At 48.3% G+C, this 57,671-nt stretch carries 52 protein-coding genes (2 of these 52 cut by a window edge); 47 read left to right on the forward strand and 5 right to left on the reverse strand.

The window, feature by feature from the left end:
• From SY83_RS16565 to SY83_RS16580, 4 genes are all read left to right on the forward strand, one after another.
• Positions 1 to 897, forward strand: partial view of a glycosyltransferase family 2 protein gene (locus tag SY83_RS16565; protein ID WP_197479877.1) — the 3' portion only. Its footprint begins 315 nt before the window's first position; the window shows 897 of its 1,212 coding nt (coding positions 316–1,212); the start codon falls outside the window, past its left edge; its stop codon occupies positions 895 to 897.
• Positions 898 to 922: 25 nt separating this feature from the next.
• Positions 923 to 1,411: a glycosyl-4,4'-diaponeurosporenoate acyltransferase CrtO family protein gene (locus tag SY83_RS16570; protein ID WP_082882581.1), complete on the forward strand. Its 489-nt coding sequence runs from the start codon at positions 923 to 925 to the stop codon at positions 1,409 to 1,411.
• Between the two features lie 107 nt (positions 1,412 to 1,518).
• Positions 1,519 to 2,166: a cell wall hydrolase gene (locus SY83_RS16575; protein WP_068608528.1), complete on the forward strand. Its 648-nt coding sequence runs from the start codon at positions 1,519 to 1,521 to the stop codon at positions 2,164 to 2,166.
• A gap of 88 nt (positions 2,167 to 2,254) precedes the next feature.
• A complete protein-coding gene (locus SY83_RS16580; RefSeq protein WP_068608530.1) occupies positions 2,255 to 3,268 on the forward strand; it encodes an acyltransferase family protein in 1,014 nt (337 codons plus the stop codon).
• Between the two features lie 59 nt (positions 3,269 to 3,327).
• On the opposite strand, the gene SY83_RS16585 is transcribed toward SY83_RS16580, so the two are convergent.
• The gene (locus tag SY83_RS16585) at positions 3,328 to 4,227 is read right to left on the reverse strand and encodes a hypothetical protein (RefSeq protein WP_082882582.1); all 900 of its coding nucleotides are present in this window, start codon (positions 4,225 to 4,227) and stop codon (positions 3,328 to 3,330) included.
• Positions 4,228 to 4,416: 189 nt separating this feature from the next.
• On the opposite strand from SY83_RS16585, the gene SY83_RS16590 reads away from it, so the two are divergent.
• The 28 genes from SY83_RS16590 to SY83_RS16725 all read left to right on the forward strand — a co-directional run bounded on the left by SY83_RS16590 (position 4,417) and on the right by SY83_RS16725 (position 37,561).
• A complete protein-coding gene (locus tag SY83_RS16590; protein ID WP_068608531.1) occupies positions 4,417 to 5,298 on the forward strand; it encodes a sugar phosphate isomerase/epimerase family protein in 882 nt (293 codons plus the stop codon).
• 60 nt (positions 5,299 to 5,358) lie between these two features.
• On the forward strand, positions 5,359 to 6,339 hold the full coding sequence (locus SY83_RS16595) for an aldo/keto reductase (protein ID WP_068608533.1): 981 nt from the start codon (positions 5,359 to 5,361) through the stop codon (positions 6,337 to 6,339).
• A 69-nt stretch (positions 6,340 to 6,408) separates the two neighbouring features.
• On the forward strand, positions 6,409 to 7,062 hold the full coding sequence (locus tag SY83_RS16600) for an HD domain-containing protein (protein WP_068608535.1): 654 nt from the start codon (positions 6,409 to 6,411) through the stop codon (positions 7,060 to 7,062).
• 5 nt (positions 7,063 to 7,067) lie between these two features.
• Positions 7,068 to 7,289, forward strand: a complete 222-nt coding sequence (locus tag SY83_RS16605; protein ID WP_068611156.1) for a hypothetical protein — start codon at positions 7,068 to 7,070, stop codon at positions 7,287 to 7,289.
• A gap of 129 nt (positions 7,290 to 7,418) precedes the next feature.
• Positions 7,419 to 8,120 carry a glycosyltransferase family 2 protein gene (locus SY83_RS16610; RefSeq protein WP_231891280.1) on the forward strand — a complete coding sequence of 234 codons (702 nt, stop codon included), beginning with the start codon at positions 7,419 to 7,421 and terminating at the stop codon, positions 8,118 to 8,120.
• A 41-nt stretch (positions 8,121 to 8,161) separates the two neighbouring features.
• Complete coding sequence (locus tag SY83_RS16615; RefSeq protein ID WP_068608537.1) at positions 8,162 to 8,491, forward strand: alpha-helical endospore appendage domain-containing protein; 330 nt, start codon at positions 8,162 to 8,164, stop codon at positions 8,489 to 8,491.
• Positions 8,457 to 8,777 (forward strand): alpha-helical endospore appendage domain-containing protein, encoded by a 321-nt coding sequence (locus SY83_RS16620; protein ID WP_157279876.1) that lies wholly within the window; start codon positions 8,457 to 8,459, stop codon positions 8,775 to 8,777. The genes SY83_RS16615 and SY83_RS16620 overlap by 35 nt, the downstream gene beginning before the upstream one ends.
• A complete protein-coding gene (locus SY83_RS16625; protein WP_068608540.1) occupies positions 8,774 to 9,082 on the forward strand; it encodes a hypothetical protein in 309 nt (102 codons plus the stop codon). The genes SY83_RS16620 and SY83_RS16625 overlap by 4 nt, the downstream gene beginning before the upstream one ends.
• Entirely contained in the window at positions 9,066 to 11,012 is a 1,947-nt protein-coding gene (locus SY83_RS16630; RefSeq protein WP_068608542.1) for a glycosyltransferase, read from the forward strand. The genes SY83_RS16625 and SY83_RS16630 overlap by 17 nt, the downstream gene beginning before the upstream one ends.
• Positions 11,013 to 11,040: 28 nt before the next feature.
• Complete coding sequence (locus SY83_RS16635) at positions 11,041 to 17,274, forward strand: alpha-helical endospore appendage domain-containing protein (protein ID WP_068608544.1); 6,234 nt, start codon at positions 11,041 to 11,043, stop codon at positions 17,272 to 17,274.
• A gap of 132 nt (positions 17,275 to 17,406) precedes the next feature.
• Positions 17,407 to 19,002, forward strand: a complete 1,596-nt coding sequence (ggt, locus tag SY83_RS16640; protein WP_068608547.1) for a gamma-glutamyltransferase — start codon at positions 17,407 to 17,409, stop codon at positions 19,000 to 19,002.
• 19 nt (positions 19,003 to 19,021) lie between these two features.
• Complete coding sequence (locus SY83_RS16645; RefSeq protein WP_068608549.1) at positions 19,022 to 19,573, forward strand: chromate transporter; 552 nt, start codon at positions 19,022 to 19,024, stop codon at positions 19,571 to 19,573.
• 106 nt (positions 19,574 to 19,679) lie between these two features.
• Positions 19,680 to 21,284 (forward strand): PucR family transcriptional regulator, encoded by a 1,605-nt coding sequence (locus SY83_RS16650; RefSeq protein ID WP_068608550.1) that lies wholly within the window; start codon positions 19,680 to 19,682, stop codon positions 21,282 to 21,284.
• Between the two features lie 65 nt (positions 21,285 to 21,349).
• Entirely contained in the window at positions 21,350 to 22,378 is a 1,029-nt protein-coding gene (locus SY83_RS16655; protein WP_068608552.1) for an XdhC family protein, read from the forward strand.
• Entirely contained in the window at positions 22,335 to 22,943 is a 609-nt protein-coding gene (locus SY83_RS16660; protein ID WP_068608554.1) for a nucleotidyltransferase family protein, read from the forward strand. The genes SY83_RS16655 and SY83_RS16660 overlap by 44 nt, the downstream gene beginning before the upstream one ends.
• Before the next feature lie 150 nt (positions 22,944 to 23,093).
• Entirely contained in the window at positions 23,094 to 24,257 is a 1,164-nt protein-coding gene (locus tag SY83_RS16665; protein ID WP_068608557.1) for a BMP family ABC transporter substrate-binding protein, read from the forward strand.
• Between the two features lie 74 nt (positions 24,258 to 24,331).
• Positions 24,332 to 25,870, forward strand: a complete 1,539-nt coding sequence (locus tag SY83_RS16670) for an ABC transporter ATP-binding protein (RefSeq protein WP_068608559.1) — start codon at positions 24,332 to 24,334, stop codon at positions 25,868 to 25,870.
• Positions 25,871 to 25,911: 41 nt separating this feature from the next.
• Positions 25,912 to 27,027, forward strand: a complete 1,116-nt coding sequence (locus SY83_RS16675) for an ABC transporter permease (RefSeq protein ID WP_068611158.1) — start codon at positions 25,912 to 25,914, stop codon at positions 27,025 to 27,027.
• Positions 27,028 to 27,957, forward strand: coding sequence for an ABC transporter permease (locus tag SY83_RS16680; RefSeq protein WP_068608561.1), 930 nt, complete (start codon positions 27,028 to 27,030; stop codon positions 27,955 to 27,957). It begins immediately after the preceding gene.
• A 33-nt stretch (positions 27,958 to 27,990) separates the two neighbouring features.
• Positions 27,991 to 28,908 (forward strand): FAD binding domain-containing protein, encoded by a 918-nt coding sequence (locus tag SY83_RS16685; protein ID WP_068608563.1) that lies wholly within the window; start codon positions 27,991 to 27,993, stop codon positions 28,906 to 28,908.
• Positions 28,905 to 31,223, forward strand: a complete 2,319-nt coding sequence (gene pucD / locus SY83_RS16690) for a xanthine dehydrogenase subunit D (protein ID WP_068608565.1) — start codon at positions 28,905 to 28,907, stop codon at positions 31,221 to 31,223. Before SY83_RS16685 ends, pucD begins: the two co-directional genes overlap by 4 nt.
• Positions 31,195 to 31,746 carry a (2Fe-2S)-binding protein gene (locus tag SY83_RS16695; protein WP_068608567.1) on the forward strand — a complete coding sequence of 184 codons (552 nt, stop codon included), beginning with the start codon at positions 31,195 to 31,197 and terminating at the stop codon, positions 31,744 to 31,746. The genes pucD and SY83_RS16695 overlap by 29 nt, the downstream gene beginning before the upstream one ends.
• Positions 31,743 to 32,261: a 2-oxo-4-hydroxy-4-carboxy-5-ureidoimidazoline decarboxylase gene (gene uraD, locus SY83_RS16700; RefSeq protein ID WP_068608569.1), complete on the forward strand. Its 519-nt coding sequence runs from the start codon at positions 31,743 to 31,745 to the stop codon at positions 32,259 to 32,261. The genes SY83_RS16695 and uraD overlap by 4 nt, the downstream gene beginning before the upstream one ends.
• Positions 32,262 to 32,293: 32 nt before the next feature.
• Positions 32,294 to 33,262: a factor-independent urate hydroxylase gene (pucL, locus tag SY83_RS16705; RefSeq protein ID WP_068608571.1), complete on the forward strand. Its 969-nt coding sequence runs from the start codon at positions 32,294 to 32,296 to the stop codon at positions 33,260 to 33,262.
• Positions 33,259 to 33,618, forward strand: a complete 360-nt coding sequence (uraH, locus tag SY83_RS16710; RefSeq protein ID WP_068608573.1) for a hydroxyisourate hydrolase — start codon at positions 33,259 to 33,261, stop codon at positions 33,616 to 33,618. Before pucL ends, uraH begins: the two co-directional genes overlap by 4 nt.
• A 27-nt stretch (positions 33,619 to 33,645) precedes the next feature.
• A complete protein-coding gene (gene allB, locus SY83_RS16715; RefSeq protein ID WP_068608574.1) occupies positions 33,646 to 35,040 on the forward strand; it encodes an allantoinase AllB in 1,395 nt (464 codons plus the stop codon).
• The gene (locus SY83_RS16720) at positions 35,037 to 36,296 is read left to right on the forward strand and encodes a Zn-dependent hydrolase (protein ID WP_231891282.1); all 1,260 of its coding nucleotides are present in this window, start codon (positions 35,037 to 35,039) and stop codon (positions 36,294 to 36,296) included. The genes allB and SY83_RS16720 overlap by 4 nt, the downstream gene beginning before the upstream one ends.
• Positions 36,297 to 36,301: 5 nt before the next feature.
• Entirely contained in the window at positions 36,302 to 37,561 is a 1,260-nt protein-coding gene (locus SY83_RS16725; RefSeq protein WP_068608575.1) for a pyridoxal-phosphate-dependent aminotransferase family protein, read from the forward strand.
• Positions 37,562 to 37,579: 18 nt separating this feature from the next.
• Here the strand turns inward: SY83_RS16725 and SY83_RS16730 are convergent, their stop codons facing one another.
• The 3 genes from SY83_RS16730 to SY83_RS16740 form a co-directional block, all read right to left on the reverse strand.
• Positions 37,580 to 37,789 carry a hypothetical protein gene (locus tag SY83_RS16730; protein WP_331710009.1) on the reverse strand — a complete coding sequence of 70 codons (210 nt, stop codon included), beginning with the start codon at positions 37,787 to 37,789 and terminating at the stop codon, positions 37,580 to 37,582.
• 115 nt (positions 37,790 to 37,904) lie between these two features.
• Positions 37,905 to 38,522: an acetate uptake transporter gene (locus tag SY83_RS16735; RefSeq protein ID WP_068608578.1), complete on the reverse strand. Its 618-nt coding sequence runs from the start codon at positions 38,520 to 38,522 to the stop codon at positions 37,905 to 37,907.
• Positions 38,523 to 38,696: 174 nt separating this feature from the next.
• The gene (locus tag SY83_RS16740; RefSeq protein WP_068608581.1) at positions 38,697 to 40,346 is read right to left on the reverse strand and encodes a DUF2339 domain-containing protein; all 1,650 of its coding nucleotides are present in this window, start codon (positions 40,344 to 40,346) and stop codon (positions 38,697 to 38,699) included.
• Positions 40,347 to 40,468: 122 nt separating this feature from the next.
• Here SY83_RS16740 and SY83_RS16745 point away from each other — a divergent pair, with 122 nt between their 5' ends.
• From SY83_RS16745 to SY83_RS16765, 5 genes are all read left to right on the forward strand, one after another.
• Positions 40,469 to 41,326 carry an SDR family oxidoreductase gene (locus SY83_RS16745; protein WP_068608583.1) on the forward strand — a complete coding sequence of 286 codons (858 nt, stop codon included), beginning with the start codon at positions 40,469 to 40,471 and terminating at the stop codon, positions 41,324 to 41,326.
• A gap of 70 nt (positions 41,327 to 41,396) precedes the next feature.
• Positions 41,397 to 42,401: an ABC transporter substrate-binding protein gene (locus SY83_RS16750; RefSeq protein WP_068608585.1), complete on the forward strand. Its 1,005-nt coding sequence runs from the start codon at positions 41,397 to 41,399 to the stop codon at positions 42,399 to 42,401.
• Between the two features lie 53 nt (positions 42,402 to 42,454).
• The gene (locus SY83_RS16755) at positions 42,455 to 43,252 is read left to right on the forward strand and encodes an ABC transporter ATP-binding protein (protein WP_068608586.1); all 798 of its coding nucleotides are present in this window, start codon (positions 42,455 to 42,457) and stop codon (positions 43,250 to 43,252) included.
• Positions 43,236 to 44,069 carry an ABC transporter permease gene (locus SY83_RS16760; RefSeq protein ID WP_068608588.1) on the forward strand — a complete coding sequence of 278 codons (834 nt, stop codon included), beginning with the start codon at positions 43,236 to 43,238 and terminating at the stop codon, positions 44,067 to 44,069. Before SY83_RS16755 ends, SY83_RS16760 begins: the two co-directional genes overlap by 17 nt.
• A 92-nt stretch (positions 44,070 to 44,161) precedes the next feature.
• On the forward strand, positions 44,162 to 45,040 hold the full coding sequence (locus SY83_RS16765) for a sugar phosphate isomerase/epimerase family protein (protein WP_068608590.1): 879 nt from the start codon (positions 44,162 to 44,164) through the stop codon (positions 45,038 to 45,040).
• A gap of 48 nt (positions 45,041 to 45,088) precedes the next feature.
• Here SY83_RS16765 and SY83_RS16770 read toward each other — a convergent pair whose 3' ends face one another.
• The gene (locus SY83_RS16770; RefSeq protein ID WP_068608593.1) at positions 45,089 to 46,216 is read right to left on the reverse strand and encodes a GIY-YIG nuclease family protein; all 1,128 of its coding nucleotides are present in this window, start codon (positions 46,214 to 46,216) and stop codon (positions 45,089 to 45,091) included.
• A gap of 207 nt (positions 46,217 to 46,423) precedes the next feature.
• Here SY83_RS16770 and SY83_RS16775 point away from each other — a divergent pair, with 207 nt between their 5' ends.
• The 10 genes from SY83_RS16775 to SY83_RS16820 all read left to right on the forward strand — a co-directional run.
• Positions 46,424 to 47,263, forward strand: a complete 840-nt coding sequence (locus SY83_RS16775; RefSeq protein WP_068608595.1) for a SurA N-terminal domain-containing protein — start codon at positions 46,424 to 46,426, stop codon at positions 47,261 to 47,263.
• 113 nt (positions 47,264 to 47,376) lie between these two features.
• The gene (locus tag SY83_RS16780) at positions 47,377 to 47,670 is read left to right on the forward strand and encodes a DUF6509 family protein (RefSeq protein WP_068608596.1); all 294 of its coding nucleotides are present in this window, start codon (positions 47,377 to 47,379) and stop codon (positions 47,668 to 47,670) included.
• Between the two features lies 1 nt (position 47,671).
• On the forward strand, positions 47,672 to 48,517 hold the full coding sequence (locus tag SY83_RS16785) for a DUF72 domain-containing protein (RefSeq protein ID WP_068608598.1): 846 nt from the start codon (positions 47,672 to 47,674) through the stop codon (positions 48,515 to 48,517).
• A gap of 23 nt (positions 48,518 to 48,540) precedes the next feature.
• Entirely contained in the window at positions 48,541 to 50,814 is a 2,274-nt protein-coding gene (locus tag SY83_RS16790; RefSeq protein WP_068608600.1) for an AraC family transcriptional regulator, read from the forward strand.
• Positions 50,815 to 51,011: 197 nt separating this feature from the next.
• Complete coding sequence (locus SY83_RS16795; protein WP_231891283.1) at positions 51,012 to 51,986, forward strand: ABC transporter permease; 975 nt, start codon at positions 51,012 to 51,014, stop codon at positions 51,984 to 51,986.
• A gap of 14 nt (positions 51,987 to 52,000) precedes the next feature.
• On the forward strand, positions 52,001 to 52,873 hold the full coding sequence (locus tag SY83_RS16800; protein ID WP_068608603.1) for a carbohydrate ABC transporter permease: 873 nt from the start codon (positions 52,001 to 52,003) through the stop codon (positions 52,871 to 52,873).
• 91 nt (positions 52,874 to 52,964) lie between these two features.
• Positions 52,965 to 54,569 carry an extracellular solute-binding protein gene (locus SY83_RS16805; RefSeq protein ID WP_082882586.1) on the forward strand — a complete coding sequence of 535 codons (1,605 nt, stop codon included), beginning with the start codon at positions 52,965 to 52,967 and terminating at the stop codon, positions 54,567 to 54,569.
• Positions 54,570 to 54,678: 109 nt separating this feature from the next.
• The gene (locus tag SY83_RS16810; RefSeq protein ID WP_068608605.1) at positions 54,679 to 55,551 is read left to right on the forward strand and encodes a radical SAM/SPASM domain-containing protein; all 873 of its coding nucleotides are present in this window, start codon (positions 54,679 to 54,681) and stop codon (positions 55,549 to 55,551) included.
• A gap of 41 nt (positions 55,552 to 55,592) precedes the next feature.
• Complete coding sequence (gene nfsA / locus SY83_RS16815) at positions 55,593 to 56,321, forward strand: oxygen-insensitive NADPH nitroreductase (protein WP_068611162.1); 729 nt, start codon at positions 55,593 to 55,595, stop codon at positions 56,319 to 56,321.
• Between the two features lie 142 nt (positions 56,322 to 56,463).
• On the forward strand, positions 56,464 to 57,671 hold the 5' portion of the coding sequence (locus SY83_RS16820) for an ATP-binding protein (RefSeq protein ID WP_068608608.1). 64 nt of this gene lie beyond the right edge of the window; only the first 1,208 of its 1,272 coding nucleotides appear in the window; it begins with the start codon at positions 56,464 to 56,466; the stop codon falls past the right edge of the window.

Below are 57,671 nucleotides of genomic sequence, written 5' to 3' on the forward strand. Positions count from 1 at the left end.
GTCATCCGGGCGGACGCTTTGCCGCCGGGATGGCAGGGCAAGGCGTGGGCGTGTCACACGGGAGCAGAGCAGGCGCGCAGCCGCTTGCTCCTGTTTCTGGACGCCGACACGCGCCTCGCCCCGGACGCCCTGGCGAAGCTGGCGTCCGCCTACCGCCGCCACGGCGGGATGCTCGCCGTACAGCCGTATCACACGGTGATTCGGCCGTACGAGCAGCTCTCCGCCGTGTTCAATCTCGTTGTCGCCGCTTCCATGGGCGCGGCGACGATGCTCGGCCCGAAGATGCGCCCGTCTGGCGCGTTCGGGCCTTGCGCGGTGTGCAGCCGGGACGACTACGTTCGTCTGGGCGGGCACGGGGCTGTGCGGGGCGAGGTGCTGGAGACCTTCGCCTTGGGGCGGCGCTTCCAAGCCGCGGGTCTGGGGCTCCGCCTGTTCGGCGGGCAAGGCACGGTATCGTTCCGGATGTATCCGGACGGATTGGCTGCTTTAGCCGAAGGCTGGAGCAAGAACTTCGCCGGCGGGGCCGTGAGCCTGCGGCGTGGATTGCTTGCGGCGATTGTATTGTGGATCGCCGGTCTTGCAGCGTTGTCTGTGCAGGCGGTAACTGCGGGGATTCAATTTCTGTATACGCAAACACTGGATATGCAATGGAGCTTCGGACTGGTATACCTGTTATTTGCGATAACCTTGTTCAAGCAAATGCGAAGTGTCGGTAATTTTAACGTTATCACCGCAATCTTGTTTCCCATTCCGGTAACGGGCTTTATTCTGTTATTCGCAAACTCTGTTTTCTTAACGTTCTTTAGACGGCGTGTTCGTTGGAAAGGCAGAACTCTGAACACGAATGGTAAAGTGGCTGAAACATATCCTGGAAACGAAACTACCCGTCACGAATAATTCGAAGCTGGAAGGAGGGGATGCAGTGAGGATCTGGGTGTTGCCCACCTTTTGGACCATCCTGTTGGATGTGGCGGTTTGGTATGTGATTCAGATGGGGACGGCGTATGCTTGTACCCGAATTCCTGTGGCTTATTTCGAGCGCAGCCGGCTGTTTACACGAGTTTATTCTTTTGAACAGAATGGGCTTTGGTATGAACGTTACTTACTTGTGAAGATGTGGAAAAGCAAGCTTCCTGACGGCAGCAGGTTGTTCAGGGACGGCTTCGCCAAGAAGGAAATGCGCGGTAATCATAAGGATTACTTCAGAAGATTCGTAATTGAGACCCGACGGGGTGAATTGGCCCACTTCCTTGCGATGCTGCCCGCACCTGTCTTCTTTTTGTGGAGTGACAGCGTAACCGGAATGATCATGATTTTCTATGCGATTGTCATCAATCTTCCTTGCATTGTAGCCCAACGATATAATCGGATTCGGTTTAACAGACTGGTTAAGCTCAGAATGGAAAAATAATGTACTTCCTCTTCTTACCTTCCGCATCCCACAGGCTTGTGATACAATCGGTAGCGCGGCGGACATCTTTATGTTCTTCAAAACAACTAAGGAGAGGTTGCTACACCATGAGAAGACAGATTTGGGTTATGATGATTGCGATGTTAGGATTTACGAGCATTCCCCTTACGACTACGGTCGAAGCGGCGGCACCCGCAACATTGACTTACGGAAGCACGGCGAATGATGTGCCGGATTTACAGTACAGATTAAAGTCATTAGGCATCTTTAAAGAACGAGTTACAGGTTATTACGGTACGGTAACCACGAAGGCCGTAGAGACGTTTCAGGCCAAATCCGGTTTACGTGTTGACGGAATCGCGGGTCCCGGAACATGGTCGGTATTGAAGAAGAAATCCGTGAACAAATACGAAATGGATCAACTGGCGAAGATTATTCACTCTGAAGCTCGCGGTGAACCCCATAAAGGTCAAGTCGCGGTTGGCGCGGTTGTGATGAACCGTCTGGCATCGCCTTTGTTTCCCAAGAGCGTATCCGGTGTTATTTTTCAGCCCTGGGCTTTTACAGCCGTGCATGACGGGCAATATAAGCTGATTCCTGATAACGATGCCTATCTGGCCGCAATGGATGCGGTACGCGGGTGGGATCCCACATACAACGCGTTGTATTATTTTAATCCGGAAACCGCGACATCCAAGTGGATCTGGAGTCGAAAACAAACTGTGAAAATCGGTCGACATATATTTGCCGTTTAGAAGAAGAGCGCTGTGCGCTCTTTTTTTGAACAAAATCAACGATAGAATAGGACTATACTACGGTTTTCCGAAGAATGGAGAGTCCACGATGTTGTCTAAACCACGTCTGCTTGGCATAGATTTTGCCCGTTTCGTTGCTATATTAGGAATGATTTTAGTGCACGCCGCCACGGATTTGGTCATGCTTCCGCAGGAGAGAGCTCTTGATGCGGAGGTGCCTTGGCCTAAAGATCCGGCTTGGGCTTACTGGATACAGGTGATTTTTGCAAACAGAGCAAGACCTTTGTTTATCATGCTCGCCGGTGTCGGGATTTCTTTGCTGGTCTCACGGAAGAGCATAGGCGGGCTTGTGTTAGTGAAGAGAGCAGCCTATTTATTGGTATTGGGCGTACTGCTTCTTGTAGCCGGCTGGAGTGACATGGTTTTATGTATTTACGGGATTATGTTCTTATTCGCTGTCGTGTTGGTAAGACTACCGACCGTTGTGCTGGTCATATTAACATGCGTCTTGTTGGCGTCTCCGTTACCCTATGCCGAAGCGACAGAACATGATGCTAAAACGATCTTCTCCATATTCATTGTTATTTCACAGATCGGTTACTTTGTAATAGGCATGGTTATAGGTCGAATGAATTTGAACGTTAAAAGTGCCATTAGTAAAGTAGCGGTCATCGGAGCTGGATTGACTTTACCGGGATGGATCTATCTGTGGTGGGTTAACGGCAGTATTCAGGTGATTGAGCTTAAAGGGATTTGGGATTGGATTGCAGCTAATGTAAGTACGGTGGGATGGTGCTTTCTGGTACTGTCAGGTTGTCTCTCAGTCGGCAGATCCACGGGACGTATTTCCCAATGGCTCGCTCCCTTTAACGTGGCCGGCGGAATGCCGCTAACCATTTATGTCATTCATGCTTTGTTATACACATGGTTGTCGCACCAATATCAATTCCATTTTGGCCAGGCCATGTTGATATCATTGGCATACATCATTTTTGCTTTAATAGCAACGAACTTATGGGCTGCGAAAGGATATAAAGGTCCATTGGAAATGTTAATGCGTGTCGTTTCTGGATCTTCACCAAGTAAACCTAAGCAGATCTAGTTGATTAAGTTATGTCGAACAACAAAAAAAACCTGCACACACAGGTTTTTTTGTTTCTCTTATTTCATTAATTTATGTTGCAACAGGGATGAAAGCTCTTCAGGGGATGACCAAACGATCGGGCGCATACCCGAAACTTCTCTCTGCAGCTCAGGTACGGCATCCTGATGAATAGTCCAGATGATCGGCATCTGCTTTCCTTTGGTATAACCTGAAGCGAAATAAACCAAGTCCGAGTCAGGGTTTAGATCGGCTATAACCAATTCACTGCGGTCTATGGCGCGCATGACCTCTTCCAAGGCGTCCCCGGAAGGGGTAAATTCCGGATATTGAGCTAAGTATCCACACTGCTCGACAGCAGGAATGATGGATGAGGACCATAAATGTTGGGTTTCCTTATCGGATGTGACCAGAACACAGCAATGCTTCAGATTTTCGCTTTGAAGACTCGCTAAGGCGGCTCTCCAACCTTTTTCCGTCAACTTTATGGTAGGCCCTACCCGATCCAGCAACATATCAGTCTTAAGCATCTCTAGTATATAGACAAACTCCTGCATATTTGGAGAGTAAGTCAGGTTAAAGCTATGCGTCAACTGATGAAGGATGACCGGTTCATTCGGACCGTTTGCATGCCTGTGCAGAAATTGGAGCAGTTTCTCTCCTTTTGTTTCTAAGGTTAGGGGCACCATAGGTGATTTAACGATGTGATCCAAATCATCGACCGTGATGCGTACAGGATGTCCTGTATCGGTGTGTTCCCGGATATAGCCGGAGAGCAGCGGAAACAGCTCGCGTTTACGGCTATGTATTAACGTATTGAAAGGCTCATAACAGGCAGCTCCCATTTCATAAGCGGCATCCGGGGCACAGTAACAATCCCGAAACACGTAGTGATCTTCCGCAACCTTCGCATATACAATTTTTTCGCAAAATAAACAACGTTTTTGTTCAATAGACAATTCGTATCCATCCTTTCCAAGTGTTGTGAATCTTCTACTTTAGAAGAGGTTTATGTACTAAACTAACATAACTGTCTGAAGGGCACAATGGAATGTAAATGATTGGCATGATCTGAAATCGTTCAATCAATTCCATGTTTTTGGGTTAAAGAAGGATACATAAACTTGAATACTAAGGAGGACAAGCCCATGAAATGGTCCGTCAATTCTTGGACGTTTGAACGTCATTTAGGTCCCTTAAAGCTGGTGGAATGGAATGAAGAAAAGAAGGAGATTGTCTCTCAGCCGGAGGATCAACCCGCCCATATCCAATGGAATGAATGGCCGGCGAGTCTTGCGGAAAAAGGGTATCATGCCGTCGAGCTTTCCTACGCCCATATCCCGTCCACGACCGATGAAGCTTTACTGCAAATTCGTAAGGCTTATGAGGAGGCGGGTATTGAGATGGCTTCCATTCTATTGGACTATGGCGACATCTCTCACACCGATGTTGAGCGAAGAGAGGCTGATATTCGTTGGATACGCTCGTGGATCGATTATGCCTCCAAGTTGGGAGCATTACGAGTTCGAGTCATCGGCGGGGAATCCGCACAGGAGGATCAGGAAGCGCTGCAAAGAGCATCCGAAGCGATGCGTTCCTTAATTAGCTACGGATTAAATAAAGGCGTACAAGTAGTGACGGAAAATAACGGTGAACTGCTATCTACAGCCGATTATTGCCTAGCATTAATCAATACGTGTGAAGACCAATTAGGATTTACAGCGGATTACGGTAATTTTAAGAAGAACCATTTAGACCAACTGGAACAAGTACTTCCTATAGCTGACACGGTACATGCCAAGATGAAGCTGCATCCGAACGGAGAGATGGATACAGAGGATTTCAGTCAGTGTCTGAGGCTCACCAAAGGGGCAGACTTTGACGGAGTGTTATCTCTGACCTATCTGGGTGATGCGGATCCTTGGACGTCGCTTGCCAAGCTTCGAGCCATAGCGGTGAACGAGTTGCGGACACCTCTCGGAATCCGTCTGACGAGAGGTTCCGATTTGAAGTCATGGAGTGGCATGTAGTACACTGTAACCGTGATATATAAACGTATGCATACATCTTTTATGGGAGTTGAGATCCGCATGGCCACTTTACCTTTACAACAACGGGGACTGGATACAAGTCGATTGATTCTGGGCTGTATGGGTCTGGGAGGGGATTGGAATAGGCAATCTCCAATTACCGAGGAGCACGTTAAACAAGCTCATGAAGCTGTGGAAGCCGCGCTTTCCATTGGGATTAATTTTTTTGATCACGCGGATATTTACACAGCCGGCAAAGCGGAGAAAGTGTTCGGACAAGTATTAAAGGAACGCCCGGAGCTTAGGGAAAAGATGATTATTCAGTCCAAATGCGGTATTCGTTTTGCGGAAGAAGAGAGCGGACTCCCGGGTCGGTTTGACTTCTCCGAACAGCATATCCGCAACAGCGTTGACGGCATCTTATCTCGTTTAGGCGTTGATTATTTGGATATTCTGTTGTTGCACAGACCGGATCCTTTAGTCGAACCGGAAGAAGTGGCCAGTGTATTTAATTACTTGAAAACTTCCGGTAAAGTTAAGCATTTCGGGGTCTCCAATATGAGCGCTGCGCAAATTCAATTGCTACAGCACTACATCAAGGAACCGATTGTGGTAAATCAATTGGAAATGAGCTTGGCTAAAGTTGGTTTTTTAAACGCAGGCGTTCATTTAAACCAAGAGGCTGCCGCGGGTGACATCTTTCCAGAAGGCACCTTGGAATATTGCCGCTTAGAGAATATCCAGATTCAGGCTTGGGGCCCGTTAGCACAAGGCGTCTTTTCCGGCAAACCTTTGGTGGATCAACCGAAATCCATTCATGATACGGCTGAATTGGTTGGACGCATGGCGGCTGATAAAGGCGTAACCCGAGAAGCGATTGTACTTGCTTGGCTCATGAAGCATCCCGCCCAAATCCAGCCTGTTATCGGGACTGTGAATCCGGAACGGATTCGTGCTTGTGCCGATGCAGAGCGGGTACAGTTGTCCCGCGATGAATGGTACACATTATATGTAAGTTCAAGGGGAGTACGTTTACCTTAATGATTAAATGAACAAGCCGACCGCAACGTTTGCGGTGGGTTTGTTTTGTTAGGAAGGAAGGTTGAAATCATGGCTGAGAAGAATCAGCACATATTGAGCAACGCGAGGGAATGGGTCATCGCTAAATTGGGTGAAGACAGCTCCGGGCATGATGCATGGCATACGTTTCGGGTAGCCAATACAGCTTTAAGAATTGCTCTCGAAGAGGGCGCGGATTCATATATTTGTGAATTAGCGGCACTGTTGCATGATATGGCCGATGAGAAATTGGTTCCTGATGTGGCCGAGGCGGAAGCCGAGATGATCCGCTGGATGCATAACGAAGGTGTGGATTCGGATGCGGTAGATCATGTGATGGAAATCATACGAACCATGTCCTTTAAAGGAGGAAACCGCCCCGCGGTGCGTACTCTAGAAGGCAGAGTAGTGCAGGACGCGGATCGGTTGGATGCGATCGGCGCAATTGGGATTGCCCGAGTGTTTGCTTATACCGGCTGGAAAGGGAGTCCTTTACATGATCCTAATCTCACCCCGCGCGATGAAATGACACCCGAAGAGTACCGTAACGGAAAAGATACGGCCATTAATCATTTTTATGAGAAACTTTTACGCCTGAAAGCACTAATGAATACAAATTACGGATTGCAATTGGCCGGTGAACGACATGCTTTTATGGAACAGTATTTGGAGCAATTTTATGAAGAGTGGGAAGGGAAGAGGTAATATTCATTTCGGGGGTGGCACGACTGGACCGGTTGGATGAAGAGCAATTTACATACAGAATAACGAAAGATCAGAAAGTCATCATTTCTTTCCATGGTAAACAGGTCACGATCCTAACAGGTAAAGAAAGTAACAAGTTTATGTCGAGAATCGGAAGTGCTGACTTTAGGGAAGCTCAACTGATGATGGCCAAAGCTACTGGCAACTTTAAGCGTGGAAACGAATAATAACATAATCGGAAACCGGGTGCATTGGCATTCGGTTTTTTTTGTGACTGTTCGTTGTCAACTGCATATTAGAAGGTTACAGGGCATACGTTTAATATGTCAGAATCTACGTATTGAGGGTGTATACCTGTGCCCAAGCTCACATTATCCATGATCGTCAGGAATGAACAAGACCGTTACCTAGGTAAAGTACTCGAGAAGCATCGAGCCTATATTGATGAAGCGATCATCATAGATGACGCAAGTACCGATGAAACGGTGCAGCTATGTATGGAAAAGCTTGCGGGAATTCCATTGACTATAATTCGCAATGATACCTCCTGTTTTCACAATGAAGTTCAACTAAGAATGCAGCAATGGGCCGCTACGGTAAACAGTCGACCGGAATGGATTCTGAATATGGATGCTGATGAAACCTTTGAGGATTCTTTTAGGGATGAAGTTTCCATGCTTATGGAAAATCACCAGCCCCAAGTGTATTATTTCCGACTTTATGATATGTGGAATGATTGTTCCTATCGCGAAGATGCCTATTGGCAGGCGCATCGAACGTATCGCCCTTTTTTGCATAAATATCAGACGGATTATTCTTATTATTGGAAAAAAACCCCTCAACATTGTGGACGATTTCCTACCAATGTGGGAGAACAGCCTTACCTGTGTTCCAAACTTCGGGTGCAGCATTGGGGATGGTCACGGCTTACAGATCGTCAATTGAAATATAAAAGGTACATGGAACTGGATCCGGACGGCCGTTATGGCTGGCTAGAGCAGTACGAATCCATTCTGGACCCAAATCCTTCATTAATGAAATGGTCAGATTCTATTTAATCATGACTCGACCCATGCATGTCCTCAGGAGGGGAGATTTCATGTCACAATCCTTATTCCCGAACGTTATCCCTAATCTGCTTGAGAGCAAAGGGCAGGCTGTAAACCTTCTGATTGGCGCGATAGCCAAGGGAGAGATGGCTACCGCTAATTTAATGAACGCCGAAGCCGAAAAGATCTTATATTTCTTGGAACATAAGGACTTTGACGGTCATTGCGGAGGTACATTACAACTTTCTCATACCACACTTCATTTTCTGGACAGCATGATTATGAAACAATGGCTTGCCCTTCGTCAGCTTGACCGTATTTTACAGCTTACGGAGTGCGGCAGATATGCCTATGGAGATGAATGCGGAGATGAAGAATAGCGGGTTAGACGAACCGGGTTCCGACGATGCCATTAACGATATTCTGGGTGCTGTTGCTTCTCAGGAGAAAGCGATAGCTCTGTTTATACGCGCAGAAGCGGAGAAACTGAATCTGTTCATCGGGGACAAGGGTACTTTTCCCGCATCACCATCTCATGAAGAAATGATTGAACTTCAACGTCATGTAGCGCTTATTCTGGATGGACTGCTCCAGCAACAACGGCTTCTTGTGCGAACACTGGAGATCTGCGAACGGTTGGCTAAACATCACGGGGGTCCGTTATGAACTCTGGATCATCACGTAATAATATTGCTTTGCAAGCTGCTGTGGTAGAGGTTTTACACAGTCTGGCGCTTATGCAAGACACTTGTGCTTCCATGTCGTCTTCAATCCAACTCTCCGTAGAACAATTAAGGCAGATTACAAAACATCTGTACAGCCAGGTGAACGTCTCGGGTTATCAGGAGAAATATGCCTATCTCAACCAACAAGGTCATGGGAGCAAGCCATTGATTCTCATTAAGGCCAAAAGAGCGCGCTGGATCCGTCCTCTGCAGAAGGAGGAGCATGATAATGACAATCGTCGATGATCAAGATGATTTGCATAGAATTAAAGGTAAACGCATTCTAATCGGAAGCGCAGTCCGACAAACGCCGGAAATCCTGGGCTTCTTTCTGGATTCTTTGGCTATGCTTGAATGTAAGGATTGGGTGTTGAGCTATTATTTTGTAGATAACAACGATGCTGAGAAATCACGTCTAATGCTTGAACAATTCGCGACTAAACACAATCGGGTAACATGTTCGAGAAATGAAAGCACGGAACCTTACCTGCGTAATGAAAAATCACATTATTGGACACACACCCTTGTTTGGAAAGTCGCTGAAATGAAGAATCAAATTCTGGAAGCGGCGAGGCAAGGGGGTTACGATTATTTATTTCTTGTTGATTCGGATCTTGTGCTTCATCCCTATACTTTGCAAAAATTGATTTCAGGGAATCGTGACATTATAGCTAATATATTCTGGACCCAGTGGTCCCCGGAAAGTCCGGAACTGCCGCAAGTATGGCTGGAGGACGATTACCGGATGTTTCATAGTAAGCCTCTATTTCATGAAAGTTCTTCAGAAGATATGGAGGTCCAAACCTTTCTTCAACAACTTCGGGAACCTGGTATCTATGAAGTGGGCGGTCTTGGCGCATGCACTCTTTTGAGCAAAAACGTTCTGGACTCTGTCATTACCTTTACTAAATTACCGAATGTTTCCTTCTGGGGAGAGGACCGGCACTTCTGCATACGAGCGGCTGCTTTGGGATTTAAGTTATATGTCGACAGCACTTATCCGGCTTATCATCTCTATCGTGAACAGGATTTAGACGGTGTTGAGGACTATGTTGCATGTTGTAAATCGGAGGCAGGGCGAGACGGGATAACGGTTAGTCTATGTATGATTGTGAAAAATGAAGAGAATATCCTCCCGCGATGCCTGGAATCGGTCTGTGATGTAGTCGACGAACTCATTATTGTGGATACCGGTTCGACAGACCAAACGGTTGAGGTGGCTAAACGATATGGTGCTCGAGTGTTTGAGTTTGAATGGATTGATGATTTTGCAGCGGCCCGGAATTACGCATTTCAGCAAGCTACACAAGAATATATTCTTTGGCTGGATGCGGATGATTATTTGAAGGAAAAGGACCGGGGTCTATTTCGCAAGTTGACAAATACACTCTCCAGAGATGTTGACAGTGTCCTGATGCATACGCATCTGGCATTCGATCAACAGGGGAATGTGACGCACAGTCTGTGTCGCAATCGATTGGTTAAGCGGAACAAAGGCTTCCGGTGGGAAGGATTTGTGCATGAATGTCTGATGGTGTCGGGACAGACGCTCCAAAGTGACATTGCCGTCACCCATCAGAAAGATAAATCGTATACGGATCGGAATCTACGGTTATACCGCTCACATTTAGCTAAAGGCGCGGAGCTTTCCCCAAGGGATATGTACTACTTTGCTAATGAGTTGAAGGATCATGGATATTGGGATGAAGCTGCGGAGTGGTATGAGCGGTTCCTGCTGGACGGTAGAGGATGGCTGGAAGACGTCATTGGCGCTTGTATTAAACAGGCGAATTGTTATGGTCAACAGGGTAATCGTTATATGCAAAAGAAGGCTTTGCTCCGTTCCTTTGAACATGGTCACCCCCGACCGGATGCTTGTTGTGCTCTGGGCGCTGTATTTATGGAACAGGAGGATTATGTTTCGGCGGTGACTTGGTTTAAAACCGCGCTAACCTGTAATACGGAGTCGATTCTTGGGTTGGTGGATCACGCATCGTACACCTGGCTTCCTTACCTGCAATTATGTGTGTGCTATGACCGGATGGGTGACCGTGTTTCGGCTTATTCGCACCATCTGCAAGCTTGTTCTTTTCAGCCGGAACATCCGAGTATGGTATTTAACCAGAAGTATTTTGCGGAGTTAGGGTATGAGAAAAAGCCGAATGAGTGTTCTTAACTGCTAGAATGATACTGGAGAGATTAGAATGGACCATTCAGGGGAACCTCGGGAACGAACCAAAGAAGAGATTATAAGTTTGTTATTGTCTTCTTTAGCTATGGGTGAGATGGGTGTAGGACAATTATTGCAAGCTGAGGCGGAGAAAATACAATATTTGTTGGGAACGTTGCCCGGGGTGAAAGGGCCTCGAGCCTCATTATGTGATATTAAAGCTGCAGATCGCAGTGTGAAAGAAGCGTTGGATCAAGTCATTCAACATGAGTTGATCCTGCAAGGATTAATGGATAATACCATCTTGTTGCCGGATCAGTTGGATCCGGCTTTTGTGCTGTTGGTTAGGCAATTGTTGAGCGTTGAGGGTGTGAAGGGGCCGACTGGACCTGCTGGACCTACTGGGGCGACTGGGGTTACAGGAGGGACGGATAAACCTGGAGAGAAAGGATGCCGGGGAGAGCCAGGTCATAGGGGGCCGACAGGCGTCACGGGGAAAGAGGGGAGTGCTGGAGCGACGGGAGAAGTGGGTCCAACGGGACCATTGGGGCCGGCGGGACCGATAGGACCGATTGGACCCATTGGTCCTGGTGGGCCGATCGGGCCAGTGGGATTGCCGGGTGTCACAGGCGCCACGGGAGCAACTGGAGCAGGGATAACGGGGGTAACTGGGACAACAGGTGATGCCGGCCCTGTGGGACCAGGCGGAGTGACGGGTGCCACGGGAACAGGAATGACGGGGGTAACTGGGATAACTGGGATAACTGGGATAACTGGGATAACTGGAATGACAGGTGCGACTGGCCCTGTGGGACCAGCCGGAGTGACGGGTGCCACGGGTACAGGAATGACGGGGGTAACTGGGGTAACTGGGACAACAGGTGCTGCCGGCCCTGTGGGACCAGCCGGAGTGACGGGTGCCACGGGAGCAGGGATGACCGGGGTAACCGGAAGTACCGGGATCACAGGTGCAACCGGGTCAGTTGGGGCGGCTGGGGTAACAGGAGCAACAGGAGCAACGGGTAATGGAGCTACAGGAGTTACTGGAGTAAGCGGCGCAACGGGAATTACCGGAGTCACAGGTGCAACCGGGTCAGTGGGGGCGGCCGGAGTAACAGGAGCAACTGGTCCGACTGGGACTACAGGAACAACAGGCGAAACAGGACCGACTGGAGCTATTGGATTCACCGGAGCCACGGGTGCAATTGGAGAGACAGGAGCAACCGGTGTAACAGGGGTGACTGGAGCAACAGGAAACACAGGGGCGACGGGTATCTCAGGAACAACCGGTACAACAGGTGTGACAGGGGCAACAGGAATAGTGGGGCCGACTGGATTAACAGGGTTCACAGGATCCACGGGAGCAACCGGAGCAACAGGACCGACTGTAGCAACTGGGAATACAGGAGCTACGGGAGCAACCGGAGCAACAGGGCCGACTGGAACAACTGGGAATACAGGAGCTACGGGAGCAACCGGAGCAACAGGGCCGACTGGAACAACTGGATTCACCGGAACCACGGGACCTACAGGTGCAACTGGAATCACCGGAATAATAGGTGTCACTGGTGTAACAGGTGAGACAGGAGCTACAGGAGAAGCAGGGCCGACTGGAACAACTGGACTCACCGGAGCCACGGGAGCTACAGGTTCAACTGGAATAACAGGATCCACAGGAGCAACAGGAATAACAGGAGCAACAGGAATAACAGGAATAACAGGTCCAACAGGAATCACAGGCGAAACAGGACTGACTGGAATAACAGGAGCAACAGGAGTAACCGGTGTCACAGGTACAACAGGTGAGACGGGAGTTACAGGTGCAACTGGAATCACCGGAATCACAGGAGTCTCTGGAGTAACAGGTGAGACAGGAGCAACAGGAGTTACAGGAGTTACAGGACCGACTGGATTAACAGGAGCGACAGGATTCACGGGTGCAATAGGTGAGACGGGAGCAACAGGAGCAACTGGATTCATTGGAGCCACGGGAGCTACAGGTTCAACTGGAATCACAGGATCGACAGGAGCAACAGGAATCACAGGCGAAACAGGACAGATTGGAATAACAGGAGCAACAGGAGTAACCGGAGTCACAGGTACAACAGGTGAGACGGGAGCTACAGGTGCAACTGGAATCACCGGAATCACAGGAGTCTCTGGAGTAACAGGTGAGACAGGAACTACAGGAGTTACAGGAGTTACAGGACCGACTGGAGCAACTGGGATTACAGGAATAACGGGTGCAACTGGAGCAACAGGGCCGACTGGATTAACAGGAGAAACAGGATCCACGGGTGCGATAGGTGAGACGGGAGCAACCGGAGCAACAGGAGCAACGGGACCGACAGGAGCAACTGGAATTACAGGACTGACTGGAATAACAGGAGCAACAGGAGTAACCGGTGTCACAGGTACAACAGGTGAGACGGGAGTTACAGGTGCAACTGGAATCACCGGAATCACAGGAGTCTCTGGAGTAACAGGTGAGACAGGAGCAACAGGAGTTACAGGAGTTACAGGACCGACTGGATTAACAGGGTTCACTGGAGTCACGGGTGCGATAGGTGAGACGGGAGCAACCGGAGCAATAGGAGCAACGGGACCGACTGGAGCAACTGGAATTACAGGAGCTACGGGAACTACGGGAGCAACAGGACCGACTGGAACAACTGGATTCATCGGAACCACGGGAGCTACAGGTGCAACTGGAATCGCCGGAATTACAGGAGCAACAGGAGCAACAGGACCAACAGGAATCACAGGCGAAACAGGACTGACTGGAGTCACAGGTACAACAGGTGAGACGGGAGCTACAGGGGCAACTGGAATCGCCGGAATTACAGGAGCAACAGGAGCAACAGGACCAACAGGAATCACAGGCGAAACAGGACTGACTGGAGTCACAGGTACAACAGGTGAGACGGGAGCTACAGGGGCAACTGGAATCACCGGAATCACAGGAGTCTCTGGAGTAACAGGTGAGACAGGGGTAACAGGAGTTACAGGAGTTATAGGACCGACTGGATTAACAGGGTTCACAGGAGTCACGGGTGCGATAGGTGAGACGGGAGCAACTGGAATTACAGGAGCAACGGGTGAGACCGGAGCAACTGGAATTACAGGAGCAACGGGTGAGACCGGAGCTACAGGTGCAACTGGAATCACCGGCATCACAGGAGTCTCTGGAGCAACAGGTGAGACAGGAGCTACAGGGGCAACAGGAGTTACAGGAGTTACAGGAGTTACAGGAGTTACAGGACCGACTGGATTAACAGGAGCAACAGGATTTACGGGTGCAATAGGTGAGACGGGAGCAACCGGAGCAACAGGAGCAACGGGACCGACTGGAGCAACTGGAATTACAGGAGCTACGGGAACTACGGGAGCAACAGGAGCAACAGGACCGACTGGAACAACTGGTTTCAACGGAACCACGGGAGCAACAGGAGCAACTGGAATCGCCGGAATTACAGGAGCAACAGGACCAACAGGAATCACAGGCGAAACAGGACTGAATGGAGTCACAGGTACAACAGGTGAGACGGGAGCTACAGGGGCAACTGGAATTACCGGAATCACAGGAGTCTCTGGAGTAACAGGTGAGACAGGGGCAACAGGAGTTACAGGAGTTATAGGACCGACTGGATTAACAGGGTTCACAGGAGTCACAGGTGCGATAGGTGAGACGGGAGCAACTGGAATTACAGGAGCAACGGGTGAGACCGGAGCTACAGGAACAACTGGTGTTACTGGTGCAACAGGAATAACAGGAATAACAGGAGTGACAGGAGCAACAGGAATAACGGGCACATCAGGACCTACAGGAATCACAGGCGAGACAGGACTGACTGGAATAACAGGAGCAACAGGAGTAACTGGAGTCACAGGTACAACAGGTGAGACGGGAGCTACAGGGGCAACTGGAATCACCGGCATTACAGGAGTCTCTGGAGTAACAGGTGAGACAGGAGCTACAGGGGCTACAGGGGCAACAGGAGTTACAGGAGTTACAGGACCGACTGGATTAACAGGAGAAACAGGATCCACGGGTGCAATAGGTGAGACGGGAGCAACCGGAGCAACAGGAGCAACGGGAGCAACAGGACTGACTGGAGCAACTGGATTCACCGGAGCCACGGGAGCTACAGGTTCAACTGGAATCACCGGAATCACAGGATCCACAGGATCCACAGGATCGACAGGAGCAACAGGAGCTACAGGGGCTACAGGCGAAACAGGAACAACAGGAGTAACTGGAATAACTGGAAACACAGGGTTCACGGGTGCAGCAGGTGAGACGGGAGCAACAGGGCCGACTGGAATCACAGGATCCACAGGAGCAACGGGTGAGATCGGAGCAACAGGAATAACAGGAGTGACAGGAGCAACAGGAATAACGGGCACAATAGGACCAACAGGAATCACAGGCACAACAGGAGCAACAGGAATCACAGGCGAAACAGGACTGACTGGAATAACAGGAGCAACAGGTGTAAACGGAGTCACAGGTACAACAGGTGAGACGGGAGCTACTGGTGCAACAGGTGAAACAGGAGCAACAGGAGCAACAGGGCCGACTGGATTAACAGGGTTCACAGGAGTCACGGGAGCAATAGGTGAGACGGGAGCAACCGGAGCAACAGGACCGACTGGAGCAACTGGAATTACAGGAGCAACGGGTGAGATCGGAGCAACAGGAATAACAGGAGTGACAGGACCAACAGGAATTACAGGCGAAGCAGGACTGACTGGAATAACAGGAGCAACAGGAGTAACTGGAGTCACAGGTACAACAGGTGAGACGGGAGCTATAGGTGCAACTGGAATTACCGGCATCACAGGAGTCTCTGGAGCAACAGGTGAGACAGGAGCCACAGGGGCAACAGGAGTTACAGGAGTTACAGGAGTTACAGGACCGACTGGAATAACTGGAATTACAGGAGCTACGGGTGCAACAGGTGAAACAGGAGCAACAGGGCCGACTGGATTAACAGGGTTCACAGGAGTCACGGGTGCAATAGGTGAGACGGGAGCAACAGGACCGACTGGAGCAACTGGAATAACAGGAGCAACGGGTGAGACCGGAGCTACAGGAACAACTGGTGTTACTGGTGCAACAGGAATAACAGGAGTGACAGGAGCAACAGGAATAACGGGCACAACAGGACCAACAGGAATCACAGGCGAAACAGGACTGACTGGAATCACAGGAATCACAGGAGTCTCTGGAGTAACAGGTGAGACAGGTGCTATAGGGGCAACAGGAGTTACAGGAGTTACAGGACCGACTGGAGCAACTGGGATTACAGGAGTAACGGGAGCAACCGGAGCAACAGGACCAACTGGAGCAACTGGAATTACAGGAGTAACGGGAGCAACCGGAGCAACAGGACCAACTGGAGCAACTGGAATTACAGGATCCACAGGAATTACAGGTGCAACTGGAATCACCGGCATCACAGGAGTCTCTGGAGCAACTGGAATTACAGGAGCAACAGGTGAAACAGGAGCAACAGGACCGACTGGATTAATAGGGTTCACAGGAGTCACGGGTGCAATAGGTGAGACGGGAGCAACCGGAGCAACAGGACCGACTGGAGCAACTGGAATTACAGGAGCAACAGGAATAACGGGCACAACAGGTGAGACGGGAGCAACCGGAGCAACAGGACCGACTGGAGAAACAGGACCAACAGGACCAACAGGACCAACTGGAATTACAGGCGAAACAGGACTGACCGGAGTAACAGGAGCAACAGGAGTAACCGGAGTCACAGGTGCAACCGGGGCTACAGGAGCAACAGGCACCACAGGAACGACCGGTGAAACAGGCGTAACAGGAATTACTGGAACCGGAACAACAGCAACCTCTTCTTTCGCAGCAAATACAACAGGATCGGCAATAGGTGTTTTGCTTGGAGGCACGAACATCCCCTTGCCCAATGAACAAAATATAGGAACAGGCATTACCGTAAACGGTGCTAATACCGTATTTACCGCAACTACAGCCGGCAGGTATTACATCACGTATCGCATAAATACAACAGCCTCTCTCCTCACAGGAACGCGATTGCTGATTAACGGTGCAGCCAACACGGCTTCTACGGTTACGCCTACCTTAAGTGTTTCCTCCTACAACAGTGATGTTATCGTTACCTTACCGGCGAATTCAACCATATCTCTGCAGTTTTTCGGTTTAATTGGTACAGCCACCTTATTAAGCGGTGGAGCCGGGGCCGCTTTAACCATCATCCGATTAAGTTAACGCTCAGAGCACATGCATCATCCACAAGAAATCGGTTAAGGTCTATGTATTTTGCCAAACATGTTATGCATGGATTGAGGGGTGATATCCCATTGCCTACAATGAACACAAATGAACGTTGGAGGGAATCGCATGCATAATGTCACACTCAAATCATATCAAGCCATGGTTACCTCACCCCATTATATGGCCACGGCCGTGGGCAGCGCTATCCTTCAAGAGGGTGGTAATGCGTTCGATGCTGCCGTTGCCATAAGTGCTGCTCTTGCTGTTACCTATCCTCATATGACCGGTTTAGGCGGCGATGCCTTCTTCCTGATGTACTCAGCCGAAACAGGTATGTATACCGCGTACAATGGCAGCGGGCGCTCGGGCGCTCAGTTAAATCGAGATTATTATACGAATAGAGGGCTGACATCGATTCCGCAAAGAGGCATTGATAGCGCGATTACCGTTCCAGGGATGGTTGATGCTTGGCATGCGGTGTCGGAGCGTTATGGCTCTGTATCTTGGGAAAAATTACTGGAGCCAGCCGTACGTTATGCCAAGCAAGGTATTCCCGTATCCCGAAACCTGGAGCACTGGATTACCCGCAGTTCAGAAGCTCTTCATGCCGACCCGAAACTAAACGGACTTTATTATCCGCAAGGGCGGCCGTTGAAAGAAGGGGACCGTCTGATTCAAGCTGATCTGGCTGCGACCTTAACAGTTATTCAAGCTGAGGGCAGGGAAACTTTTTATACAGGCAAAATCATGCAGTCCATCACCCAGGCTATTCAGAACGACAAAGGCTTGTTAACCTCAGAAGATTTCATTTCACATCAAGGAGAATGGGTTGTACCGCTTAGTACATCGTACCGGGATTACGAGCTGTACCAATTGCCTCCAAACTCACAGGGCTTTAGTGCATTAATGATGATGAACATGTTAGAACATATTAATCTAAGTCAAATTCCCAGAGAATCCGCGCTGTATTATCATCTCATGACGGAAGTTACCAAACGAGCTTTCGCCGATCGCGACGCCTATTTAACAGACCCTGGCTTCCGGAACATTCCGTTAGAGATGCTTCTTTCCAAATCCTATGCCTTACAGCAGTTGAACAGCATCCGTCTTGAAGCGCCTCAAGCCGCTTCGTTTATGTCCCCTGCTATGGGTCAGGATACCGCATACGCAGCGGTTATGGATTCACAAGGCAATGCGGTTTCCTTCATCCAGAGTCTTTATTATGATTTTGGGTCGGCTTACAGCGCAGGGAGCACAGGAGTTGTTATGCAAAACAGAGGGTCTTTCTTCTCGTTAGACGCTTCCCACCCGAATGTATTAGAACCGGGCAAACGTTCGTTTCATACATTGATGCCTGCCATGGCTTCCCGAAACGGTAAACCTTATCTGCTTTACGGAACCCAAGGCGGGGAAGGGCAACCCCAGACCCAACTGTCCATTGTGACAGCTGTGTTGGATTATGGCTTGAACATTGATGAAGCGATTCGTAAGCCCCGATGGGTGTACGGACGAACCTGGGGAGATTCCGGGGACACGTTGAAATTGGAAGGACGCATACCAGAAGAAATTACCCAAGAGTTAGCAACTTGGGGGCACGCAGTAGAACGAGTCGGAAATTGGGATGGCATGATGGGACAATCGCAAGGCATTCAAGTGAGCTCAGACGGCGCTATGATCGGTGCGGCTGATCCTCGCGGGGACGGGAGTGTCATAGGTTGGTAGAAGGGAGTGGAATTATTCGATGTTAGGTTTATTGTGGCAATTATTTATTTCATTCGGAACGGCCACTTTATTGGGATACGGGGGAGGTCCTTCCATCATTCCGCTCTATGAAAATCAGGTAGTAGCCAGATATGGGTGGCTAACAACGGAAGAGTTTGGCAAGGCGCTGGCGTTCGGGAATGCGTTGCCTGGACCGATCGCGACGAAACTTGCAGCCTATATTGGGTTCAAAGTATCCGGTTGGGCGGGTGCTGCCGTTGCGTTAACCGCCGTTGTTTTGCCTACAGCTTTATTAATGGTTGCTTTATCCGGTGTCATGATGAAAATGCAGGACAATCCGATTATTAAAGGAATGATTCGAGGTATACAACCGGTTATCTTTGTCATGTTAGCTATGTTGGCGTACGATTTCGTCAAATACGCCGTGAAACCGGTCTCCGGCTTATTTCCCTTTTTGCCGTTGCTCATCGCATTTGTTTATTTTGTTATGGTTCAATTTTATAATGTCAATCCGGTGTGGGGCATCTTGTTTGCCTTGGTATTCGGTGGAATATTTTTAAGAACCGCATAAATGTAATAATACCTAACATAACCATTGTCAATTATATGATTCCTCCATTAAAATGTTATTAAACATTACATATCCATTGTTTGGAATGTGGCCGGAGGTGGCAATCATGCATTTGACTGTGGAGCAAGCTTTATCCGTATATCCTTTATCTCAAGGTAAGCTGGTGGCCGGGGCTGCCGGTGTCAATCGAATCGTCAAGTCCATCAATGTAATGGATGCCCCTGATATTTCGGAATGGATCAAAGAAGGCGAGATGCTGTTCACGACAGCTTACTTAATTAAGGATAATCCGGATGATGCTGTGAATCTCTTGCAACAGTTAAATAAAGGGGGATCTTCAGGACTGGGCATTAAGTTAGGACGGTTCTGGGAATCCATTCCTGAGGACTTAATTACATGTGCTGATCGGATGGGCTTCCCCTTGATTGAATTGCCATATCCCTTTACCTTCTCCGACCAGATGAACGGGCTGTTTCAAGCTGAGATTAAGAAAAGCACAAGCTTACTGCAGGAAGTGCTGGATAAGCAAGTTCGTCTCATGCAATTCGCCCTACGTTCCAATCATATCCGAGAGATGTTTGACGCCATTGCGAATGTAATCGGTTATCCTATGGCCATTGTCGGCTCCCGCGGTCAAATGATTTATAATTCCTCCACTATGGCAGATCAACAATTGTTGCAACAATGGCCATGGCCTCCCCATAAGAAATGGACCAAGCAAGCAGACGGTCAAGCATTTCGTGTCCCATTAATGAAGGATGATCAGGCTACAGGCGCTGTATACTTCTTTAACAACCAATCCTTCCTTTCATCCATTGAAGAGGGATTATATGTGCAGGCGGCAGAAATTTTATCCTATCATATGAACTTTAATTATGAAGATTATTTTGAACATTCGGTACAGAAGGACTTTAGCTTGCTGATCAAAAGATATCTGAAGAACGGACTCCCCCTGGAAACCCTCATGGATTACGCGGAGCGCTGGGAGATGGAGTGGCTGCATAAATCGTATCGTTGTGTTCTGACGGACTTTCCGAGTATGACAACCGGCCCGGCCCGCACCGAAAATATCCGAAGAATGAAAGCTGAGTATATTAGCCATGCCAGAATCCAAGATTTGAAGGGTACACATACCATATTGGAGGAAGGTGTTCTGTCCATTTATCCAGAACCGCCGGAAGCCGAGAGCGGATATCTGGAACAAGCCATCGCTGCCTGCTTGGACACCGTACGTTTTCAAGACAAGATGCAAGCCAAGGTCGCCATATCCTCACGCAAAAAGTTGCCGAAGCAACTACACGAAGCCTACGGTGAATGCCGTGAAACCCAGCGTCTGTCCCTCGAGTGGAAGATCGGAGGGAGTATTGTCCCATTCGAAATGCTTGATGTCGCCATGATATTTGAAGGTGTCTCCAGAGAGAAGATGCAAACCTTCTGCGATCGTTGGTTGGGAGGGTTGCTCAGCAAGGATCCGGATTATGTCTTCGAGATGTTGCGGACTTTGGAAACTTATCTGGAATGTGACGGACAACTGAATGAAACAGCCAAGAAGTTATTTATTCACCGGAATACGGCCACATACCGTATTGAAAAGCTGAGTGAAATGCTGGATGTGGATTTCAAGAACATCAATGATTTGATGCGCCTGAAAATGGCATTCTTGTTTCGCAGTATGTTGCAGAGGGACTCGGTGCGTTCTGATTATATTTAACGATATATTTAGCCGGGGCCATCAGGTTCCCGGCTTTCTCATAAGTCAGAGGAGGCGCATAGCGGATGGACTCATATCAGTTATTAACTAACGTCACGAAATACAAGGATATGCCGTCTGTACTTGCAACCATTGTAGATGTACAAGGGCATGCCTATCGCAAAGCGGGAGCTTCCATGTTGTTCCGAACCACCGGAGAAAGCATAGGCAGTATTTCGCCGGGATGTCTCGAAGCGGATTTAGCTCAACGAATAGATGATGTTTGGAATACTGGTAAACATCAATTCGTTGATTATAATTTGCACCCGGAAGAAGATGTCATATGGGGTGAGGCCATAGGATGCGGCGGAAAAATCCGTGTATTGCTGGAGCCCGTAAGCGGACTCTTAAAATCATTGCTTGAATTGGCCTTCGCTCATATGAACCACAATCGGAAGCTTTATTTATACAGGGAATTTTACGATGATCACATCCGATATACATCCTCATTAACCGCAGCTTCTTCTATCAGTTCCAATCTGTTTGAAACATGCTTTTCCCCGCGGGAACGTTGCATCATTTTTGGAGCGGGTGACGATGCCATCCCGTTACAACGGATATTGATAAATTTAAATTTCCGTGTGGTTATAGCAGACTGGAGAGCAGAATTATGTATGCCTGAACGATTTTCAGAGGCTGAATTCATTATTGGTGATTCGGAGTATTGTGTGAACCGACTGAAGCCTCGTTCGGGAGATTATGTATATGTAGGTAGTCATCACTATCACCATGATCGAAAGGTTCTGGAGCTGCTCACAAAAATGAAATTAGCGTATCTCGGTGTATTAGGTTCCACGAAAAGAGTTGATATGTTGTTTAAAGGTATTTCGAGACCCGATTACGTGAAGGCGCCAGCAGGTATTTCCATCGGCGCGGAAGGTGCGGAGGAAATAGCGGTAAGTGTAGCATCCGAACTGATTTTAGTCCGTAAACAGCTGATGTTTCAAATCACCGGGAGGGATCAAGATGCGAATAGCCGGCTTGTACATGGCAGCAGGGGAAAGCAAGAGAATGGGTCGGCACAAGCTTTCTTTGGAATTATCCCCGGGTATTAGCCTCGGCGCTAACAGCTTACGACAGATGATGCGTATTGAACTTCTGGACTCCATTTGTGTCGTAGTTAATCCCAGACACGCTACAGCCTGGCTGCCTGATCTTAAGAACAGTAAAGAAACGCAATATACGGTTATTAGCTGTGCAGACGCGCACAAAGGTTTGTCTTACTCCCTGAGATTCGGACTCGAACATTTACGAGCTTTACCTCATTCACAGGATGCTCCTGACGCGATTATGGTGTTGTTGGCCGATCAGCCTTTTGTTACAGAAGCGATGCTGAAGCGACTCATATATCATTGGCGCAACCAGCCTGGTCTGGATTATGTGGCAAGCAGCTTCAATGATGTGGTCATGCCGCCGGTATTGCTGGGAGGATCCATGTTCGAAGCGGCACATCAGTTAAAGGGGGATCAGGGAGCGAAGGCCCTATTCACGGAGAGCGCGTTTCAAGGGTTGTTCGTTAAGGAAACATCGCCCTATTCACTGTTGGATGTTGATGAGCCAAGTGAATTTACGAAAGCGAAAGACTATTGGCAACAAAATTATAATAAACACCGGTTCTGAACTGTGCGCTTTGCACAAAGATTGCCTTGGATGTTCATCCCTCATACAGTTGTATGTTAAGTTTATTGACATTGAATTGACACAAACTTTATAGTGGAACTACTTCATAGATCGGCATACGTCACATTATAAAGGAAGTGGGGAAAGGGAATGAACAAGATCAGAGAGACAAGAATGATGTTAACCGCACTTGTCCTATTTTTATCCGTTTTAGTAACAGCGTGCGGAGATTCTGGTGACAACACTAAGGAGACGGGAAATCAATCGCCTGCGCCTGTCACTGAAACCGCAACCGAGGAGAAGGCGATACCTGCTAAGAAGGAAATGCCGCGCGTCGCTTTTGTATATATCGGTCCTCCAGGTGACGGTGGATGGACCTTCCAGCATGATGAAGGCCGTAAAGCCATGGAGAAAGAGCTTGGAATCAAGTCGGATACGGTCGAGAATGTGCCAGAAGGTGCGGATGCGGAGCGTATTATAACGGAGTTAGCCCAGAATCACGACATCATATTTACAACGAGCTTCGGGTATATGGATTATACCTTGAATGTAGCCAAGAAGTTCCCGGATGTGGTCTTCCTTCATTGCTCAGGATACAAGACTGATACAAATATGGGAATTTACTTCGGGAAGAATTTCGAAGGCAGTTACCTAAGCGGAATGGCAGCCGGAAAAGTAACAAAGAAGAATATAATCGGATATGTTGGCGCATTCCCTATTCCGGAAGTCATTTACAACATTAACGCCTTTACTTTAGGCGTACAGAGTGTCAATCCCGAGGCTAAAGTGAACGTTGTCTGGTCCAATACCTGGTTTGACCCTGCAACGGAACGTCAAGCCGCCATATCTTTACTAGACAAGGGTGCGGACGTATTAATGGCTTATCAAGATTCACCCGCTACACTACAAGCAGCCGCTGAGCGCGGCGCCATGGCTGGCGGGAACGACTCCGATATGACAAGGTTCGCACCGAAGGCGTATTTGACCAATCCCACTTGGAACTGGGGACCGTATTATACCAGCGTTGTGAAAGCAGTGGCTGACGGAACATGGACGAATAAACCTTATGTCGGTTCTATGGCGGATGGCATGATCGGTTTAGCGCCTCTTGGTGAAAGCGTACCTGAGGATGCCAAGAAATTGGTCACCGACACCCAGGCCAAGATCATAGACGGTAGCTTCCAAATCTTCAAAGGCCCGATTGTGGATGCTTCAGGTGCCACGAAAGTAGAGAAAGACCAAGTGATGACACTGGAAGAGATCAACAAGATGAATTGGTTTATTAAAGGCGTAGAGGGAACCATTCCCCAATAACATTTAAATTTCGGAATAAATCCCTTCCCTAAGGGATTTATTCTTTTAACCGGGAAGGAAAGGAGAATACAGTTATGAGCAACAATGATTATGCCGTTGAAATGCATCAAGTTGTGAAGCGATTCGGCTCAGTAATCGCTAACGACGGTGTAGATTTTAAGGCCAGATCGGGTGAGGTCCATGCTTTATTAGGCGAGAACGGGGCGGGGAAAAGCACGGTGATGTGTATGTTATCCGGAGTTTATCGCCCTGACAGCGGTCAAATCAAGCTCTTAGGTCATTCTGTAAATATCCGATCCCCGAAGGAAGCGTTAAATGCCGGTGTTGGGATGGTGTATCAGAATTTTCGGTTAGTGGGCTCCTTAACGGCGACGGAGAACATCGTATTGGGGGAGGGGAACACGTTCTTCCGGGGTTCAGGCTGGATGAAACGCAAGAATCGGGAAGTGGAAGGGATTTCTTCAAAGTTCGGTCTCTACTTTCCCGTCGATCGACCGGTATGGCAGTTATCCGTTGGGGAGCAACAACGTGTGGAAATTGTGAAGACCCTGTATCGGGGTGCGGAAATCATCATATTGGATGAACCTACTTCGGTATTAACTCCACAGGAAGCGGAGCAATTATTCGATACTTTAACGAAGCTTAAGCATGTCGGGAAAACGATTATTATAACCACTCACAAATTAAAAGAAGTTATGCGCGTGGCGGATCATATCTCTGTCATGCGGAAGGGAAAGCTGATTTATTCAGTCAGGACCCGTGAAACGAATGAACATGAATTAGCTTCTTTAATGGTAGGACGCTCGTTTACTTCTCAATCTAATATGAATCATTGTTTGAAAGGCGACCTTTTGCTCCAAATGAAAGAACTGGATGTATACGCTAATCATGGGCGTCAAGCCCTGAAGCAACTGAATATGAACGTGTATCAGGGTGAAATTGTCGGTATCGCAGGGGTGGCGGGAAACGGTCAAAGTGAACTTGCCGAAGTAATAACCGGTCTAAGAAGTTGGAAGACCGGGTCCATAACATTTAACGGGTACCCTCTCAAGAATGGCTCCGTGGCGTTTGCGATCGCGGCAGGAATCTCGCATGTACCGGAAAATCGGATGAAAAGTGGTTTGGCCGGCAGTCTCGGCGCACTCGACAACCTGCTAACGAAAACTTATTCCTTGAAAGATCGTTCAAGATGGGGCATGTTGCGAACAAGAAACAACCATACTTGGTCACAGAGCCTCGTCGATCAATTTCAAGTGAAGACTTCAGGCGTGAATGTTCCCGTAAGTCAATTGTCCGGAGGCAATCAACAAAAGTTGCTTTTTGCCCGGGAGTTGGATTATAAACCCCGTCTCATGGTTGCGGTTCACCCAACTCAAGGCTTGGATGTAGGTGCCACAGAGCAAGTTTACCATCTACTATCTGAATTGCGGGCATCGGGTGGCAGTGTACTCCTGATTTCGGAGGATTTGGATGAACTCTTAAAGTTGTCTGATCGGATATTGGTCATGTTTAACGGAAGAATCTGTGGTGAATTCTCGTCTGAACCAGCCAACCGGGAACCTATTGGTCGGGTTATGGCAGGGTTACATCCGGAGGAAGGAGAGGCAGGATGAAAGAGGAATCAACATATGCAAGGCGGGCTTTAAACCGGAAGATGAACAAGAATCCCCTAAATCATGAAACCACAGGGTCATTGTTGACGCGTTACCGACTTGAGTTTGATACAAACCGTACGAGCAGCCCGTGGTGGGTTCCCTTCGTGTCCGTTGTACTGGGGCTTGTGTTTTGCGGAATTTTTATCGCATTAAATGGAATGAGTCCTTATACGGTATATATGAAGATGTTTAAAGGCGCTTTCGGTACCTCGTTCGGACTCACCGAGACCTTAGTGAAACTTATTCCGCTGTTATTATGCGCGCTTGGGGTGTCTGTAGCTTACAAGATATCTGTATGGAACATCGGTGCGGAAGGACAGTTTGCCGCAGGCGCATTGGCTGCCACATCTGTGAGCATATACTTTCCTGATCTGCCGGTATGGATGATTATCCCGGTCATGGTAATCCTCGGTATTGCTGCGGGCGGGGCTTGGGGAGCTTTAACCGCGCTACCCAGAACGTATTTCGGTGTGAATGAGTTAATCACCTCACTCATGTTGAATTACGTAGCGCTGCTGGCTCTGAACTATTTCGTATTCGGCCCATGGAAAGATCCCGCGGGCCTTAACTTTCCGGGTACTCCGATGTTTACGGATGCGCAAAGCCTGCCGGTTCTGGGAACGACCCGATTGCATCTCGGTCTTGTGTTTGCTTTGGTCGCCGTAGCGCTATATGCATTCATGTTCAGATACACCCGCTGGGGTTATGAATTAAGGCTCATTGGCGCCAACCCGGAAGTTGCCAGGAATGCCGGCATTAATATTAAAAAACATATTCTTATTGTCATGATCGTCAGCGGTGGTTTAGCAGGGCTTGCGGGGATGAGCGAGGTTTCCGGCGTAACGCATCGTTTAATGTACGGGATTTCGCCTGGATACGGTTATACCGCTATTATTGTGGCGTGGCTTGCCAAGTTGAATCCGGTAGGCTTAGTCATATCCTCTTTCTTATTTGCCGGACTTATTGTAGGTGGTTACAGTGTTCAGACGATCGGTCTGCCATCCTCCATTTCGCTTATGATGCAAGGGGCCATTCTGTTCTTCCTGATTGCGGGGGATATGATGAGCAAAATCAACATACGCAGAATCCAAGTACCTATGAAAGGGGCGCATTAAATGGAGTTTATTACTCAATTGTTGAGCGCCGCCCTTTCTTCGGGAACGCCGTTGCTGTTCGCGGTTGGGGGTGGGATTCTGATTGAACGCAGCGGCATCATTCAGCTGGGCGCGGAGGGTTTAATGCTCATGGGGGCGGTAACCGCGAGCTTAGTATACATCCAAACCGGTTCATTGCTGCTAACATTGCTCGGTTCACTAACTGTCGGTGCTTTACTAGGCCTTTTACACGCGTTTTTATGCGTATCCCTTAGAGCGAACCAGATCGTAAGCGGACTGGCATTAACATTATTTGGTTCAGGATTTAGCGCCTATTTAGGGAAATCGGTGAGCGGGATGCCCCTGCCGGGTTCCGTGCCTAGGTTTGAAATACCTTTCTTGAATGCAATCCCTTGGATTGGACCGGTTTTCAATAATCTGGATTTATTAACATGGTTAAGTTTCGTGCTGGTGGCTTTGGCAACCGTCTTTGTCTACCTGACTTCTTGGGGTCTGGATTTAAGAGCCGTTGGCGATAATCCGGCCACAGCGGATGCCATGGGCATTCCGGTTCAAGCCTTTCGTTACGGTTCCGTTATTGTAGGCTCTATGTTTATAGGCTTAGCCGGTGCGGACTTGTTGTTGGCATTCTCGCCGACCTGGAGTGAAGGCATGACGGCTGGCAAGGGGTGGATTGCGATTGCGTTAGTCATCTTTGCCAGGTGGAACCCGCTTCGCGCGATGTTCTGTGCCTATTTCTTCGGCGCATTGGATTCACTTGGATTCCGGATGCAGCTGTTGGGCAGTACCATTCCTTCTTATTTTCTCAAAATGATTCCCTATCTCGTGACTATTCTTGTATTGATGTATTTGGGCTGGAGAAATCGCAACAAGCCGTCAGGCGCTCCGGAAGCGTTGGGTATTCCTTATTTCAGGGAGCAGCGATTTTAAATTCGGGATCCCCCGGAAGGAGGTCAGGATGACATGAGTTCTGAAGCACATTCGCGGTTTACGAATCAGCATGTCCCTAATGTGTGGCATCCTCGCAGTGCAATGGAGGCTTTTCAGTGGAAACAACATTGGGGCAATGAAGCGGAATATATCGCCGGCGGTACTTTGTTGCGGACCCAATGGGAGTCCGGTGTGAAAGGCGAACCGCGGCATCTGATTAATCTGGGCAGTGTTCAAGAATTACATCACATAACAGATGGACCGGACGGAATAACCATAGGCGCGCAAACAACATTGGAGAAGTGCAGGAATGATGTAAGCATCCGAGAAAACCTTCCTTTGCTGACGGAAGCACTGCGTCAGATTGCCGCACCCTCAATAAGGAATCTCGGGACAATCGGCGGGAATGTAATGTACGGTTACGGTGACTCTTTGCCATCACTGTTACTCTATGACGCGGAGCTCCTGTGGCTGACGGACAAGGGAGAGATGCTTCAATCGATTCAGGAGTGGTTGTTGCGGCTTCATTCGGACCAAGATCCATCTTCCCTTTTAATGCAAATTCGTATTCCCTGGATAAATTCAACATCATTCAATATGAACGAATCGTGCTTTGGCGCTTTTTATAAAATCGGACGTCGCGAAGCCTTTACTCCCTCTGTCGTAACGGCGGCGTTGCTTGGGCAAGTGGATGACAATCAGGAACTGAGGGGAATTCGCATTGCCGCAGGCGGCGGACTAACCCTGCCCGTCAGACTTGCAGAAACCGAGAAGGTTCTCACGGGCAAGAAACTAAACCAGGAGCTTCTGAAGGAGGCTTATACTTATGTTCAGGAAGAGTATAAACCTGTAGCAGATGTGTTCGCATCAGAAGCATACAGACGCACCACAGCCGCCAATCTGGTTACAAGTGAACTCTGGAAGGCTGCACAGGGGAGGAGGAATCCATGAACATTTTGAATAAAGATTCCGTGGGTTCTCGGTGGAGAGTGCGAACAGACGGCCAGGATAAAGTTACGGGTAATTTGAAATATCTAACCGATATGAGCATGGAGGGCATGCTGCACGGGCGGGTTTTGCGCAGTCCTCATCCGCACGCATGGATTCTATCCATTGACACCAAGAAAGCGAGACAATATCCCGGGGTTATCGCGGTGCTGACTTATAAGGATGTGCCGGGTCTCAACGGATACGGTATAGCTAATCCCAATCAACCGGTCTTCTGTGAAACCCGAGTTCGTTATGTAGGGGATGCCGTGGCGGCTGTCGCGGCGGAAACGGAGGAAATCGCGGAGTTCGCCCTGACCTTAATTCAAGTGGAATATGAACAATTGCCTGTCATTGATGATCCGGAGAAATCCCTGGACCCCGCATCACCATTACTTCATCCGGAAGGGAATAGGTTACACAGTAACGCGTATGTGATTGGAGATGTTGATGCAGGATTTAGGAAATGTAAACATATTGTGGAGGAAACGTACCATACGCCTCGCCAGATGCATACGTACATGGAAACGGAAGGCGGTCTGTTCGTTCCGGAAAGCAATGGTAGGCTAACTGTTTATGCCCCCACGCAGCATGGATATATGGATCGCATGCAACTCGCCAGAATTACAACCCTTCAGGAAGACCAAATCCGAGTGGTGTCAAGCCCCATCGGAGGATCCTTCGGAGGCAAGGATGAATTAAATGTGCAGCCTTACGGTTCATTATTAGCATTGGCCACCAGGCGGCCGGTGAAAATGCATAATTCCCGATGGGAATCGGTGCGTGCGGGACTGAAGCGGCATCCGATGCGTATCGCGATGAAGACCGGAATCGATGCTCAAGGTCATATCATGGCTCATCAGGTACGGGTGTTGGCGGATACCGGTCCTTATGCAACTTTAGGAGCGGAAGTGCTGAATTTCACTACAGAACATGTCATTGGTCCATATGAGTGTGAGAATGTAGATGTGAATAGCGTCTCCGTTTACACCAATAACGGTATGTCGGGCGAATTTCGCGGATTTGGGGGTAATCAGGCCATCTTCGCATTAGAAGGCCAGATGGATCGATTGGCCGAACGTCTTGGGATCGACCCTTGGGAATTCAGAGGTATGAACCTAAAGCCGGAAGGAAGCACGGGCCCTTATGGACATCCGATAGTGCCAACGGACGGTGCGCGTCAGGTATGGACTGCGCTAAGTGAAAGTCCTCTCTGGAGAAATAAGACCCTCTCGGCAGATGACTCATCGGAACCGAAGTTGCCTTGGATTCATACCGGTACCGGAGCAGCTTTCGTTATGCACGGGGCGGGGCTTGGCATAGGGATACCCGATGAATCCGCCGGACGGTTAACATTAACGGCGGATGGGAAGATCGAAGCCGCTTTCGGTTTTGAGGAGTTTGGTCAAGGCTTGCTCTCAACGCTTGAAATCATGTTAATCGAAACGTTGGGATGTGCGCCGGAAGATCTGATATTGCGCATCGGTGATACGGATGGAGCTCCTCACAGCGGTTCGAGTACAGCTTCCAGAGCGACGGCCATGATGTGGAGATCCTTGCAGAATATGCGCGGAACCTTTACAGAGAAGCTGCTGACCCTTGCGGAAGAGAAGTTGGGCATTGCAGCCAGCCGACTGATGACAGGAGAAAACGGAGTACGCTTGAAATCGACAAATGATCTGCTCCTCTCTTACCGCAAGCTTGCAACGTTGTGTAGTGAGCCCATTCAGTGTGAAACTCATCATCACTTTCCGGTGACATCGGCGGCCCAGTCCGGAGCGCATTTCCTTTACACTTACGCTTCCGTCGTCATTCAGGTTGAAGTGAACCAACTAACCGGAAGAGTTCGTGTAATGAATCAGTTTCATAGCGTTGCAGCAGGACCGGTGATGAATCCGCAAGGTTACCTTGGCCAAATAGAAGGCGGGAGCGGGATGGCGGTCGGATTCGCTCTTACTGAGGAGGCTGTGATGAGGGAAGGTCATTACATGACCAAAAACTTAGACACTTATCTTATTCCCACGATTGCGGACTTGTCCGGTAATATCGATGTACTTCCCATAGAAGAATTGCCAGACGGCGACATCTTTGGTCCTCGGGGAATCGGTGAGATCGGCACGATCGGTGTGGCTCCGGCTATCGCGGCTGCAGTATACGATGCGGTGGGAAAGCGAGTTTATTCCTTGCCGATGGATCCGGTTCAACTACAAGCGAATACACCATATTCCCTCGGAGAGGAAGTGGAAACTGATGACAAGCCAACCATGGATCGATGCTAAGGATACCTCTTGGATTCAGGAGCTGGAGGTGAACGGTGCGCCCGTTCGTCTGCTCATTCCCGCCAGTAGGCGTCTGTTAGATTTGCTGAGGGATGATTTGAATCTTACCGGTACCAAGAGCTCCTGTGAAATCGGCAGATGCGGCGCATGTATGATATTGCTGGACGGCAAGCCGGTGAACGCTTGTCTTACGATGGCTTACCAATGCGAAGGCGCGGCGATCACGACCATTGAAGGGTTATCAGAAGGTTCGTGCGGGACGTTGCATCCTGTGCAACAAGCTTTTCTTGAAGAGGGCGGATACCAATGCGGATACTGTACTCCCGGGATGGTCATTTCCGTATCGGCACTCCTGCAGGTTAATCCAGAACCCACGGAGGATGAGATTCTTGAATCATTATCCGGAAATTTATGCAGGTGTACCGGATACGGCGGAATTATTCGTGCGGTTACGAAGGCCATACATGACGGTCAAACGAAGAGAGCCCAACGGGAGAACGTACAGCAGGAGGAATCCTTATGACATTAAATATTAATGATATTAACTATGCGAACGAAATGAATGAGCATGCCTTTGTTACTTTATTTGGTTGTTTATTTGAAGACTCGCCGTGGGTGGCTAAGGAAGCTTGGCAAACCGGTAAGCCGTTTCACTCATGGGAACATCTGTATGAGGTTATGGTTATCATCGTGAGAAGTGCATCTGAAGGAACTAAGCTTCAACTGCTCCGTTTACATCCCGATCTGGGAGCTAAAATTCGCATGAGCAATCACTCCGTACGGGAGCAGCGCGGAGCGGGATTGGATGATTTAGAACCGCGGGAATATGAAGAGTTTTCCGAATTAAACCGGACTTATACGGCCAAATTTGGATTTCCGTTCATTATCGCGGTAAAAGGTAAAAGCAAAGATGACATTTTACAAGCCATGAAGCAGAGAAGCACCAACCATGCTGAAGCCGAGTGGACTCAAGCCTTGAGTGAAGTGGAGAAGATCGCGGCAATCCGGCTTGAAAAGCTTTTGCATAACAATGAATAAGACGTTCAATATGGAAACGGGGGTAGATTAAAATGCTAATTCTGAACAGCGGCCGAACCCTATATTACGGAAAAGGGGATGTGTTGGTTTATCGTACTTACGCCAATCCGATCCGTGTGGAGCCTCTGCCTGAATCCTCTTATGTCGGTAATTCGAACGTCATCTTTGCGCATAATATTAAATTTGCCGTGAGCAGTGAAGAGTTACTCAGCTCGTTTACGGAGGGCGATAACGCGATGATTGTGGCGACGGATTCCATGAAGAACTTCATACTACGTCAGACCGCAAATTATGACGGCAGTACGACGGAAGGTCTTCTTGCCTTTATCAGCGAGCAGTTTATGGAGAGATACGAATACATTACGGCCATCGACATCAGCGCACAGCGTCTGCCTTTCGACGCGGTGTCTGTCCCCGGTGAAACAGGTGAATTCTCTGCCAGCCCGTTAGTTTATTCGAGAGGGCGAAACGAGCTTTCCGGCGCAACGCTCCGATGGGTAAGAACTCAAGGAGGCGGTGTGATGGAGCGGCACCGATGCACATTGCATGAACTACAGTTAATTAAGGTTAGCGGAAGTTCCTTTTACGGCTTTGTCCGGGATGAGTACACGACGCTTCCGGAAAGCTTTGACAGGCCCTTGTATATCTTTCTTGATATTTCATGGCAATACACTGACGACGCCTCCATGCTGGACGGGGACCTGGGGAAATACGTTGCCGCCGAGCAGATCAGGGATATAGCCCAAACCGTATTTCATGAGATGAATACACCTTCAATTCAGCATTTAATCTGGCATGTCGGGTTGCGTATTCTGACAAGATTTCCCCAGATAGCCGAAATTCAGTTTGAATCCAACAACCGTACCTGGGAAGGGGTCGTTGAACCGGTTGACGGAACTTCGCCCGGTGTGTTTACGGAGCCTCGCCCGCCTTACGGCTTTCAAGGCTTTTCTCTGACGCGGGCGGATCTCAAAGTTGCAACGGAGGCGGGTCAGTTATGAGCGGTCGCCTGACTACCCATGTGTTGGATTTATCCATCGGAAAGCCCGCGGCCGATGTCAGTGTAAAATTACTTCGTCAGAATAGTGACGGATCCTATGACTTCGTGGCAGAAGCGCGGACGAATGAAGACGGCAGGTTAGATCGCCCCTTACTGGAAGGAGACTTGATGAATCCGGGAGTATATATGCTTGAATTTGAAGCTGGGGCTTATTTTGAACATAGAAATCCTGTTAATCTGGTGCCGGTTGTGTTTGAGCTAATACCGATTCGATTTCGGATATTCGAGCGAAGCAACCATTATCATGTCCCGCTGCTTTTGGCACCCGGCGGTTACAGCACATATCGGGGCAGCTAAGAAAAGATTGTCAAAGGAGGGGAAAACATGGGGGAGCCGTTTGATCTGATTATACAAGGTGGAACCGTTGTATTGCCAGAACGTGTAGCGAAGCTGGATATTGGCATAAGGCATGGGAAGATCGCCGAGATTTCTGAATCATTAGTCGGGACGGTTTCCGAGGTGCTGGACGCCACAGATAAGCTGGTTATGGCGGGACTTATAGATATGCATGTGCATCTAAACGAGCCCGGATTCGGTCATTGGGAAGGTTTCGAAACGGGTTCAGCGGCATTAGCGGCAGGAGGCTGCACATTCTATGCGGACATGCCGCTGAACGGAAATCCCGCTACAGTGTCAACTGACGCTTTAAAGCTTAAGGCGGAGTTAGCCTCAGGGAAATCTGCCGTGGATTACACCTTCTGGGGCGGCCTGGTGCCCGACAACCTGGACGCCTTGAAACCGTTGGCCGAAGCGGGCGTGTTCGCCTTCAAGGCTTTTATGTCTGAACCGGGCGGCGAAGGGGAGGAACGCCTTCGCCGGGCGGATGACTGGACGCTCTACCAAGGGATGAAGCGAATCGCCGCCTTTGGCGGGATTCTTGCCCTTCACGCGGAGAGCGATTCCATTACCGCGAGGCTTGCCGAAGCGGCCGTTGCGGAGGGGCGAATGACCGCGGCGGATTTTGCCGCTTCCCGGCCCATCGTGGCTGAGACGGAAGCGGTAAACCGAGCGCTTTACTTTGCGCGTGAGACCGGCTGTGCGTTGCATTTTGTCCATATCAGTTCCTCACAAGCCGTGGATTTAATTGATGCCGCCAAAGCGGAAGGGTTGGATGTGACGCTTGAAACCTGTCCGCACTATCTTGTACTGACAGAAACGGATATGGGGCGAATCGGACCCGCAGCCAAATGCGCACCGCCGTTACGCTCAGGTGATGCTCAAGAAGCGTTATGGGAACAATTGAGCAACGGGAGAATCGATATGATCACATCCGACCACTCCCCTTGTCCGGAGTCGTTAAAAAATAAAACGGGACAAACGTTCATGGAAGCCTGGGGCGGCATTTCCGGTGCGCAGAATACGATGGAACTAATGATTGGAGAGGGCCATGTGCGAAAGGGTATTCCGCTGACAGAGCTGAGCGCCATGTTATCTTCCTCGCCCGCGACCCGATTCGGCTTTGGTGATATGAAGGGGCGCATTGCTCTCGGTTTCGATGCGGACTTGGTTATTATTGATCCATCGAATCGATATGTTCTAAACCGGGAACATCTGTATCAGAAGCATAAGCACAACCCTTATCTGGGCAGGGAGATGTTGTGCAGGGTTGTTCGAACGATCAGCAGGGGAGTTACCGTGTACAGCATGGAAGAAGGGTTGAAGCACAGCGGGGCGGGACAATGGGCTCCTAAGACTACGAAGAGGAGGGACCCCTTATGAATCTGATGTCAGCGAACGGTTTGGCGTTGCAGTTAACCGCACTACTTGAAGGATTATCGAAACGAGGAGCGGATGCGGAGGGCGGTGTAACCAGGCTGTTATATGACCGCGCATGGTTAGAAGCACAACATTATCTGGCTGAACGCATGAAAGAAGCGGGGTTGGACATTCGCTATGATCGGGTAGGCAATTTATATGGAAGACTTCAGGGAAGCGACAGCGACGCACCCGTGGTATTAACCGGTTCGCATGTGGATACCGTTCGCTCGGGCGGATACTATGACGGTGCTTACGGGATCGCCGCGGGCATAGCGGCAATATCTCATCTCCGTGAAACCTACGGTACGCCTCTGCGAACGCTTGAGGTAGTCTCGCTGTGTGAAGAAGAGGGAAGTCGATTTCCGATTACTTATTGGGGCTCTGGACATATAGCCGGAAAGCATGATATCAACTTAGCTCCAGATATATTGGACGAAGAGGGCATTAGTCTTCACGCGGCGATGAGTTTGGCGGGTTTCGGACGAAGTGAACAACCCGATCCGCGGCGTGCCGACCTTGCGGCCTATGTTGAAGTGCATATTGAGCAAGGCATTCTGCTGGAGAAGCTAGGTCAGCGGGTGGGTCTGGTTGATACGATTGTCGGTCAGCGTCGTTACTCCGTACACCTCAGCGGTGTTACGAATCATGCAGGAACAACGCCGATGCTTATGCGGTTGGATGCATTGGCGGGAGCCGCCGAGATGTTGGGATTGTTGGAGACCGAAGCCATGGTGGAGGGTGAACCGCTTGTAGCCACCGTTGGGAAACTGGAGACAGCGCCGAACACTCCGAATGTGATCCCGGGCACGGTGAAATTTACCGTAGATATTCGTCATGATCAGGAAAAGTCGCTTACGGATTTCAGTGAACGCATGCTGACAAGGTTTGGACAGATTGCCGCCCGGCGCGGACTTGAAATCGAGATCACCTCTTGGTTATCCGCTCCGCCGACACCTATGGATCCTTCGCTTATGAACCGGCTCCAAACCATTTGCAACAACCTTTCGCTGCCTTCCAGACGCATGGTCAGCGGTGCGGGGCATGACGCGCAATTGTTCGCCCAATTATGTCCTTCCGCGATGCTGTTTGTACCGAGCCGCGGAGGAATCAGTCATTCGCCTGAAGAATATACACCGGACGACGAACTTATTGACGGGGCAGCCGTCTTGGCGGAATTGCTCAGACAACTAGCCTATGATTTGCCTGAAAAGGAGTAAACTTCATGACCCGATACTCAGAATTTGCACCTTCGCAACGTATTATAATGACACCGGGCCCTGTTGAGGCGGAACCTCGCGTATTGCGCGCCTTGTCATATCCGATCTTAGGACAATTCGATCCGGAATTTACAGATTTGATGAACGATACCATGTCCATGCTGCGTGAATTGTTTCAGACGCGTAACCATTGGGCTTTCCCTATCGACGGTACCTCTCGCTCGGGCATTGAAGCAATGCTTGCGAGCATCATTGAGCCGGCGGATAAAGTGCTTATTCCGATATTTGGACGTTTCGGTTACTTGCTTCAGGAGATATGCGAGCGGTACGGAGCCGAGGTCGTCACCATGGAAAAACCATGGGGAACGGTGTTTGACCAAGAAGAGATTGCTGCGGTTATACGCATCGAACAGCCCGCAATCGTTGCCATTGTACATGGAGAGACCTCGACCGGCCGAATCCAGCCTTTAAATCAGCTTGGTGCGGTATGCCGCGAGAACGGCGCGCTTCTTGTCGTTGACGCTGTCGCTACCATCGGCGGGGTGGCGGTGGAGACGGATGCATGGATGCTTGATGCGGTGATCGGCGGAACGCAGAAGTGCCTCTCCATCCCGTCGGGTATGGCGCCAATTACCTATAACGAGCGAGTGGAAAGCAAAATCGCGAAGAGAAAACGCATTGAAAGAGGCCTGCGCCAACCTGGTGAGATATTGACAGAAGAATCGATTCTTAAACCGATTGCTTCCAATTATTTGGATCTAAGTCAGCTCCAGGATTATTGGGGTCCGGCTCGGTTAAATCATCATACGGAAATGACCTCCATGTTATACGCCTTGCGTGAAGGAGTTCGAATCGTTCTTCAGGAAGGACTGGACGCCCGATTCCAGAGGCATAAACTGCATGAACAAGCTCTGGTTGCGGGAATTCAAGCTATGGGGCTTACCTTATACGGAGAATCGGAATGTAAGTTGCCGGTAGTCACTTGTGTGCAAATTCCGCCTGAAACGGACGGAGAGTCCGTGAGATCCATGTTGCTGGGGACATTCGGAATCGAAATCGCGAGCTCCTTCGGACCGCTTAAAGGACAAATTTGGCGTGTCGGTACGATGGGTTACAGCTGCAGACAGACCAATGTTCTTCATTTTCTCGGAGCCTTTGAAGCGGTGTTGATCCGGCATGGGTTGCGAATCCCTCCAGGCCGATCCGTTCAGGCAGCGCTGAATTGTTACGAGACACCGGTGTCTCTTGGGGTCGAAACCCTTTGACACGGATGAACTGTGCCTTTACCTTTGACGCAATTCATAGAATTCGCAGGCATCCCGTTCGAAATAGGTCAAGTCGCTGACATCGGTCTGGATTACAACCAAATCATCCGTGAAGCGGACAATCCACCCTCCGTTGGAAACAATGTGATCATTCTGGAAAACCCGGATGGTCCGCTGTCGGTCCAATCCTTCCTGGAAATCAGCGTCAGTCAATAATTTACGGTTCATCGCCACAGGTTACATTCTCCTCTTCATTATCAGTGCATCTCCCCATTGTAAGAGATAACCTATATCGTCGCAACTGAAATAAAGGCGTTCCGGATCATTCCGGAACGCCTTTATCCTAGGATTTAAACCAACCAAACGGCTTGCCGATCGGCAAGAATACTTTACCGAAATGAGGGTTTAAGACCGCTGCAGCCGAACCATAAAAGGAAAACATTGAAATTAGGAATTCAGATACTCCCGCCACTTTATGGGAAAATTCAGGCATGATTCCGAAGGAAGTCAGCGATAACCCGATAAACAGAAAATCAATCAATACGAAGATGATAAACAATACTTTATGGGTTTCCGTAGCGCCAACGGTCATGAATATACTGAAAATCAGGTAGCCGACGAACGCGAACCCCAGTTGCTTCGGATCCATATTGTCCGCAAGCGCCGAGCCGAACGCGCCGGACTGAATGAGCCAAGACATGCCCACGCCGAGCCAGAACAGTCCGAACGCTCCGAATGCGGTTGAGCCGAACGTGTTATTATGTTTAGCATCCTGAACGCAAGCGAATAATTGCGCGATGCCTCCAAGGAAAATAGCCCAGGGCAAAATGAAGGATGTGCCTTCGGTCCAGCCCAGCTTTTGCGATGAAGCAACTAAAGTAACGATAGCCAAGCCGAAGAGGCCAATAGCTGATGGATCGGATACTGCGATTTTAACTTGTTGCGTGTTCGTGTTGTTCATTTCTCGATGGTTCCCCCTACAAAGATGCTCTGTCTTTTTTGACATACTTGAACACATTACAGAAACAGGCCTCCACTTGTCAATGGAAAAACCTTGTAGTATAGGGTATGCCCCAACAGGCGACAGCTGATTCACCTTGTCAGACTTTGTAGTTTGTGAGGAAACGAGATCACGCTAGGATGACTTACGGGAGTAAATGAAACGTGAAATCAGAATGCCGATTCCCCCGAATCCAATGAACAGGACAGCGCGGATCAGAACGGAAACGGAAGGCAGGTCGAAAAATACAATTTTGCCCAACGTTAAGAACAATAAAGCCAGTCCGGCCAACCGGAATTTCTTGACATCCTTGATGACTCCGTAAGCAATAAATGCGGCAGCATACCCTACCCATACCGCAGAAACGGACAGATACTTCACATTACTGTTAAAGTCAGCTAAGACAGCCAAAGTCAGATCAGTCAGGAAGACAAGTCCCAGCAAGCCAATCCCGAACGAAAGGACCTTGGTCACATCCGCCAGGAAAGATTGTTTCTCGGTATCCTTCAGAAGCAGCGTTCTTAAGCCATACAGAGTACTCAGCCCAACGAGCCAAGTTAACAGATTCCAAGAGAACACGGTATCCATGCCATCGATCAGTTGCGCATAAGCAGCCAAACCACCGCCGATGTAGATCACGAACGAAGCTAATTTTTGCAAGGAAGATTTCATGTAAAAACCCAACACCAAACCTATAAAACCCTCCAGTAACAGTAAGGTCGGCAGAGTATCCCCATCCGCTGACTTCAAGCAGAAAAACACCAATGCATAAAGGGTCAACGATGTAGCATAAGGCAGTTTGGTGTCCGATTTTCGCTTAAACCAGATGGCGAAACCCCCGTACAGCGCGGCACTGGCTAACATGATCCAGCTAAAGTTTGCAGGCTCATAACTCCCGACAGACCATAAGGCGCTTAGTCCAAAGCCGGTAAGGAGAACTTGCAGCTGAGGCTTGGAAAAAGGTAAATAGACGAAGGCGAGAAGAGTTAAAACCAGTTGCTGCACGATGATCCCTAGCGTGGTGATTTCTTCAAACCCGACGCTGAGTTGAAAGAAAATATAGGCCAGATGCGACAAGGCAAACGTTGTGTAAAACAGCACCGGCATGCGGCGAACGGAAGCATAGATGAGGAATGCAATAAACAGCAGTGATTCATAGATCGTAAAGAAGATCGGCGAAGGCGAGGTGCTTTTTACCAAGAATGGAGTTAACACCCCTGCAAATACAGCAAAAACAGCCAGGAATTGGGATTGACTTCGATAGGACAGAACTAAAGCCAGCGCCACCCAAACCAGATGGATAAAGAACGAAACCGGTGTGTTTATGAAACCATACCAATAGTGAGCGGCAAAAGTCGTTAACATGAAAAGGGCCACTGAACCCCCCATGAGTACTTGAGCAAGTAATCCGCGTTGTTTCTTCTGTTGGCGAAATCCAGCGAATAATAGCAAACCTCCGGCCGCAAATCCAATGACACAGCGCAGTTCTTCTGTTAACAGCCCTCCGTCCACAGCAGCCTTGAATCCCCAGACAACACCGATTAATAATACAAACATGAAGATCCGGGGCAACCATACCTTGGCGATTAAATGTTCCCAGTCGATTTTTTTAGGTGCCGCAGGACGATACACGGGTGATGTTCCGGACCGTTCAGGCGGTGTTGTTGCAACACTTGGTTCCGCTTGGGGAGGGGGGAAATGCATTCCCTCTTTCATGGACCTGATTTCTTGCTCCAATTGAGCTACTCTTTCTTCCAAACGTTGTATTCTTGACAAATCTTCCATTTTCTTCACCTCTTTGTCTGAGCGTAACGAGTCGCAATACATTCGTCAAGATGATTTTAGAGGATGAATGGTTATATAATGGTTATTCTAAGCCATATAGAAAATGTTGGGAGGCCACACGTATGAGCAAAATGTTAGTAACCGGGTTCACAGGCAATGTTGGCTATGAAGTGGCTCAAGCCGTTCGGGCGAGAGGGGGCGACATGGTCTGCGGAGTGAGGAACGTGGAACGGGCGCAGTCCGTTCATGGCGATTCTTATGAGTACACCGTTCTGGATTATGGCAAACCGGAAACCTATGACAGTGCTTTGGCCGGCATAGATCGCATCTTCCTGAATTACCCCCCTGAAACCGAATTCGACGCGTTTCATGCTTTCATTGACAGAGCCAAGGTACGCGGCGTTCAGCATATCACCTACCTTTCCATTAAAGACGTTCAATTTATGCCATTTGTTCCCCACTATAAGAATGAGAAGGCGATTATAAGAAGCGGCGTTCCCTACACATTTGTAAGAGCAGGCTATTTTATGCAAAATATGAACCTCTTTCTTCTGGATGAATTGCAAAAGAACCAACGAATTTATGTTGCTGCGGGCAAAGGAAAGACCAGCTTCATCGATGTTCGTGATATTGCGGAAGTCGCGGCCGTCTCCCTGTTGGAAGGCGACCAGCACAAGTACAAGAAATATGCTTTAACCGGCGCCGAAGCCTTTGATTTCTATGAAGTGGCCAGACGGATGTCGGAGGTATTAGGCTTCACGATCACTTATTCGAACCCGACCATTAAAGAATTTAAAACCTACATGCTGGGCAAGGGTCTGGACCCGGGATATGTCAATGTGGTAACTGGGATTCATATGGCAACGAAAATCGGATTGGCCGGCGGCATTACAGGAACGTTCACTACACTCACGGGGAATACACCTCGTAAACTCGAACAATATGTGAAGGACTACCGGGACTATTTTGTAACAAAATAATTTGTACACCCGCTCACCTTTTCTAGGCTCCGGCATACGTTGTAGTACACAGGTTGTTGGAGGGATTGACATGAGAAGAAGAGTATCGGTTGGACTGGCCGCAATGTTCGGGTTGTCCGTACTGTTATCCGGGTGTTCCGGCGGTAAAGAAGAAAGTACCAAGATCAAGATAGGCGAAGTGACCCGTTCCATATTCTATGCGCCGCAATATGTTGCATTAACGGAGGGTTTCTTCGAGGAAGAAGGATTAGAGGTAGAGCTGACAACGACGCCGGGCGGAGACAAGACGATGACCGCGCTGTTGAGTAACCAGATTGATGTCGCTCTCGTTGGATCTGAGACTTCTATTTATGTATCTCTGCAAGGCGCCGAGGATCCGGTCATTAATTTCGCGCAATTAACACAAACGGACGGAACCTTTCTCGTAGCCAGGGAGCCTGTTGCGAATTTCGATTGGGCCTCCCTTAAAGGGACGACATTTCTCGGGCAACGAAAAGGCGGCATGCCGCAAATGGCCGGCGAGTTTACCTTGAAAAAGAAGGGTATAAATCCCCAAGAGGATTTAAAGCTGATTCAGAATGTCGAGTTTGCCAATATTCCGGCGGCGTTTACTTCGGGAACAGGTGATTTCGTACAACTGTTTGAGCCGCAGGCGACCCTTCTCGAGAACGAAGGGAAAGGCCATGTGATCGCGTCGTTCGGAGCGGAGAGCGGGCAATTGCCATATACCGTGTTTATGGCCAAGGAAAGTATGCTCAAGGATCGTAAGGATTCGATTCAGAAATTTACGAATGCGGTGCATCGGGCACAACTATGGGTTCAGGAGCACTCTGTTGAAGAGATTGCGGACGCGGTAGCTCCATTCTTCGAGAATACCGATCTCGAGGTCGTCCGTAACGTAGTGAAACGTTACAAGGAGCAAGGTTCCTACGCCACAGATCCGATTATAGATGAAGCTGAGTGGGGTAATCTGCAAGATGTGATGAAAGAAGCCGGTGAACTTGACGGACCGGCCGAGTTTAAAGAACTCGTGAACAATACATTTGCGGATAAGGCCAAGGATTCAATCGAATAAAGAAACTACGGCCGCCCTGTGCGGCTTTTTTGCAAAGAGAGGAGGGGGCGCCGATGGTACCTGCGGTGAAGTTAGAGGGAATTACCCATGTCTATGTGAATAACGGCGGGGCCTCCCTGGTGCTTGAAGGGATTGACCTGACTATAGCCAACGGGGAGTTTGTTTCCTTGGTCGGACCAAGCGGTTGCGGCAAAACAACCCTTCTCTCCGTCCTTGCCGGACTAATCTCACCCACGCAGGGAAAGGTGGAGGTATTCGGGCAATCTGTTGAAGGCCCCAGTGCAAGAGTGGGGTATATGCTTCAACAGGATTATCTGTTCCCCTGGCGAACCATATTTGACAATGCGGCCATCGGGCTTGAGCTGACGGGACGACTGACCTCGGAGAAAAAGGATTATGTTCGGCATCTGCTAGGTCAACTCGGACTAGGGTTACAAGGGTCCAAATATCCCTCAGAGCTGTCCGGAGGTATGAGACAACGCGTAGCTTTAGTGCGGACCCTGGCCACCGAACCGGATATTCTGCTGTTGGATGAACCCTTTTCGGCTTTGGATTACCAGACGAAACTGCAGTTGGAGGATCTTATAGCGCTGACCCTGCAAGAGCATCGCAAAACCGCGCTTCTCGTCACGCATGATATATCGGAAGCGCTCGCGATGAGCGATCGGGTGGTCGTGCTTGCCCCCCACCCGGGGCGGATACGTAAAGAAATTCGCGTGCCTTCCCTGATCGCTGAATCCACACCGTTTCATGCGAGGGATAAGGAAGGTTTTCAAGCGTTATTTCAGTCCATATGGAATGAATTTGACCGGCTTGATCCAGGGGGGGAGAGAAATGGAACCGGAACGTAAATCATCAGCGAACACCTTGAATATTAATCCCGAAACGATCTATAAAGCCTATAAACAGAAGTTATCCGCAGAACGCAGCTATGTCCTGCTCACGCAATGTTTATTATTGTTGCTGCTGGCCGGGAGTTGGGAAGCGGCCGGCCGCGCGAAATGGATTGACGTGTTGTTATTCAGTTACCCCAGTAAAATCCTGCATCTACTATGGGAGAAAGCGTTGGATGGAAGCTTGTGGCCTCATGTGGGGATTACTGTAGCCGAAACGATAGCCGGTTTCTTGTTGGGTACACTGGCCGGTGTTCTGTTGGCTACACTGATTTGGTGGAGTCCGTTTCTTGCCAAGGTGCTGGACCCTTACTTTGTGGTGCTTAACGCGCTCCCGAAGGTGGCTTTAGGACCCTTGTTTATCGTAGCCATGGGTTCTGGTGTGCTTTCCATTATTGTGACCATCTTATCCATTACCGTGATTATCACTACACTTGTCATCTACAACTCGTTTCGGGAAACCGACCCCAATTATTTGAAAGTAGTTCAGATCTTCGGCGCAACGCGTCAACAACTGTTCATCAAAGTCATCTTACCCGCTTCTTTTCCGGCCGTTATATCCGCCTTAAAAGTAAATGTCGGTTTGGCATGGGTCGGGGTGATCGTTGGCGAATTTCTAGTGGCTCAAACCGGGTTGGGCTATTTAATCATATATGGCTTTCAAGTTTTTAACTTTACCCTTGTCATCGCTAGTTTGTTCGTCATCGCCTTGGTGGCCACCATCATGTATCAGGGTGTTGCTTTCATGGAATCCAGAATCATTAAGCGAAAATAACGATAAATTTAAGGTCAGCCGAAGCAGGTTGGCCTTTTTCAACTTTTCTGCCGGTGATATAATGTAAGAATCCTAATCCCAGGGAGGTTGAAATGCTCTTGAATAACAAAATCGGAGTGATTGTGGACAGTTTCGGCGCAGGCGTGAAGGAAGGTTTGGTAAAAGCCGTAGAAGTAGGAGCGAACGGGGTGCAGATCTATGCGGTACACGGGGAGATGGATCCGGAACATCTTACTTCCGAGGCGCGTACGGAACTACGAACATACATATCGGATCTAGGATTGGATATTTCAGCGCTTTGCGGTGACCTTGCGGGACATGGCTTTCAAGACCGGAGCGTCAATGCCTCCAAAGTGGAGAAATCCAAGAGAATTATGGATCTGGCACTCGACCTTGGCACAAACATTGTAACCACGCATATCGGGATCGTCCCAGATGATCCCCTGAGTGAAGTTTATGGGGCCATGCAGGAAGCATGTGAAGAATTGGGACGGTATGCTAAGCAAGTTGGCGCCTATTTCGCAATTGAAACAGGACCGGAGCGCGCAGCTCATCTCAAAGCTTTTCTCGATACGCTAAGCACGAACGGTGTGTCCGTTAACTTTGATCCTGCCAATATGGTCATGGTAACGGGAGACGACCCGGTTCAAGGTGTACATATTCTAAAGGACTATATCGTCCATACCCATGTTAAGGACGGTGTGCAGTTAAGAAAATGTGATCCTAAGGAGGTTTATGGCTTTCTCGGTTATGAAGCCATGAGTCATGAGAAACTGGCCGAAATGGGGCAGACCGGGTTGATTTACAGAGAGCTGCCGTTGGGCGAAGGCTCGGTGGATTTCAAATCCTATTTTCAGGCATTGCAAGATATAGGCTACACGGGCTATCTTACGATTGAGCGGGAAGTGGGGACGGACCCGGAAACGGATATCCGGAATGCTGTACGCTATATTCAACGTTTTCAGGGTTGATTAAACTAAAGGATGGAGCGCGTATAGTGCACGAAGCGCGTCCATCCTTTAGTTCTGATTCGCAGCAACAGCAGCTTCCCGTTGAGCGATCCGGTACTCGTAATTGGCTTTACACAATTGCAACAAATCCGCTTTTAGTCCTCTTTTGGGCACAGTTATGGCAACAGATCTACGAGATCTAGTACGCAGAAGTTTCCGCATTTGAACCGGATCTTTCATTCGATTGACAATTAACTCGTCCGGACCTTCTTGTTCATATTGAGAAAGAATGAATTGTTCTTCCGGGTCCGACCCGACGGAAGGGTCCATGGCCACAAACCGAAAATCACGCAACATCCCTTCCTGGACTCTGGCAATGAGCACGTCTCGTTCGCCGAAATACAGAACATCCTGATTCCAACCGGTTTCCCGATCCACAATCTGCTTCGTGGGGATCCGTTCCAAGACGCGAATATGATGCAGCATATTCTGAGCTTTCTCAAATTCAAGCCGTTCGGCATAATGAGTCATCTTCTCATGCATAGCCGTCAATAAATGATCCCGGCGGTGAGACAGCATCTCGGAAGCTTGGCGAGCCGTTTCCTGATAGTCCGCCTCCGAGATCCAACCCTCGCAAACTCCACTGCATTTCCCGATGTGGTAGAGCAGGCAGGCCCGCTTTGGTAAGCTGGTGCAGGTGCGCAACCGATAGTGATCTGTAACAAAATCCAGCATCGCATACTGAAAGCGGGAAGATACGAACGGGCCGAATCGCTGACCTTGTTCCTCCTTACGCTCCGGCAGGAATGCGCCGGCTTGTTCTCGTTCCTGGGTGGTACGACGATCACGATAATATACATCCAGCCGCGGCAACGGTTCCCCTGTCATTTGTAAATATGCATATCCGCTGTTATCCCGCTTCAACGCGCGATTATACGGGGGCTTATGGATCTTGATCAGATTGTTTTCCAGAACAAGGCTCTCGGATTCGTTGTTAACAAGGATAACTTCAATCGAACGAATATTAACTACCAACTCCGCCAAACGTCTGCGTTTATGCTTCTGGTAGAAGTAAGAACGAAGCCGGTTACGCAAATTTTTGGATTTGCCGACATATAGGATGCGCTGCTCCGTATCCTTCATCAGATAACATCCGGGTTGCTCCGGGTAATCCGAAGCTTGAAAGCGAAATGACATGAAGACGATCCTCCTGACGAGTAAATAGTCGAACGCAGGTTCGTAATCTCTATTTTAACATTCCACAACCTTGCGAAACAGTCCCTTTTTATTGACAAAATGTTACGTTTGGGTCAAATTTAAGTTTTTTTTAAGGTTTTTTTCAGCAGGCTATGTTAACGTTGTACTATCAAAGGCATGGTTACCCACGAGAGGAGATTTATTAAGATGAGCACGAATGACAATGAGAAAAAGTTAGGGTTGAATGAAACACAAGGGGAGACGCCGAGTTTTGGCCGCCCGGATTCGGAGGAAGCGATTGAATTGACGAATGCTGAGATCGAGTCCGAGTTAGAGAGAGAAGCTTTGCTTGCACCTACAGATGATCGAATTACAGAAGAGGCTGAGCGCGCAGGAACAGTGCCTCCGTCCGATGGCAGACGTTCCAATGGCGTTTGGATCGGAGCAACGGTAGTCCTTGCGGCGTTGTTAGCAGTGTCTCTTGTCTCCAACCCGTTTGGAAAGAAAGATGTCGCGGTTGCCACCGTCAACGGAGTCGAAATCAGCCAAGACCAGATGTATGACGAGATGGTTAAAGCCGGAGGCGCTCAAACGGTGGACAAGCTGATCACGGAAGAAGTGTTGGGTCAGGAGCTGGAGGCTAAGAAAATCGCATTAACGGATGCAGATTATGATGCCGAAATTGCCAAAGTGAAGAAAAGCTTTCCTTCGGAAGATGAGTTTCAACAGGCATTGCAACAATATGGTATGACGATGGAAGATCTGAAGGCTCAAATTAAGACACAATTGCAAGTAAAGAAATTGCTTGAGCCGGGGATTAAAGTAACCGATGATCAAGTGAAGAAATACTATACGGACAACAAAGCAACATTCGGTACAGCAACGCTTGAAGAGAAGAAAGTCGAGATCAAGGATAACCTGATTAACACCGAGGTTGCCAATAAAGCTCCTGCATATTTAGAGGAACTGAAAGGTAAAGCCAAGATCACGAACACGCTTGAGAAACCAGCTACAGACGCACCTGCAACCGCACCTGCAACTGAATAGTGTTAACTTCCCGGAATCCAGGATTTCGGGTTTTTTTTATGCATTTATGAATTGGTTTTGGGCAAAAGCGGAATAAAGGTTATAATGAGTTAAAGTATAAGGAGGCTGACAACATGTTGGACATTACGGAATACAGTGTTGAAGTTATCAAGGATCCCTTCAGTATTATTGCCGGCAAGCGATATGAATTTTTAATGGACCTTGATCTGGATGAGGAAGATGAGCTTTACACATCGAACGGAATATACATAAGAGCCATCTATAGCGTAGGTGATGGGGATTCCCGTCTGATCAAATATGACTTGCTTGAGAAAACCACGGATCTCTTGCTGGATTATGATCTGGAAGAAGATGAAGAGGCTGAGTTAAAGCAATTCTGTCATGATCACTGGAAAGAATCGGAATAGCATGATTACCATAGGGTTAGCCGGATGGGGAGATCACCCCGAATTATATCCTGCGGGTATCGGAGCTAAACACAAACTGCATACATACAGCGGTCACTTTCCGGTGGTGGAGGTGGATAGCTCTTTCTATGCGATTCCTTCAATAGAGCAATACGCCAAATGGGATGAAGCTACACCGGAAGGATTTTCTTTCGTCGTTAAAGCTTTTCAAGGGATGACAGGTCACTTGCGAGGACCCAATCCGTTCTCGGGAAATGATGAGATGTATGATTATTTCAAAAGTACACTTGAGCCACTTCGGAAGTCGGACAAACTAAAGGCGGTTCTGTTCCAGTTTCCGCCATGGTTTGACTGCTCCAAACCGAATGTGGCTTTACTTCGCGCCGCCAGGGATCGAATGGGTGACGTTCCGGTCGCGTTAGAATTCCGACATCAGAGCTGGTTTACAGCCGATATGAAGGACAAGACGCTGGATTATATGAGGCAAGACGGCTGGATTCATTCCATCTGTGACGAGCCTCAGGCTGGAATGGGTTCCATACCTATAGTGCCTGTTGCTACGGACGAGGGATTGAGCATCGTGCGTTTCCATGGTCGGAATGTGCAGGGCTGGAACAGCAGCGGAAGCCCTGACTGGCGTGATGTGCGTTATCTGTATAGGTACAGTGATGAAGAATTGGTTGAATGGAAGGGAATTATAGAAAACTTAGAGAAAACATGCTGCGAGGTCTGCGTAATCTTTAACAATAATTCCGGCGGGGACGCATCCGACAATGCCAAACAATTACAGCAACTGCTGGATCTTGAGTGGCAAGGGCTTGCGCCGCGCCAGCTGGATCTATTTTGATAAGGGCTTAAGGGGGGATTGAAATGAAGAGAAAGAGAGTGTTTTTTCGCACCTTGTTGCGTTTTTTCATCATAATTGGTTGCGCTTACACGCTAATTGCCACAAGTGTCTTTTTTTATAAAAACGATCAGATTAACCGGATGCGAATGGACAACGCTCAACGCGCATTTCTGGAGCAAGCCGCGGAGAAGATGGATGTGAAGCTCCAAATTGCCGGGCATATCGCCAACTTATTAAGGAATAATCAATCCTTGATCAATTACGCAAAGAGCAGTGAAATCAACTATTACGACGTCACTAAACTCTATGATGAATTGAAAAATTATAACGGACTCTTTTTTAGCGCCGGATATCGTATAGATGTTACTAAACCGAATCAAGATTTGATCGTTTCTTCTACGAATACGATGAATGTCAAGCGCTTTCAAGAAGAATTGGGAATGAATAGTGAGACGATAGCAACCTTGCAGCAATTTTATTCATCTAAAGATCAGATTCGTTCCACGATGATGTTAAAGGGTCTCAAAGATCAACGAACGGGTAAGTCCATGTTTACATGGGTGAAAAGGGAATTAATCTGGGGCCAGAAGGTTTACTTCTACATCTCATTCTATGAGAAGGATTTCCTGCCTGCGGTAGAAGAAGATCAAAGCTTCATTGTATTCTACAAGCAGAATCCGATTGCCATGGCTACAGAAGGATCCTTAGATCCTGTAGCCGCCATATACGACAAGTTCAGAAAGACGTGGCCGGTGCTGATCAAACCGGGTGAGCTCCTTAAAGGCAATAACTTGGAGGACTCCGTAGACGGCTACAAGCTGCGAGTTCGTTCCACAACATTATATGATGATTGGCAGTATGCTTATATAACTCCGATTCCGGGATTGTTTTATAACGTATCTGAATTACTAGGTGGCGCGGCGTCTATATTTGTAGCTATGTTGATATTGTGCGTAGGCATCGGACTGTTTGCGGCCAATAAAGTTTACCGGCCCGTGAAAACCGTAATCCAAGCCTTCGGCGGTGAGGATTTATCCCAGCCCAACGATGAATTTCAGTTCCTGCAAGACACTGCTCGCAATATTAGAATGGCGAATGAACAGCTGAAGGAGACATTGCTTACTCAGCAACTTCCGATGCGTAACAAAATACTTCGAGATATGTTGCTGGGGTTGATTCCGGACGAGAAGAAAGAGCATCACATCGAGGAGCTTAAACTTGAGATCCTTAGAGAACCGTTCACTGTTGTTATTATTGAATTCACCCGCTTGAAAATTTTTCAGGACCGTTCATTGACGAAAGATGCCATTATGCAAATTCAGTCGCAAGCCATCTATATTATAGAGGAAGCGGTTAAAGCTAAAGCCCTCTGTCAGGTTATGGAATGGGAACATAAGAGATATTTGATTTTGATCCAGGAAATCGATGGAGTCGCTATCAAACAGTGGTTTGAAGATGCCATATATACCATTGAGGCGGAGTATGAACTAGGCTTGGCTGCTGCTGTCGGCAAACCCGCTCAGCATGTAAACGAGATTGAAGAGGCTTATTACTCAGCCCTTCGCTTGCTGGACTATCCTGCTGTGGTGGAGAAGAAAACCATCATCACGGATGAAGATATTAAACAGCTCCATACGGCAAGTTATTACTATCCTCTGGATATGGAGCGGGATTTGATGTATGCCGTATTGCGGGGGAAAGAAGACGAGGCTCTTGCTATCCTGAACCGTATACTAGAAGAAAATTTAAATCATCTGCATTCCAATCAAGACATGTTAACTCAGCTGTGGTTTGAAATGCGTACTACCGTTAACCGGATATTGCAGCAAGTCAATATTGATCAGGATCAATTAAAAAATAGTTGGCTTCTTTCCGGGACGGAATGGCATACCCCGGAAGACTTGGCCCGGATGATAACAAGCTACTTTACACATCTGATTCACCTAATCCATGATGAGAATCAACAATTCGGCAGTTCGGCGGCGGATCAGATGATGGAGTACATTCACGAACACTATGTCCGTGACCTTTCCCTCAAGGATATCGCAGATCATTTCAGTCTCTCTTCAGGATACGTAAGCACCTTATTTAAACAACACACAGGGGAAAACTTCAAGGATTATCTCAATATCTACAGAGTCAAAAAAGCGAAGCAAATTATGGACGGGGAAACGGTAAAGATTGCGGATTTGGCCATCCGCGTCGGATGTAACAGCGCGAATACATTTATTCGGATATTCAAAAAATATGAGGGCATCTCGCCTGGCCAATATGCAGGCAAAGGAGAACCCATGTAACGACCTTCATCTACCTTCCGCACAAAGCGGAAGGTTTTTTTTCGTAATTTTGCACATTCCAGAAGAAATGATGATTTTAAATGAAATGGTGATCAATCGAAAAAATGACGATTTACGAAGAAGCCCGGGAGTTGCTATAGTACGGGGGAGGAAAATGAAACGCTTACAACACGAATGAAAGGAGGAATAAACATTTCATGAGCATGAATATGCAGCAATCACCGAAAGTTTCAATTCGAGGATTGACCAAGAACAGAACCGTCAAACATAAAGGGTTAGGCTCGCGATTACTGAAAGATAAAACACTATATCTAATGTTGATTCCTTTCATCGCATTCTACGTACTATTCGCCTACAAACCCATGTACGGGCTGCTTATGGCTTTTCAGGATTACAGTATCTTCAAGGGGATAAGCGGCAGCGAATGGATCGGTTTGGAGAACTTTAAAACCTTCCTGGAAAGCGAAGCGTTCATCCGTTGTCTGCGCAATACGCTGCTGATTAACGGGTACAGTCTGATCTTCGCATTTCCGGTTCCGATTATTCTGGCTTTAATGTTGAATGAGCTTAAGAATCAGACGTTTAAGAAAACGGTACAAACGATGACCTATATGCCCCACTTTATTTCAACAGTTGTCATTGTCGGGATCGTTACGCAGTTTCTCGCTCCGTCCAACGGTCTGGTCAATATCTTGTTAGACAAATTCGGATTTGAGAAAATCTACTTTCTGGTAGAAGCCGATTATTTCCGATCCATCTTTATCTCGATGAATGTATGGAAAGAAGCGGGCTTTAACGCGATCATTTACATCGCCGCGCTGGCAGGAATCAACCAGGACTTATATGAGGCGGCCAGGATGGACGGCGCCAACCGGTTTAAGCAGATGATTCACGTTACGCTGCCGGGCATATTGCCTACCATTATGATTATGTTCATTCTGAAGCTGGGACAGTTACTAGAGGTTGGAGCGGAATCCATTATCCTGCTGTATCAACCGGCTACGTACGAGACGGCGGATGTCATCTCAACTTACGTATATCGAGTAGGCTTGCAAGAAGGACATCATGGTCTGGCAACGGCGGTCGGCTTGTTCGATTCGGTCATCGGGCTGATTCTTGTCATTTCCGCAAATTATCTTAGCAAAAAATACACCCAAAGTTCCTTGTGGTAGAGAGGAGGTTCAGCGTGAACCGAAATTTAAAAGTATTAAACTTTAATGTCATTAACTATTTAATACTCAGTCTCATTTCGTTGCTGACCGTCTATCCGTTCATCTATGTTCTTGCCGCGTCTTTCTCAAGCGGCTATGCGGTAACACACGGCGAAGTCACATTATTTCCGGTAGGCTTCAATCTGGAAGCGTATTCGCAGGTCTTTAAAGAAAACGGTTTATGGACCGCTTATGGAAATACGATCTACTACACCGTTGTGGGAACAGCCGTAAGTATCCTGTTAACCTTGTTCGGCGCCTACCCGTTATCGAAGAAACGTTTGGTGGGAAGGAAATGGATCGGTTTCTTCATTGTCTTCACGATGTTGTTTAACGCGGGAATCATTCCGTTCTATATTAATCTGAAGGATTTGGACCTGTTAAATACACGTATGGGCGTCATTATCCCGTTCGCAATCAGTACTTTCAATGTCATCATACTTCGCACCTTTTTCCAGGCGGTACCTGATGAACTGGAGGAAGCGGCGACGGTGGACGGCGCTACCGATTGGCAGGTTCTATGGAAGATCTATCTGCCACTGGCTATGCCCGCACTGGCTACCATTGCCCTGTTCTATGCGGTGAGCCGCTGGAACGGTTACTTCTGGAGCATGATCATCCTCCGGGATCAAGAATTGATCCCCCTTCAGGTTCTGTTGACGAAGTTGATTGTTTCGCTCAGGCCCAGTGATAATGCCGTTGCGGCCGCGGGAGATATTGTCTCCTATACGCAAGAAACGGTAATCTACGCCACGATCATCATTTCCATTATCCCGATTATTGCAGTGTACCCTTTCATCCAGCGATTCTTCGTGAAGGGCGTCATGGTAGGCTCGGTTAAGGGATAAGCTGGGCGCATCATTTCATGGATTCACCCGGAACAAAGTTCCGTCTGAATATAGTACAATTTTAGATAAGAAAAGGGAGGAAGATTCAGGAATGAGGAATAACAAGTTAATCACGAGTCTATTGTTAGCAAGTTTGGCGGCCACCGCTCTCGTAGGCTGCAACAACAATGCGCCGGAGAACGCGGCAGCCAATGTGAATGAGAAGGTTAGCGGAAACAGCAACGTAAAGGAAGAAGAGGCACCCGCCACCGCCAAATATGCGGCCAGTAAAGACCCGATTGAATTAAGAATTCATATGCACTTTAACGATCGGGAGGCGTTTGATGATAACTGGGAGGCTTTCAAGAAAGCCGCGGAATTTACGAACGTGACGCTGAAAGGCGTGGCTCCGAAATCAGCTTCCAAAAGCGTGGAAGTATTTAACCTGATGATGTCATCCGGGGATATTCCGGACATTGTGCAAGGTGAACGGGATCCTCTTGAAAAATTTGGTAAGCAAGGCGCATTCGTTCCTTTAAACGATCTGATTGATCAGCACGCGCCTAACATTAAGAAGTTTCTGGATTCCCGTCTGGATGTGAAACGCGCCATCACCGCAGGAGACGGTAACATTTATTTCATACCGTTTATCCCGGAAGGCGATGTCGCTGAAGGCTGGTTCTATCGTCAGGATTGGTTAGATAAGCTGAAGTTGCAGGCTCCGAAGACAATTGATGAATTCTACAATGTCATGAAAGCGTTTAAAGAGAAGGATCCGAACGGAAACGGCAAAGCGGATGAGGTACCGATCTTCGACCGCAACAATGCCAACTGGATGGATCATTACTTAGTTCTATGGGATGCAAGAAGAAGTATGGTGATCCGTGACGGCAATGTGGGTTACGGACCGTTGGAACCTCAATTCAAGACAGCCGTTTCATCTCTGGCCAAGTGGTACAAGGAAGGTTTGATTGACAAAGAAATATTTACACGCGGCAACAAGTCCAGAGATATTATGCTCGGAGATAACGTGGGCGGGATGACGCAGGACTGGTTCGCTTCAACCTATAAGATGAACCAGGCCATGAAGGATAAAGTGCCTGGACTATCCTTACAGGCTTACGCGCCACCCGCAGGCATGGACGGTAAAATCCGTGAAGCCACACGCAGAGATGTGATTGCGGGCTATGGTTGGTCGATATCGTCTTCATCCAAGTATCAGGAAGAGGCAATCAAATATTTTGATTTCTGGTTTACAGAGGAAGGAAATCGTCTGAATAACTTCGGTATAGAGGGTATTACCTACGATATGGTGGACGGCGCGCCGAAATTAAGACCTGAGATGTTACAGGGCACATTGCCGGATAATCTGTTGAAACACGGAGCCTTTACCCAAACTTTCGGGTTACAAGAATTCGATCAGGAATTGCAGAATATTTCGCCGGAAGCTCAGAAAGTGATGAATGAGTATCGTGAGAATAAGTACTCCGTGGAATTACCACCAATCCTTAAACAGGAAAACGTAGATCCTAAATTATTGGATGAGAAGACGCAGCGTTATCAATATGTAGCCGAGAAATTGCAGAAGTGGATTCTTGGCGCGGAAAATATTGAGGATAATTATGATGAGTTTGTCGCCCAGCTAAAGAAAATGAATATTGAAGAAGCGTTAAAAGCGGATCAGGCGGCTTACGAGAAATATATCAGCGTAAAGTAAGTTTCTCTGATTTACGCAGCGCGGAACTTCGGTTCCGCGTTTTTCGTGATGAAACGGCACGGATTGTGGTATGATAGTTGGACTTATGTCTTTGAATTGGAGTCCTATGATGAAAAAGTTCAAGAAGTTTTATGTGGAAATTACCAGTGTTTGTAACTTGGCATGCTCATTCTGTCCCCCTACAGAACGAAAATCTAAATTTATTTCGGTGGAGGACTTTACCCATACATTAGATCAAATACAAGGTCATGCAGAACACATTTATTTTCATGTGAAAGGCGAGCCCTTATTGCATCCCAAGCTGGATCAACTGCTGGAGCTCAGTCATGAGAAAGGCTTTAAAGTCAACATAACAACGAACGGCACTCTCATTCATAAGAACAGACACAAATTGCTGAACAAGCCCGCGCTAAGACAGATGAATTTCTCGTTGCACAGCTTTGACGGTCATGAAGGTTCGACCGATAAAGACGGTTATGTGTCCGGGGTATTGAAATTTGCCAAGACTCTAGCCGAGGCGGGGGTCCTGGTGTCCTTGCGTCTTTGGAATCTGGATAAAGACAACCTGATCAACCTGGACAAGGACCGAAATCGTGAAATTCTAGAGATGATTCAAGAGGAGTTCGAACTGGACTATCGTATAGAGGAACATTTTGTCCGAGGAAAAGGAATTAAACTGGCGAACCGAATCTATCTGAATTACGAGCAAGAGTTTGAATGGCCAGATCTGAAGGAAGATGAAGATGAGGGTAAAGGATTTTGTCACGGATTGCGTAACCAAGCTGGTGTATTGTCCGATGGAACTGTCATTCCGTGTTGTCTGGACGGAGAAGGGGTTATTAATTTGGGCAACATCCATCAAAACTCATTCTCTGACATTATAGAAGGAGAGCGGGCTGCAAATCTGTATGATGGTTTCTCACGCAGGGAAGTGATAGAGGAATTATGCCGGAAATGCGGTTACCGCAGAAGATTTGATTAATTTCACGAAATCATAGAGGAGTAAGAATGGAGGATGAAGTTATGAAGAACGAAACGATATCTCTAATGTTGCAACATCAGTCCATACGTAAATTTAAATCAGATCCTGTGCCGCCTGAACATTTGCATACGATTATGGAATGCGCACAAAAGGCGTCAACTTCCAGTAACATGCAAGCTTATAGTGTAATTAATGTGACAGACCCTGAGTTAAGATCCCAATTGGCAATATTGGCAGGTAACCAGATCTATGTGGAACAAGCGCCAGTCTTTCTTGTATGGTGTGCAGATCTACATCGCTTGCAGGGCTCGGTGTCAGACCAAACGGTGAAACCTACTGCGGAGAACTTTCTTGTGAGTTCCGTGGATGCCGCGCTTGCCTCACAGAATGCGGCGCTTGCCGCGGAATCGATGGGCCTCGGGATTGTGTATATCGGCGGAATCCGTAATCAGCTTGAGGAAGTGATTCAGTTACTGCAGCTTCCTGAGCTGGTTTATCCCGTATTTGGCATGTGCATCGGTAAGCCGGATCAGGAGCCTTCTCCGCATCCCCGTATGCCTGTAGAATCCATACTCCATGAGAATAAGTACAGTACAGTTCACAACGAAGAATTGTTGAGGCAATATAATGAAACCATCAGTAACTATATGGATCAACGCACGCAAGGCCAACGCAAGGCGAATTGGTCGCAAATGATGGAATCCAAGCTTAGCCAGCCTGATCGCATTCTGGGAGAAACGTTGCAAAAGCAAGGATTCGGCTTCAGGTAGAGAACATATGTAGTAGTCACGAAACCTTCTCAGGCATCACGAGAGGGTCTCTTTTTTGCGGTCGGAGAAGGGATTTAAACGGCGTAGGGAGTATATATAAGAATGTATATAACCATCCAAATAAATAAACGGGGCCAATCTAATGTTGCTGGAAAAATTGTTCTTGAGTATTCTCATTGTGCTTGCACCTGTACTGGCATATACAGCTTTCTCCGAACGATGGCGGCACGCGCAGAAGCCCTATGTTATCGGATTGTTGCACGGTACGGCATCTTCGCTTTGTTTATTATGCTCCTTCTATGCATCCGGTTTATACTGGGATTTGCGTTATGTGCCTATGATCATTTCCACAATTTACGGGGGACCGGTGGCAGGTTTCATCAATTACCTGATGATTATGGGGACAAGAACTTATCTCGGCGGAGATGCCTTATTATTCGGGTTTGTGAGCATTACATTGACATTCATAGGGCCGATTCTGTTTGCAAGAAAAGCCAAACATTGGAGCGGACCTGCCCGAATTAAGGCAGCCGTACTTATATCCTGTTATCCCAATATGATCATGCTATTAATCTTGATCTCTTATTCGTTAACCCGTTCTTCAAGCGCGGAATCAACATTTAATGTGTATACTGGCGCCGTACTCTTTGGCATGATGCAAATATTCGGAACCTGGCTGGCATCCATGTTATTGGAATTTACTTATGAACGGACGAAGATGATCTCGGATATTCAACGGGCCGAGAAGCTCAAGACGATGGGGGAACTGGCGGCTTCCATTGCCCACGAGGTGCGTAATCCGCTTACCGTTGTCCAGGGTTTTCTCCAACTGATGCGTCCTCATCAAACCGGAAAGAATCAACAATACCTCCACATTGCTCTTACCGAGCTAGCCAGGGCCGAAACCATTATCAGCGATTACCTCAGTTTCTCCAAAACGAAATTAACACGACTAGAAGTGTTTGAGATTACGAACTTGCTTCATAATGTCGTACTGTTGCTATCTCCACTAGCCACGAAGCATAACGTCACGATGAAATATAATGAGGATGGGCCGATGTACCTTTACACAGATCGCGGTCAGTTGCAACAAGCGCTTGTCAATATTATCAAGAATGCGATTGAAGCTACCAACGCTATGAAACATGGCGAAGTATCGGTATACTCTACTATAATAGAAGGTACTCCTCCAATGGCACAGATCATGATCAAGGATAACGGTAGAGGGATGACTCCCGAGCAACTTACAAGAATCGGTACTTTATTTTTCTCCATGAAAGATGTAGGTACGGGACTTGGAACAGCAGTGGCCATCCGGATTATAGAAGAGATGAACGGCCGTATCACGTA

Origin of the sequence: Paenibacillus swuensis (genome assembly GCF_001644605.1) — a bacterium.
Taxonomy (GTDB): Bacteria; Bacillota; Bacilli; order Paenibacillales; family DY6; genus Paenibacillus_N; species Paenibacillus_N swuensis.

Coding starts and splice junctions, on each gene's coding strand:
- SY83_RS16810 (WP_068608605.1), top strand. CDS start 54,679: ATGAAAAAGTTCAAGAAGTTTTATGTGGAAATTACCAGTGTTTGTAAC.
- SY83_RS16680 (WP_068608561.1), top strand. CDS start 27,028: ATGGAGTTTATTACTCAATTGTTGAGCGCCGCCCTTTCTTCGGGAACG.
- SY83_RS16660 (WP_068608554.1), top strand. CDS start 22,335: ATGGGTCGGCACAAGCTTTCTTTGGAATTATCCCCGGGTATTAGCCTC.
- SY83_RS16765 (WP_068608590.1), top strand. CDS start 44,162: ATGCTCTTGAATAACAAAATCGGAGTGATTGTGGACAGTTTCGGCGCA.
- SY83_RS16635 (WP_068608544.1), top strand. CDS start 11,041: ATGGACCATTCAGGGGAACCTCGGGAACGAACCAAAGAAGAGATTATA.
- SY83_RS16600 (WP_068608535.1), top strand. CDS start 6,409: ATGGCTGAGAAGAATCAGCACATATTGAGCAACGCGAGGGAATGGGTC.
- ggt (WP_068608547.1), top strand. CDS start 17,407: ATGCATAATGTCACACTCAAATCATATCAAGCCATGGTTACCTCACCC.
- SY83_RS16630 (WP_068608542.1), top strand. CDS start 9,066: ATGACAATCGTCGATGATCAAGATGATTTGCATAGAATTAAAGGTAAA.
- SY83_RS16745 (WP_068608583.1), top strand. CDS start 40,469: ATGAGCAAAATGTTAGTAACCGGGTTCACAGGCAATGTTGGCTATGAA.
- SY83_RS16620 (WP_157279876.1), top strand. CDS start 8,457: ATGCCTATGGAGATGAATGCGGAGATGAAGAATAGCGGGTTAGACGAA.
- SY83_RS16665 (WP_068608557.1), top strand. CDS start 23,094: ATGAACAAGATCAGAGAGACAAGAATGATGTTAACCGCACTTGTCCTA.
- SY83_RS16595 (WP_068608533.1), top strand. CDS start 5,359: ATGGCCACTTTACCTTTACAACAACGGGGACTGGATACAAGTCGATTG.
- pucL (WP_068608571.1), top strand. CDS start 32,294: ATGCTAATTCTGAACAGCGGCCGAACCCTATATTACGGAAAAGGGGAT.
- uraD (WP_068608569.1), top strand. CDS start 31,743: ATGACATTAAATATTAATGATATTAACTATGCGAACGAAATGAATGAG.
- SY83_RS16650 (WP_068608550.1), top strand. CDS start 19,680: ATGCATTTGACTGTGGAGCAAGCTTTATCCGTATATCCTTTATCTCAA.
- SY83_RS16760 (WP_068608588.1), top strand. CDS start 43,236: ATGGAACCGGAACGTAAATCATCAGCGAACACCTTGAATATTAATCCC.
- SY83_RS16780 (WP_068608596.1), top strand. CDS start 47,377: ATGTTGGACATTACGGAATACAGTGTTGAAGTTATCAAGGATCCCTTC.
- SY83_RS16735 (WP_068608578.1), bottom strand. CDS start 38,522: ATGAACAACACGAACACGCAACAAGTTAAAATCGCAGTATCCGATCCA.
- SY83_RS16575 (WP_068608528.1), top strand. CDS start 1,519: ATGAGAAGACAGATTTGGGTTATGATGATTGCGATGTTAGGATTTACG.
- SY83_RS16720 (WP_231891282.1), top strand. CDS start 35,037: ATGAATCTGATGTCAGCGAACGGTTTGGCGTTGCAGTTAACCGCACTA.
- SY83_RS16805 (WP_082882586.1), top strand. CDS start 52,965: ATGAGGAATAACAAGTTAATCACGAGTCTATTGTTAGCAAGTTTGGCG.
- pucD (WP_068608565.1), top strand. CDS start 28,905: ATGAACATTTTGAATAAAGATTCCGTGGGTTCTCGGTGGAGAGTGCGA.
- SY83_RS16625 (WP_068608540.1), top strand. CDS start 8,774: ATGAACTCTGGATCATCACGTAATAATATTGCTTTGCAAGCTGCTGTG.
- SY83_RS16670 (WP_068608559.1), top strand. CDS start 24,332: ATGAGCAACAATGATTATGCCGTTGAAATGCATCAAGTTGTGAAGCGA.
- SY83_RS16730 (WP_331710009.1), bottom strand. CDS start 37,789: ATGAACCGTAAATTATTGACTGACGCTGATTTCCAGGAAGGATTGGAC.
- nfsA (WP_068611162.1), top strand. CDS start 55,593: ATGAAGAACGAAACGATATCTCTAATGTTGCAACATCAGTCCATACGT.
- SY83_RS16645 (WP_068608549.1), top strand. CDS start 19,022: ATGTTAGGTTTATTGTGGCAATTATTTATTTCATTCGGAACGGCCACT.
- SY83_RS16770 (WP_068608593.1), bottom strand. CDS start 46,216: ATGTCATTTCGCTTTCAAGCTTCGGATTACCCGGAGCAACCCGGATGT.
- allB (WP_068608574.1), top strand. CDS start 33,646: ATGGGGGAGCCGTTTGATCTGATTATACAAGGTGGAACCGTTGTATTG.
- SY83_RS16740 (WP_068608581.1), bottom strand. CDS start 40,346: ATGGAAGATTTGTCAAGAATACAACGTTTGGAAGAAAGAGTAGCTCAA.
- SY83_RS16685 (WP_068608563.1), top strand. CDS start 27,991: ATGAGTTCTGAAGCACATTCGCGGTTTACGAATCAGCATGTCCCTAAT.
- SY83_RS16675 (WP_068611158.1), top strand. CDS start 25,912: ATGAACAAGAATCCCCTAAATCATGAAACCACAGGGTCATTGTTGACG.
- SY83_RS16755 (WP_068608586.1), top strand. CDS start 42,455: ATGGTACCTGCGGTGAAGTTAGAGGGAATTACCCATGTCTATGTGAAT.
- SY83_RS16580 (WP_068608530.1), top strand. CDS start 2,255: ATGTTGTCTAAACCACGTCTGCTTGGCATAGATTTTGCCCGTTTCGTT.
- SY83_RS16750 (WP_068608585.1), top strand. CDS start 41,397: ATGAGAAGAAGAGTATCGGTTGGACTGGCCGCAATGTTCGGGTTGTCC.
- SY83_RS16655 (WP_068608552.1), top strand. CDS start 21,350: ATGGACTCATATCAGTTATTAACTAACGTCACGAAATACAAGGATATG.
- SY83_RS16695 (WP_068608567.1), top strand. CDS start 31,195: ATGACAAGCCAACCATGGATCGATGCTAAGGATACCTCTTGGATTCAG.
- SY83_RS16790 (WP_068608600.1), top strand. CDS start 48,541: ATGAAGAGAAAGAGAGTGTTTTTTCGCACCTTGTTGCGTTTTTTCATC.
- SY83_RS16795 (WP_231891283.1), top strand. CDS start 51,012: ATGAGCATGAATATGCAGCAATCACCGAAAGTTTCAATTCGAGGATTG.
- uraH (WP_068608573.1), top strand. CDS start 33,259: ATGAGCGGTCGCCTGACTACCCATGTGTTGGATTTATCCATCGGAAAG.
- SY83_RS16775 (WP_068608595.1), top strand. CDS start 46,424: ATGAGCACGAATGACAATGAGAAAAAGTTAGGGTTGAATGAAACACAA.
- SY83_RS16590 (WP_068608531.1), top strand. CDS start 4,417: ATGAAATGGTCCGTCAATTCTTGGACGTTTGAACGTCATTTAGGTCCC.
- SY83_RS16615 (WP_068608537.1), top strand. CDS start 8,162: ATGTCACAATCCTTATTCCCGAACGTTATCCCTAATCTGCTTGAGAGC.
- SY83_RS16725 (WP_068608575.1), top strand. CDS start 36,302: ATGACCCGATACTCAGAATTTGCACCTTCGCAACGTATTATAATGACA.
- SY83_RS16785 (WP_068608598.1), top strand. CDS start 47,672: ATGATTACCATAGGGTTAGCCGGATGGGGAGATCACCCCGAATTATAT.